The organism is Caballeronia sp. AZ1_KS37, from assembly GCF_023631165.1.
GTDB lineage: Bacteria > Pseudomonadota > Gammaproteobacteria > Burkholderiales > Burkholderiaceae > Caballeronia > Caballeronia zhejiangensis.
The window spans coordinates 1-57,671 of record NZ_JALQDP010000037.1; the positions used below are offsets into that span (position 1 = coordinate 1).

General features: G+C 63.8%; 47 protein-coding genes and 5 pseudogenes (1 of these 52 running past the window's edge). 25 read left to right on the forward strand and 27 right to left on the reverse strand.

The genetic code is table 11. The features are described from left to right. The 4 genes and pseudogenes from NCS00_RS24355 to NCS00_RS24370 all read left to right on the forward strand — a co-directional run. Positions 1–150 (forward strand): annotated as a pseudogene (locus NCS00_RS24355) (acetyl-CoA C-acetyltransferase); the annotation flags it as partial. Positions 151–281: 131 nt separating this feature from the next. Next, positions 282–1,025 carry an acetoacetyl-CoA reductase gene (phbB, locus tag NCS00_RS24360; RefSeq protein WP_008349175.1) on the forward strand — a complete coding sequence of 248 codons (744 nt, stop codon included), beginning with the start codon at positions 282–284 and terminating at the stop codon, positions 1,023–1,025. Positions 1,026–1,104: 79 nt separating this feature from the next. Beyond that, positions 1,105–1,323, forward strand: coding sequence for a hypothetical protein (locus NCS00_RS24365; RefSeq protein ID WP_008349174.1), 219 nt, complete (start codon positions 1,105–1,107; stop codon positions 1,321–1,323). Between the two features lie 164 nt (positions 1,324–1,487). Continuing rightward, the gene (locus NCS00_RS24370) at positions 1,488–1,826 is read left to right on the forward strand and encodes a hypothetical protein (protein ID WP_008349173.1); all 339 of its coding nucleotides are present in this window, start codon (positions 1,488–1,490) and stop codon (positions 1,824–1,826) included. Here the strand turns inward: NCS00_RS24370 and NCS00_RS24375 are convergent. The 5 genes from NCS00_RS24375 to NCS00_RS24395 form a co-directional block, all read right to left on the reverse strand. Further along, complete coding sequence (locus NCS00_RS24375) at positions 1,792–2,421, reverse strand: isochorismatase family protein (protein WP_250441207.1); 630 nt, start codon at positions 2,419–2,421, stop codon at positions 1,792–1,794. The genes NCS00_RS24370 and NCS00_RS24375 overlap by 35 nt on opposite strands. After that, positions 2,418–3,458, reverse strand: coding sequence for a 2,5-dihydroxypyridine 5,6-dioxygenase NicX family protein (locus tag NCS00_RS24380; protein WP_250441208.1), 1,041 nt, complete (start codon positions 3,456–3,458; stop codon positions 2,418–2,420). The genes NCS00_RS24375 and NCS00_RS24380 overlap by 4 nt, the downstream gene beginning before the upstream one ends. 17 nt (positions 3,459–3,475) lie before the next feature. After that, the gene (locus tag NCS00_RS24385) at positions 3,476–4,291 is read right to left on the reverse strand and encodes an alpha/beta fold hydrolase (protein WP_008349169.1); all 816 of its coding nucleotides are present in this window, start codon (positions 4,289–4,291) and stop codon (positions 3,476–3,478) included. Positions 4,292–4,966: 675 nt separating this feature from the next. Next, positions 4,967–5,722, reverse strand: a complete 756-nt coding sequence (locus NCS00_RS24390) for a maleate cis-trans isomerase family protein (RefSeq protein ID WP_275445957.1) — start codon at positions 5,720–5,722, stop codon at positions 4,967–4,969. 1 nt (position 5,723) lies between these two features. Continuing rightward, positions 5,724–6,950: an FAD-dependent monooxygenase gene (locus NCS00_RS24395; protein ID WP_008349167.1), complete on the reverse strand. Its 1,227-nt coding sequence runs from the start codon at positions 6,948–6,950 to the stop codon at positions 5,724–5,726. Between the two features lie 155 nt (positions 6,951–7,105). On the opposite strand from NCS00_RS24395, the gene NCS00_RS24400 reads away from it, so the two are divergent. Then, entirely contained in the window at positions 7,106–7,759 is a 654-nt protein-coding gene (locus tag NCS00_RS24400) for an HAD family hydrolase (RefSeq protein ID WP_175982102.1), read from the forward strand. A gap of 9 nt (positions 7,760–7,768) precedes the next feature. On the opposite strand, the gene NCS00_RS24405 is transcribed toward NCS00_RS24400, so the two are convergent. From NCS00_RS24405 to NCS00_RS24415, 3 genes are all read right to left on the reverse strand, one after another. Next, entirely contained in the window at positions 7,769–8,185 is a 417-nt protein-coding gene (locus NCS00_RS24405; protein ID WP_250441209.1) for a ferredoxin reductase domain-containing protein, read from the reverse strand. 278 nt (positions 8,186–8,463) lie between these two features. Next, on the reverse strand, positions 8,464–9,561 hold the full coding sequence (locus NCS00_RS24410) for a glycosyl hydrolase (protein ID WP_175982103.1): 1,098 nt from the start codon (positions 9,559–9,561) through the stop codon (positions 8,464–8,466). 587 nt (positions 9,562–10,148) lie between these two features. Further along, the gene (locus NCS00_RS24415) at positions 10,149–10,496 is read right to left on the reverse strand and encodes a hypothetical protein (RefSeq protein WP_250441210.1); all 348 of its coding nucleotides are present in this window, start codon (positions 10,494–10,496) and stop codon (positions 10,149–10,151) included. A 118-nt stretch (positions 10,497–10,614) separates the two neighbouring features. Here NCS00_RS24415 and NCS00_RS24420 point away from each other — a divergent pair, with 118 nt between their 5' ends. Beyond that, positions 10,615–11,301, forward strand: coding sequence for a CBS domain-containing protein (locus tag NCS00_RS24420; protein WP_250441211.1), 687 nt, complete (start codon positions 10,615–10,617; stop codon positions 11,299–11,301). Between the two features lie 10 nt (positions 11,302–11,311). Here NCS00_RS24420 and NCS00_RS24425 read toward each other — a convergent pair whose 3' ends face one another. Further along, positions 11,312–12,058 carry an SDR family NAD(P)-dependent oxidoreductase gene (locus tag NCS00_RS24425; protein WP_250441212.1) on the reverse strand — a complete coding sequence of 249 codons (747 nt, stop codon included), beginning with the start codon at positions 12,056–12,058 and terminating at the stop codon, positions 11,312–11,314. 210 nt (positions 12,059–12,268) lie between these two features. Between NCS00_RS24425 and NCS00_RS24440 the strand changes: the two genes are divergently transcribed. The 3 genes from NCS00_RS24440 (at position 12,269) to NCS00_RS24450 (ending at position 16,666) form a co-directional block, all read left to right on the forward strand. Then, positions 12,269–13,885, forward strand: a complete 1,617-nt coding sequence (locus NCS00_RS24440) for a hypothetical protein (RefSeq protein ID WP_284508174.1) — start codon at positions 12,269–12,271, stop codon at positions 13,883–13,885. Between the two features lie 666 nt (positions 13,886–14,551). After that, positions 14,552–15,766 carry a trypsin-like serine peptidase gene (locus NCS00_RS24445; protein WP_250436922.1) on the forward strand — a complete coding sequence of 405 codons (1,215 nt, stop codon included), beginning with the start codon at positions 14,552–14,554 and terminating at the stop codon, positions 15,764–15,766. Positions 15,767–15,907: 141 nt separating this feature from the next. Beyond that, the gene (locus NCS00_RS24450; protein ID WP_008349155.1) at positions 15,908–16,666 is read left to right on the forward strand and encodes a TetR/AcrR family transcriptional regulator; all 759 of its coding nucleotides are present in this window, start codon (positions 15,908–15,910) and stop codon (positions 16,664–16,666) included. Between the two features lie 9 nt (positions 16,667–16,675). Here NCS00_RS24450 and NCS00_RS24455 read toward each other — a convergent pair whose 3' ends face one another. Both NCS00_RS24455 and NCS00_RS24460 read right to left on the reverse strand, forming a co-directional pair. After that, positions 16,676–16,903, reverse strand: a complete 228-nt coding sequence (locus NCS00_RS24455) for a hypothetical protein (protein ID WP_033536506.1) — start codon at positions 16,901–16,903, stop codon at positions 16,676–16,678. A gap of 62 nt (positions 16,904–16,965) precedes the next feature. After that, positions 16,966–18,375, reverse strand: coding sequence for an aromatic acid/H+ symport family MFS transporter (locus tag NCS00_RS24460; RefSeq protein WP_250441214.1), 1,410 nt, complete (start codon positions 18,373–18,375; stop codon positions 16,966–16,968). Between the two features lie 401 nt (positions 18,376–18,776). Between NCS00_RS24460 and NCS00_RS24465 the strand changes: the two genes are divergently transcribed. Then, positions 18,777–22,217: a response regulator gene (locus NCS00_RS24465; protein ID WP_250441215.1), complete on the forward strand. Its 3,441-nt coding sequence runs from the start codon at positions 18,777–18,779 to the stop codon at positions 22,215–22,217. Here NCS00_RS24465 and lpdA read toward each other — a convergent pair. Then, on the reverse strand, positions 22,214–23,968 hold the full coding sequence (gene lpdA, locus NCS00_RS24470) for a dihydrolipoyl dehydrogenase (protein WP_250441216.1): 1,755 nt from the start codon (positions 23,966–23,968) through the stop codon (positions 22,214–22,216). The two genes, NCS00_RS24465 and lpdA, sit on opposite strands and share 4 nt — an antisense overlap. A 221-nt stretch (positions 23,969–24,189) precedes the next feature. Between lpdA and NCS00_RS24475 the strand changes: the two genes are divergently transcribed. Further along, a complete protein-coding gene (locus NCS00_RS24475; RefSeq protein WP_250441217.1) occupies positions 24,190–25,500 on the forward strand; it encodes a DUF2325 domain-containing protein in 1,311 nt (436 codons plus the stop codon). Here NCS00_RS24475 and NCS00_RS24480 read toward each other — a convergent pair. From NCS00_RS24480 to NCS00_RS24490, 3 genes are all read right to left on the reverse strand, one after another. Beyond that, complete coding sequence (locus NCS00_RS24480; RefSeq protein ID WP_008349149.1) at positions 25,497–25,898, reverse strand: winged helix-turn-helix domain-containing protein; 402 nt, start codon at positions 25,896–25,898, stop codon at positions 25,497–25,499. The genes NCS00_RS24475 and NCS00_RS24480 overlap by 4 nt on opposite strands. A gap of 373 nt (positions 25,899–26,271) precedes the next feature. Further along, positions 26,272–26,976, reverse strand: a complete 705-nt coding sequence (locus NCS00_RS24485) for a hemagglutinin repeat-containing protein (RefSeq protein WP_250441218.1) — start codon at positions 26,974–26,976, stop codon at positions 26,272–26,274. A 297-nt stretch (positions 26,977–27,273) separates the two neighbouring features. Further along, positions 27,274–27,720 carry an immunity protein Imm33 domain-containing protein gene (locus tag NCS00_RS24490; RefSeq protein WP_350029730.1) on the reverse strand — a complete coding sequence of 149 codons (447 nt, stop codon included), beginning with the start codon at positions 27,718–27,720 and terminating at the stop codon, positions 27,274–27,276. Between the two features lie 968 nt (positions 27,721–28,688). Here NCS00_RS24490 and NCS00_RS24495 point away from each other — a divergent pair. Continuing rightward, a complete protein-coding gene (locus NCS00_RS24495; protein ID WP_250441219.1) occupies positions 28,689–29,015 on the forward strand; it encodes a helix-turn-helix domain-containing protein in 327 nt (108 codons plus the stop codon). A gap of 241 nt (positions 29,016–29,256) precedes the next feature. Here the strand turns inward: NCS00_RS24495 and NCS00_RS24500 are convergent. Then, positions 29,257–30,747, reverse strand: a pseudogene (locus tag NCS00_RS24500) (hemagglutinin repeat-containing protein); the annotation flags it as partial. 15 nt (positions 30,748–30,762) lie between these two features. Here NCS00_RS24500 and NCS00_RS24505 point away from each other — a divergent pair. After that, a pseudogene (locus tag NCS00_RS24505) lies at positions 30,763–32,028 on the forward strand (beta strand repeat-containing protein); the annotation flags it as partial. Here the strand turns inward: NCS00_RS24505 and NCS00_RS33720 are convergent. Beyond that, a pseudogene (locus tag NCS00_RS33720) lies at positions 32,029–33,504 on the reverse strand (two-partner secretion domain-containing protein); the annotation flags it as partial. Positions 33,505–33,869: 365 nt separating this feature from the next. After that, a complete protein-coding gene (locus tag NCS00_RS24515) occupies positions 33,870–34,355 on the reverse strand; it encodes a molybdopterin-dependent oxidoreductase (RefSeq protein ID WP_250436909.1) in 486 nt (161 codons plus the stop codon). A 223-nt stretch (positions 34,356–34,578) separates the two neighbouring features. Between NCS00_RS24515 and NCS00_RS24520 the strand changes: the two genes are divergently transcribed. The 3 genes from NCS00_RS24520 (at position 34,579) to NCS00_RS24530 (ending at position 37,768) form a co-directional block, all read left to right on the forward strand. Further along, entirely contained in the window at positions 34,579–35,415 is an 837-nt protein-coding gene (locus NCS00_RS24520; protein WP_250441220.1) for an alpha/beta fold hydrolase, read from the forward strand. 120 nt (positions 35,416–35,535) lie between these two features. Next, positions 35,536–36,780, forward strand: coding sequence for an MFS transporter (locus tag NCS00_RS24525; protein ID WP_250441221.1), 1,245 nt, complete (start codon positions 35,536–35,538; stop codon positions 36,778–36,780). A gap of 73 nt (positions 36,781–36,853) precedes the next feature. After that, positions 36,854–37,768 (forward strand): NHL repeat-containing protein, encoded by a 915-nt coding sequence (locus NCS00_RS24530; RefSeq protein ID WP_250441222.1) that lies wholly within the window; start codon positions 36,854–36,856, stop codon positions 37,766–37,768. 12 nt (positions 37,769–37,780) lie between these two features. Here NCS00_RS24530 and NCS00_RS24535 read toward each other — a convergent pair whose 3' ends face one another. From NCS00_RS24535 to NCS00_RS24550, 4 genes and pseudogenes are all read right to left on the reverse strand, one after another. After that, positions 37,781–38,674, reverse strand: a complete 894-nt coding sequence (locus NCS00_RS24535) for an ABC transporter substrate-binding protein (protein ID WP_404989962.1) — start codon at positions 38,672–38,674, stop codon at positions 37,781–37,783. Between the two features lie 128 nt (positions 38,675–38,802). Next, positions 38,803–39,753: pseudogene (locus NCS00_RS24540) on the reverse strand (ABC transporter permease subunit); the annotation flags it as partial. 100 nt (positions 39,754–39,853) lie between these two features. Continuing rightward, the gene (locus NCS00_RS24545) at positions 39,854–41,398 is read right to left on the reverse strand and encodes a sugar ABC transporter ATP-binding protein (RefSeq protein ID WP_250441223.1); all 1,545 of its coding nucleotides are present in this window, start codon (positions 41,396–41,398) and stop codon (positions 39,854–39,856) included. Beyond that, entirely contained in the window at positions 41,388–42,629 is a 1,242-nt protein-coding gene (locus NCS00_RS24550; protein WP_175982673.1) for an ROK family transcriptional regulator, read from the reverse strand. The genes NCS00_RS24545 and NCS00_RS24550 overlap by 11 nt, the downstream gene beginning before the upstream one ends. A 311-nt stretch (positions 42,630–42,940) precedes the next feature. Between NCS00_RS24550 and msrC the strand changes: the two genes are divergently transcribed. Beyond that, on the forward strand, positions 42,941–43,435 hold the full coding sequence (msrC, locus tag NCS00_RS24555; RefSeq protein WP_250441224.1) for a free L-methionine (R)-S-oxide reductase MsrC: 495 nt from the start codon (positions 42,941–42,943) through the stop codon (positions 43,433–43,435). Positions 43,436–43,561: 126 nt separating this feature from the next. Continuing rightward, complete coding sequence (locus NCS00_RS24560; protein ID WP_033536490.1) at positions 43,562–44,545, forward strand: substrate-binding domain-containing protein; 984 nt, start codon at positions 43,562–43,564, stop codon at positions 44,543–44,545. A 6-nt stretch (positions 44,546–44,551) separates the two neighbouring features. On the opposite strand, the gene NCS00_RS24565 is transcribed toward NCS00_RS24560, so the two are convergent. Next, positions 44,552–45,724, reverse strand: a complete 1,173-nt coding sequence (locus NCS00_RS24565) for a fumarylacetoacetate hydrolase family protein (protein ID WP_008349133.1) — start codon at positions 45,722–45,724, stop codon at positions 44,552–44,554. A 101-nt stretch (positions 45,725–45,825) separates the two neighbouring features. Between NCS00_RS24565 and NCS00_RS24570 the strand changes: the two genes are divergently transcribed. Beyond that, complete coding sequence (locus tag NCS00_RS24570) at positions 45,826–46,572, forward strand: IclR family transcriptional regulator (protein ID WP_008349131.1); 747 nt, start codon at positions 45,826–45,828, stop codon at positions 46,570–46,572. Here NCS00_RS24570 and NCS00_RS24575 read toward each other — a convergent pair. After that, complete coding sequence (locus tag NCS00_RS24575; protein WP_250441225.1) at positions 46,551–47,093, reverse strand: universal stress protein; 543 nt, start codon at positions 47,091–47,093, stop codon at positions 46,551–46,553. The genes NCS00_RS24570 and NCS00_RS24575 overlap by 22 nt on opposite strands. A 273-nt stretch (positions 47,094–47,366) precedes the next feature. Here NCS00_RS24575 and NCS00_RS24580 point away from each other — a divergent pair, with 273 nt between their 5' ends. Genes NCS00_RS24580 through NCS00_RS24590 form a run of 3 tightly spaced genes read left to right on the forward strand, consistent with a single transcriptional unit; the run spans position 47,367 to position 51,646 of the window. Further along, positions 47,367–48,506: an HlyD family secretion protein gene (locus NCS00_RS24580; RefSeq protein ID WP_250441226.1), complete on the forward strand. Its 1,140-nt coding sequence runs from the start codon at positions 47,367–47,369 to the stop codon at positions 48,504–48,506. Positions 48,507–48,510: 4 nt separating this feature from the next. Beyond that, entirely contained in the window at positions 48,511–50,097 is a 1,587-nt protein-coding gene (locus NCS00_RS24585) for a DHA2 family efflux MFS transporter permease subunit (RefSeq protein WP_008349125.1), read from the forward strand. A gap of 1 nt (position 50,098) precedes the next feature. Further along, the gene (locus NCS00_RS24590) at positions 50,099–51,646 is read left to right on the forward strand and encodes an efflux transporter outer membrane subunit (protein WP_250441227.1); all 1,548 of its coding nucleotides are present in this window, start codon (positions 50,099–50,101) and stop codon (positions 51,644–51,646) included. Here NCS00_RS24590 and NCS00_RS24595 read toward each other — a convergent pair. Then, entirely contained in the window at positions 51,643–51,882 is a 240-nt protein-coding gene (locus tag NCS00_RS24595; protein WP_175982667.1) for a hypothetical protein, read from the reverse strand. The genes NCS00_RS24590 and NCS00_RS24595 overlap by 4 nt on opposite strands. A 219-nt stretch (positions 51,883–52,101) precedes the next feature. Between NCS00_RS24595 and NCS00_RS24600 the strand changes: the two genes are divergently transcribed. Continuing rightward, on the forward strand, positions 52,102–52,569 hold the full coding sequence (locus NCS00_RS24600; protein WP_175982666.1) for a response regulator: 468 nt from the start codon (positions 52,102–52,104) through the stop codon (positions 52,567–52,569). Here the strand turns inward: NCS00_RS24600 and NCS00_RS24605 are convergent. Beyond that, positions 52,545–52,955 (reverse strand): hypothetical protein, encoded by a 411-nt coding sequence (locus NCS00_RS24605; RefSeq protein WP_008349118.1) that lies wholly within the window; start codon positions 52,953–52,955, stop codon positions 52,545–52,547. The genes NCS00_RS24600 and NCS00_RS24605 overlap by 25 nt on opposite strands. A 156-nt stretch (positions 52,956–53,111) precedes the next feature. Then, a complete protein-coding gene (locus tag NCS00_RS24610; RefSeq protein ID WP_250441228.1) occupies positions 53,112–54,026 on the reverse strand; it encodes a serine hydrolase domain-containing protein in 915 nt (304 codons plus the stop codon). Positions 54,027–54,177: 151 nt separating this feature from the next. On the opposite strand from NCS00_RS24610, the gene NCS00_RS24615 reads away from it, so the two are divergent. Together NCS00_RS24615 and NCS00_RS24620 are read left to right on the forward strand one after the other, a co-directional pair. Further along, entirely contained in the window at positions 54,178–55,614 is a 1,437-nt protein-coding gene (locus tag NCS00_RS24615; RefSeq protein ID WP_250441229.1) for an AarF/UbiB family protein, read from the forward strand. Positions 55,615–55,851: 237 nt separating this feature from the next. Then, positions 55,852–57,671, forward strand: partial view of an autotransporter outer membrane beta-barrel domain-containing protein gene (locus NCS00_RS24620; RefSeq protein WP_250441230.1) — the beginning only. It continues 3,229 nt past the right edge of the window; the window shows 1,820 of its 5,049 coding nt (coding positions 1–1,820); its start codon is at positions 55,852–55,854; its stop codon lies off the right edge, out of view.

Consider the following 57,671-nt stretch of genomic DNA (forward strand, 5'->3'; position numbering starts at 1 on the left):
ATCGCGATCGGTCATCCGATCGGCGCGTCGGGCTGCCGGATTCTCGTCACGCTGCTGCACGAAATGCAGAAGCGCGACGCGAAGAAGGGTCTGGCGTCGCTGTGCATCGGCGGCGGCATGGGTGTCGCGCTGGCGGTGGAACGTCCGTAACGAATGCAGTACGACGGCGCCGCGCGCGCGTCCCGACGCGTCATCAAAACAATATCAGCGTTGGGCAAGATGGCCGCGTCGGCGCCATTCCGAGATTCATTAACCTGAGAGAAATGACGAGGAGTATCAGCATGACTAAGCGAATCGCAGTGGTGACGGGCGGCATGGGCGGTCTGGGCGAAGCAATCAGCATGAAGCTGCACGACGCGGGTTACGCGGTCGTCGTGACGCATTCGCCGGGCAACGCGAAGGTCGGCGAATGGCTTGCGAGCATGGACCGCCAGGGCTACAACTTCCGCGCGTATGGCGTGGACGTCGCCGATTACGATTCCGCCCAGCACTGCGTGGCGAAGATCCAGGCTGAAGTCGGCCCGATCGATATCCTCGTGAACAACGCCGGTATCACCCAAGACACGACCTTCAAGAAGATGACGAAGGTGAACTGGGATTCCGTGCTGCGCACCAACCTCGACTCGGTTTTCAACATGACGAAGCCGGTCTGCGAAGAGATGGTGTCGCGCGGCTTTGGCCGCATCATCAACATTTCGTCGGTGAACGGCTCGAAAGGTCAGATCGGCCAGACGAACTATTCGGCGGCGAAGGCGGGCATGCACGGCTTCACGAAGTCGCTCGCGCTCGAAGTCGCGAAGAAGGGCGTGACGGTGAACACGATTTCGCCGGGCTATCTCGCGACCAAGATGGTGACGGCGATTCCGCAGGAGATCCTCGACACGAAGATTCTTCCGCAGATTCCGGCGGGCCGTCTCGGCAAGCCCGAGGAAGTCGCGGCGCTCGTCGCGTTCCTGTGCTCCGATGACGCGGGCTTCGTCACCGGCTCGAACATCGCGATCAACGGCGGCCAGCACATGAGCTGATGTCCGCGAGCGGCGCGTGTGTCAGCGCGCGCCGCTTCGTGTTCGCATCGAATCGATCTTCATCTGAAACACCCGTGCCATGCACAACGTCAGCGCGCGCGCACTCCTTTATAGCGTCGGTCATCTCGATTCGGCGATCGAACATCTCGAGCAAGTGCTGAGCCTCGAAGGCGCGAACTCGCTCTTCTCCAAGACATACTGGCGCGGACGCGTCGTGCAGGCGCTTTCCACACCGGGACTCGCGCCGTCGCAGCATTCGCGCCTGCAACGCCTGCTGGATCGCATCGCTCAGGCCTGAGCGGAGCAACAAAGCGCGCACGCGGTCGACCGTGAAAACGCGCGCAGGCAAGGCCCGCGCCGCCGCTTGTCCGGCCCCGTCGTGCAGCGCATTCCTCTGATCCGTGAAGAAATTCGCGTCCGCTTGTACCATTCGGCCGTGTCTCAAATTCACGGTTCGCCAGCATGTTCTCTTACATCAGATCGATGATTTCGACGCCGCGCAGGTTCGGCGCGTTCGGCGCGCTCGCGCTCGCGTGTCTGCTCGCGGCCTGCGGCACGACGAACGGCGTCACGGCCGGCGCGCAGCCCAACACCTACACCGTCACCGGCAAGGCGACGGGCACGCGCATGTCGTGGGTGACGGCGCGCAACGCGGCGATGGACGCCGCCTCCGAATACTGCAAGCAGCGCGCGCAACGCGTCGCGATCCGGTCGGAAGCGACGAGCGGCGTGCGCTCGCTTCAAGAGCAGACATCGACCGTATCGTTCAGCTGCGTGCCGGAGAACGACGCGCGCGGCTGAGCAATTCATCCGACGACATCACGGCCGCGTACTTCTGCGCCATATCGAAAAGGTTGGCGTCATGCGGCGCGAGCGCGCGATCGCCGACGCAATCGGATAGCACCACGGGACGAAAGCCGAACTGCATCGCATCGACGACGCTCGCGCGCACGCAGCCGCTCGTCACCGCGCCCGCGACGGCGAGCGTGGTGACGCCGCGCATGGTGAGCCACGCGGCGAGCGACGTGCCGAAGAACGCCGACGGCACGTTCTTGCGCACGACGAGCTCGCCGTCTTCCGGCGCGAGTTGCGGCACGATCGCGCTGTCGTGCGCGTGCTCTTTCAGCGTCAGCATGCGGGGGACTTTGAGCGAGAAGATGTTGGCATCGGCGTCGTCATCGGCATAGACAATGCGGCTATGCGCAATCGGCCAGCGCAACTCACGCGCCGCGCGCAGCAGCGGCACCGTGCGCTCGATCGCCTGCGCGATGTTGCCGCCGCCGAACACGTCTGGATTGGCGAAACCGTTCACGAAGTCGACGATCAACAGTCCAATGCGGCCTTCGATGCGAAGGTCGTTGCCGAAACCTTGCCGCTGATAAACCTCGTCGTTCATGACGTTTCCTCGATGGTTCTGCCTTCGCGCACGACGTCCACGCCGTCGAGCGAGACGGTGCAGCGGCGCAAGGGGATGTCGATATGGCAAGCCGTCGTGCGCTTGCCGCCGCCTTCGTTGTTCGGGCCGAGCGAGAACAGGAAGTTGCCGTCGAACGCGCGGGCGTCCATGCCGAGCGTCGCCTCGCGATCGTAGAGACCGAGCGTCGACCAGTGCGCGCGCTTTTGCAGGCCCCAGCCGATGTGCGAGATCGCGAAGGCTTCGGGGTCGTCGAACGAGAGCATGTATTCGCGCAGGAGATCGGCATCGACGCCGCCTTCGATGTGGCGCGCGTAGCCGCCTTCGACGGTCAGCACGACCGGTTCCGTGCAATAGCTCTTCTGCGGCAGAAGGATGTCGCCGCGATCGATCACGATGCGCCCGTTCGCGCCGCCTTCGTTCGGAAAAGTGAGCGCGAAACCGCTCGGCCAATGATCCCAGCGGCCGGGTTCATCGACGAAACCATATTCGGCGATGGCCGGAAACTCGCCGAGCGGACAGCGCAGATCGGTGCCCGCTTTCGATGTGACGCGCATCTCGCGCGCCTGTTCGATGCGCTTCGCGGCGGCGAGCACGCGCCTTCTGTCGTCGAGCGACGGCGTCATGCGAACGAGCACTTCGGGCGGTTCGACGGCGAGCAGGATCTTCGTGCCCGACGCGAGAATGTCGTGTTGCTCGGGCGAAAAAAGCAGCGTCATCAGATCGAGCACGAGATCGCTTGCCTTGAGGGCCGCGATGGCCGCGCGGTTTCCGGTGAGCGGCGTTTGGCCGAGATAGGCGAGGGCGTCGCGGCTCAGCGCCTTCTCGCCGTTGACGGGCGGAAGATCGAGCCGGTTGACGATGGCGCCCATCGATTGCGTCGCAATCAAGGCGCAGGCGAGCGTTTGCGGATGCGTTGCGGCGCCGGTGAGTATCGTCACGGTCTGGCCTGCTTTCAGGCGCGACAGCGTGAGCACCTCTTTCCACGCTTGAATCAGTTGATGGTCGCTGATTGGCATGATGTGTCGCCTACGTTTCAGGTGAGTGTTGCGCCGAAGAACGAACCGAGCGCGCGATAGAAGCCTTGTTCGTCGTCCCACGGGATCATGTGGCCTGCGTTCGGCACTTTCACGACTTCGAGTTGCGGCATCAGATCGCGCATTTCTGCGATGTCTTCATCGCGGATCACGTCGCCGCGGCCGGCTGACATCAGCAGCGTGGGTTGCGTGACGTGCGGCATGTCGGCGTGGATGTCGTCCGTATGGAAGCCTTCGAAGCTCGCGCGGATCGCGCGTTCATCGCAGGTGTGCAGCCATTGCGCGCGCAGGCGCAGTTGCTCGTCGGTCCACGTCGGGCAGAACGCGCGCATGCCTTCTACGTCGATGCCTTTGCGTGCGAGCGCGATCGAATCGATGTACCACGCGAGTTGCGCGGGGTAGGCGCGACGGCCCGGGCCGGACACGGGCGGATCGATGAGCGCGAGTCGCGCGATGGACTTTGTTTGCCGTGCGGCGCGCAGGGCGATGCGTGCGCCCATCGAATGGCCGAGCACGTTGGCTTGCTTCAGGCCGATCGCTTCGATGAACGCGATGAGATCGGCGGTTTGCGCGTCGAGACTGTAATCGAGCGTCGATGAGGCTTCGGAGAGGCCGCGGCCGCGGACGTCAAGCACATAGGTATCGAAGTGGCGGCCTAGCGTTTCCGCGACGAATCCCCAGGTGATGGCCGGGCTCGTGATGCCGGGGATTAGCACGATGGCATCGTGGGTTGCTTGCGGCCCGCCGTAGCGCAGATAGTGTTGGCGGATGCCGTTTGCGTTGATGTTTGCGCCGTAGAGTAGGGTCGATTTCATCGTGTGTCTTTCTCGTTTACTTCGGTTTTCGCCGGATCCCATATTCGTGTCGGTCTATTAGCACTGCCCCTGTGCGGGGCGGCACTCACTTTCTTTGCTGCTGCAAAGAAAGTAAGCAAAGAAAGCAGCTACTGATACGCCCGCGGTCACACGCAATTTGGGTAGTCCTCTCGTCCATCGTGGGCTGCCTAAAGAGTGCCCTCATAGGCCCAACCGGGCTTGGATCGCGCACGGTCTGCCACATCGCACCACACAACAAGCTGGTTCAGCACCAAATAGCTCCAGCCCGCTTCGCGGCCGACCGGTCAATCGGGGATGCATGTGCTTCTCTACTAACGTATCCATCTCACCGCAAGTGCCGCACGTTGGTTTCCCTTGCATACCCGGCGGCAGCGCGTAGCGCTGTGCCGAAGCTCTTTCGTGCTGAACCAGTGTCCTCAGCGTTTTCGGGCGGCGGACCGTGCGCGAGCCAAGCCCCGTTATTGTGATGAGGGCACTCTTTAGGCGAGTGCCGCCTGGGACGAGAGGACTACCCAAATTGCGTGTGACCGCGGGCTTGAAAAGCTGCTTTCTTTGCCTACTTTCTTTGCAGCAGCAAAGAAAGTAGGTGCCGCCCCGCACAGGGGCAACGCTAATAGACCGACGCGAAAACGGGATCCGGCGAAGAAAAAAAAATCAAAAAGCCCCAGACAATAAAGCCCCGGCCCCGGGCACAACCCGCTTGAGCCCAAGCTGAGACAACATCGCAAAAGTAGTAGCGATTGCAGCAGTCACGACGGGCTTCCCGGTCAACGCCTCGACCATCGGCACAACGGACAAAGACGGCATCTGCACGCAAGCGGAGAGAACGACGACATCAGCGTCCTGATAGCGCATCGACTGCACGATAGCGGGCAGAAGAACCGGATCATGCCGCGCCACATCGAGATTGTCGGGAATCTCGAGCGCGCGATAGTCGATGACATCGAACCCTTCGCTTCGAATATAGTCGACCACAAGCTCAGTCAGCGCCTTCATATAAGGCGCCACCACGACGACGCGTTTCGCCTTCATCACCTTCAACGCATCGACCAAAGCACCAGCGCTCGTCACAACCGGCGCCTCGCCGCCATTCGCAGCCGTATGCCGGGTCAAACGCGCCTGCGATACGCGGTGATAACCGCGCCCCATCGCCATGATCGCGACGAGACACGCATAACCCAGCACATCGACGCGCGCATCGGAAAGCTCGACGGCGCAGCGGTCCGACTCCGCATCCATCGCGGCGAGCTCTTCCTTCACGACCTTCTTCATCCGCATGCGGCTCGAATGAAAGGTGAAACGCTCCGGTTCGATGGATTGACGCGCAGTCAGCATCGCCGGAATTTCGGTTTCCATCGTCGTATTCGAACTCGGGACGATCTGCCCGATGCGATAAACCTTTCCCGGCATCTCAAACCTCCGCTGAAACGTTGGACACAGCCGCGCGCGGCGCGAAATCCGTTGCGTTGTACGCATAGACCCAGTTGGCCTGAATGCCCGACGCCTGCGGATTCAGATACGACTTGAACTTGTAGATAAGATCGCGCTTTCTCTGCGCGAACGCGCTCGGCAAGTGATACGTGCGGCCCCGCTCGCGCGATTCGAGTTGCACGCGGCTCGTGCGCGGCAGACGTTCGGCCTCGTAGTCGCCCAATGCGTGCGCGATGTCCGTGCCATGCGCCGCGAGCGATTGCGCGAGCACGTAGCCATCTTCGATTGCCATCGCCGCGCCTTGCGAGAGAAACGGCAACATCGGATGCGCGGCGTCGCCGAGCAATGTGACGTTGCCACGCGACCAAGTCCGCATCGGATCGCGATCGAACAAGCCCCATTTGAAGACCGATTCCGCGCGCTCGAAAAGACGCTGCAAATTCGGATGCCAGCCTTCGAACGCGTCGAGCAATTCCTCACGGCTCGACTTCGCGTTCCACGATTCCTCGACCCAGCTCTGCGTCTCCGCGACCGCGACGATGTTCACCGCCGCGCCGCCACGCACGTAATACGTGACGACATGCGCGTGCGGCCCGAGCCAGAACGACGAATCCGGACTCACGAATTCGGGCGTCTCATCGAAGGGCACGACGGCGCGGAAGCACATGTTGCCCGTGAAGCGCGGCGCTTCGTCGCCGAAGAGCTTCGAGCGCACGATGGAACGCACGCCGTCGGCGCCGACGATCACGTCCGCTTCGAATTCGCTCCCATCGTCGAAGACGGCGACGGCGGCGTCCCTCTCCTGCCGAATGTCGATGCAACTCGTCGACAGACGCGCGGCATCGGCGGGCACGAGCGTCGTCAGCAGGCGATGCAGATCCGCGCGATGCACGTGATAGAACGGCGCGCCATACAGCTTCGGGCATTCCGAAGCGAGCGGAATGCGGAAGTTCTCGCGCGCGGTCTCCCAGTTGCGCCCGACAATCGCTTGCGGCACGAACGCGACATCGCGCAGCGCATCGCCGATGCCGAGCGCCTGCAGCACCTTCACCGCATTGGGCGTCATCTGGATGCCCGCGCCGACATCGCCGAAAACGCCCGCGCGCTCGAAAAGCCGCACCTCGATGCCGTGCCGCGCGAGCGCGCCGGTCAATGCGACCCCGCCGATTCCGCCGCCGACAACGCCGACGCGAAGTGTTCTGCTCATGATCTCGTCCTTCCGAAGATTGAGTCGTATGGATTGATGTCGATATTATATGGCCGTATAAATAAATGCAACGGCAATGACGATGCTCGTGACGGCGTGATAGGCTGCGCCCATCTCGCGGCGACCGTCCGCATACGACAAGGAAGAGTCAGGCTTTGATCAAGGCGATTTTGTGGGACATGGACGGCACGCTCGCGGAAAGCGAGTCGCTGCATCTGAAGACGTTGATCGCTGCGCTCGCGCGGCACGGCGTGGAGGCGGGCGAGGAGATGCATCCGCTCGTCTTCGGCAAGACGGGGCGCGAGGTGCATGCGCTGTGTCGTGAGCGCTTCGGCTTGACGGTCGACTTCGCGGATTGGTCGATGTTTCGCGCGCGGACGTATCTGGAGAATGCGCCCGCGCTCGTGCCGCGTCCCGGCGCGCTGGAGGTGTATCGCGCCGCGAAGGCCGCGGGCATCACGCAGGCGATCGTGTCGAATGCATCGCGCATGCTGCTCGAAGCGAATCTGCGTGCGCTCGGTATCGAAGAGCCTTCGCTCGTGAGCATCAGCGTCAACGATGTTCGCAACGGCAAGCCGAGTCCCGAGCCGTACGAGCGCGCGGCGTGGCTCTTGCGGCTCACGCCCGAGGAAGTGATCGCAGTCGAGGACAGTCCGACCGGCGCGCGTGCCGCCATCGCGGCGCATATGCGCGTTCTGGCATGGCCTTTCGACGATGAAGGCGCCGCGCTTTTCCCCAGGGAAGCGCAGGTCGTGCGCTCGCCGCGCGAGTTGGCAGAGGCGCTGGGTCTCGATCCCGCGGCGCTTTGACGGCTTGCGTCAGTTGCGCGCAGCGAGATCGTTGAGCACGATCTTGTGGATGTTCGAGGCGTGCACCCATTCTCGCGCCTGACGCTCGACCAGATCCGTGAACGCGGGCGGTCCGCTGCAGTAGATTTGCGTGCAAGCGCGCGTCGGACTCATGGTGAAGGCGCTTTCCTGTGCGAAGAGATCATCGGTCAGGTCCAGATGATGGTAGATCTTGCCGTGCTCGCGCAGTGCGTCGAATTCATCGACGAACATCGCGTGGTCGGCCGCTCGCGCGAAGTGGTGCACTTCGAAGTGCCTGCCCGCCGACGCGAGCCGCTTCGCGATTCCGACGATCGACGCGGCGCCGGATTCACCGCAATAAAGAATGGATCGCACGCGCTCTTTGAGCACGTCGCGTTCGATGACCGGAATCAGGTTGTCGCGCATATCTTCTCCAATAGGACCGGCATCCTCCGCGAACGGAAGATGAGGCAGTGTATGGATCGAATGGGATGGCCAAACCCGGCGGTGATCGTCGGGGCAGGCTCGCAGTCAGAGTAGGGTGGACCGCAGCCGCCGACAAGCCGCCATGACGGAATACCAGTCATACGGCCGCGCCGATAAGGAAACCGCCTGTTTTAAGGGCTCAAAACGCAACGAGCGACCACTGTGGGTCGCTCGTTGATCGTTGGGTCAGTTAAACGGGGTGACTATGCCCCGCGCAATTACATCGGGTGGGTCGCAACGAAGTTCTTGTACGACCAGTAAGCGGGCTTCGTCGTCTGACCGTCGGACTTCATCAGCCCGAAGTTGCCTTCGTTGTCGTCATAGAGCTCGAACGCCTGGATCGACTGGATGTTGTACTTCGATGCGACGCTCTGGTACTGCGCCATCATCATGCTGCCGACCATGTAGTTCGCGATCTGCTGATCCGTGCCGTAGTTCGGACGCACGCCGAATTCGCTGAGCCACACCGGCTTGCCGAACGAATGGAGAACGCCGAGCATGTCGTAACAACCCGTGCCGCCGCATGCGCGCGTCATGTTGCCCTGATCCGAATACCAGTGCCATGCGGTGATGTCCCAGCTAACCGTCGGGTGGCCGCGGGTGCCGTCCGGCTGCGAGCCGTCCATCAGCATTTGGAAGAACGCGTAGTGCAGCCACGTTCCGTTGACGACAATCTTCGCCGTGCTGTCCTTCGACTTCACGCCGGCGATGAGACCGCGGATCACGCCGCGCGCGACGACGTAGGGCTGATTCTTGTAATGCGTCCAGCTCGTGCCGTCGACGTTGCCGTTCAGCGCCGTCGCTTCGAGTTCGTTGCCGACTTCGTAGTACTTGTACTTGTACGTGCTCGCGACTTGCGCGCCGAGCGTGTAGGCCGCGTTGTACGCATCCTGTTCGTTGCTGAAGCCGGTGCCGAGCAGGATCACGGGATACACGGTCACGCCGCTCGCCGCCATCGTCTGCGCCATCTTCGCGATGACCTTCGCCGACGCCAGGTTGTATACGTCGTTACGATAGATCGTCGCGCCGATGTCCTTCAGTTGCGCGAGCTGCGTCGCCACGGGCGTCGAGTCGTACGCGCCGCCGTTCGTGTTGCGGCCGTTCGCGCCGTAGAAGATCGACGTGCTCGTCGCCGCTTTCGCCGTCGATTCCGGAGCGGCGGCGCTCTTGGCAGTCGCGTCGTCGAACGCGGTTTCACCGCCGCCGCCGCACGCGGCGAGCAGCACGCTCGTAAGCGCTGCCGTGGCGATCGCTGCGGCCTTGCGAGCCGAGAAAACGTTGAAGTTACGAAGCGAGGTCTGGTTAAGGTTCGTCATTGTGTTTAGTGGTACTAATGTACTTGCGTAAGGCTCGTAAAACCCAGAATGCTGCCCGGACCTCTTCAGTGATTCACGATGCCACTCGGAAACGTGGCGATCGTCTGATCCGTTTGTCGTCGAGATGACACTCGTTAGTCATCCAAACTACATGCTCAGGACAGACTGTTTGCGCGACGCCGAAGTTAGGCGCTAAAGGACAGACTGAACGGCACGGATTCACTGCTGGGTCCATTGCGCGATGCAGCAGGCGCTCTGGATGGCTGAGTCGAGCAAACGATTGCGTTCGCTCTCGTGGGCCTTACGAAATGACAAACCTGCTCAGTTCGAAGGCATCGTCGTCGGATAGGTAACGTTTGCGCGTTTGCAGTCAAACTTGCCGAATCGTTTCGGAGTTCTTCCGCTACCTCGGCAACCGTTGCCGAAACCTGATCAACGGCTGCAAGGTTATCGTCTTATGAGATGAATGTAAACGTCTGTCACAGTAAAAAAATCTGCTGCGGCGTTGCGGTGGCAGAAAAACTTACTTCTTCGGAATCGAGTTTGGAGTCAGTAAATTCTCCCGACGGCTCTGACGGCCTTTGTTATCAGGCGGTACAGACTTCCCGGCGCTCTCCTTCGATGTTGCATCGCGGAAGCGTCGGGCCGAGATTCGACTGCTGCGTCGATGTGTAGGTGGTCGAATTCCGATAGATGGCACTCGACGGCGGAAGAATGACCGTTTCTCCAGTGCGCCTGTGATTCGCGCAAAACTCGACGGATTCGTCCATGATCGTGCGCAGGCCGAAGAGCGCGCGTTCGACCTTCAGCTCGAACCGCGTGAGCGCATACTTGAGATCGGTATCGCAGCGCGTTCTGTTGTATCGTTCATCAAGCTCCCGATGATGGGTTCGCATCGCGAGCAGCGGTGCGAGAGGGCGGTTCCGTTTCTTCATCGCGCGCATTCTGACCGTTGACCTGTATCAAGCTCGACGCACGCGCCGGCCGGACGACGACCCGACGCCGCAGGCACCATAACGCTTATCCATAACGCCACTGTCTTTTCAGAGGGAGATGAACGTGCGAGCTGCCGACATCATGACGACATCGATCGTTTCCGCCAGTCCCGATATGTCCGTGCGCCAGGCCGCGGGCACGATGGTATTCGCCGGCATCAGCGGCATGCCTGTGATCGACGAGGAGGGCAACCTGCTCGGCATCGTCACCGAGGGCGACCTGATGCATCGCGCGGAGATCGGGACCGGCGTCAAGCAGCGTGCGTGGTGGCTCGAACTCGTTGCATCGACGCGCGAACTGGCGAGCCAGTATGTCAAGGAGCACGCGCGCAAGGTCAGCGACGTGATGACCACCGACGTCGCGACCGTGAGCGAAACATGCCCCGTCGCCGACATCGCCGAGCTGCTCGAACGCAAGCGCATCAAGCGCGTGCCGGTGCTGCGCGACGGCAAGGTGGTCGGCGTGGTGAGCCGCGCCAATCTGATTCGCGCGCTCGTCACAATGGCGCCCGAGTTGCCCGTCGATGCCGATATCACCGATCACTCGATCCGCGAGGCGGTCATCGCGGCGATGTCGGGCCATCCGTGGGCGCTCGCTCGCGAGAACGTCATCGTCGAAAGCGGGACCGTGCATCTGTGGATGACGGTCACGAACGACGACGAAGCGAAGGCCGTTCGCGTCGCGGCCGAAAACGCGCCGGGCGTGAAGGAAGTCGTCACGCACGTCGGCCCGCCGAGGGTGTAGCAGCGTCTCTTCAGATGAAGCTGGCGCCGCCGTTCACCGGAATCGTCTGTCCGGTGATGAACGCGTTGCCGATTAGCGTCATCACGACGTCCGCGACTTCGTCCGCTTCTCCGAGCCGCCCGACGGGCAGCCGCTCCGCAACATTCGACGCCTTGAGCGGTTCGGCCATTTCGGTGTCGATCGGTCCGGGCGCGACGGCGTTGACGGTGATGCCATCGCGCGCGAGCCGTGCGGCGTAACCGCGCGTCAGACCTTCGAGGCCCGCCTTCGATGCGTTGTAGTGAACGCCCACCAGACCCGGCCCGCGCGCCGCCGCCGACGACAGATTGACGATGCGTCCCCAGCGCCGCGCGCGCATGCCGTGGAGCACGGCTTGCGTGCAGAGAAACGCCGACTTCAGATTGACGGCGAGCGTGCGGTGGAACTCGGCTTCGGTGAGATCGTCGATATCGATCATCGTCGCTGTGCCCGCGTTGTTCACCAAGATGTCGATGTGGCCGAGGCGTTGAACGATGTCGTCGATCATCGCGGTGACGTCGTTGCCTGTCGACACGTCGGCGCGTACCGCGATCGCGCGATTGCCGCCGCGCTCGATTTCCGCGACCACGCCGGTGGCCTCGTTTTCGCGCTGCCGATAGTTCACCGCTACCGATGCACCGGATGCGCCGAGAGCGAGCGAAATCGCGCGACCGATGCCGCGTGAGCCGCCCGTCACGAGCGCGACGCGGCCGTTCAGATCGAGAGTGTGAGAGCGCATGGCGCGATCCTTCGTCGTGGGTGAGAAGGGCCCAGTTTGCGCGCGTCGTGATGATTTCGCTGATCGCGATGCGATCGATGATCGGGCATCGCGGATACGCGCCAGGCGCTCACGGCAAGTAAAGGAAAAAACCGATGCCGGGTTAAGAGCATCGGTTCTTCCTTGCGCCATGCTGCCAAGTTACCGGCCGCCGTGGCCTCCGCCGCCACCGTGACCGCCACCGCCGTTGCCGCCGCCGTTGCCGCCACCGCCGTTGCCGCCGCCATTGCCACCACCGTGACCGCCGCCGCCATTGCCACCACCGTGACCGCCGCCGCCATTGCCACCACCGTGACCGCCGCCGCCATTGCCGCCACCGCCGTGACCGCCACCGCCGTTGCCGCCACCGCCGTTGCCGCCACCGCCGTTGCTGCCACCGCCGTTGCCGCCACCGCCGTTGCCGCCACCGCCGTTGCCGCCACCGCCGTTGCCGCCGCCACCGTGACCGCCACCGCCGTTGCCGCCGCCGTTGCCGTTGCCGTTGCCGCCACCGCCGTGACCGCCACCGCCGTTGCCGCCACCGCCGTTGCCGCCACCGCCGCTGCCACCACCGCCGTTTCCACCACCGCCGTGACCGCCGCCACCATTGCCGCCGCCGTTGCCGCCACCGCCATTGCCACCACCACCGTGACCGCCGCCGCCACCGCTACCGCCGCCGCTTCCACCACCGCCGTGACCGCCGCCGCCATTGCCGCCGTTGCCACCGCCTTGACCGCCGCCACCGTGACCACCGGCTGCGCCGCCATTGCCGTTACCGCTACCGTGGCCGCCAGGCGAACCGTTGCCATGGCCGCCGTCGCCATGACCGCCGTCTCCGTGACCAACTCCGCCATGACCGCCGTCGCCATGACCATCGCCGTGGCCGTCGCCATGGCCATCGCCGTGACCTACGCCGTGGCCGTTACCATGACCATCGCCGTGACCGTCGCCATGACCATCGCCGTGACCGTCGCCATGGCCATCGCCGTGACCTACGCCGTGGCCGTCACCATGACCATCGCCGTGACCGTCGCCATGCCCTACGCCGTGTCCATCCCCGTGGCCATCACCGTGTCCGTCGCCGTGTCCGTCGCCGTGGCCATCACCATGTCCATCGCCGTGGCCATCACCGTGTCCGTCACCATGACCATCGCCGTGGCCATCGCCATGACCATGACCGTGGCCATCACCGTCACCATCGCCGTGGCCATGTCCATGACCGTGGCCATGCCCATCGCCGTCGCCGTCACCATCGCCATGCCCGTGCCCATGGTGCCCATGTCCACTCGAATCGCCGCCCGAGTCCCCGCCGGAGTCGCCACCGGAATCTCCAGCGCCCTGACTGCCGTTACCTGTTCCACCCGATCCTGTGCCGGTTCCGGTGCCTCCGCCGCTCGTGCTTCCGCCAGCCCCCGCCGTCGCGCCCGGACCGCTGCTGGACGAGCCTTGACCGCCGCCCGCGCCCGCACCCGCACCCGATCCCGAGCCACTCGAATTTCCGCCGCCCGAAGCCGCTCCAGGCGATCCCTCGCCACCGCGACCGCCCTCGAGCAACGGCACGACCGCCGACACCGTTTCGACGGTCGGATCCGTCGTCGGCGATACGCGCGTCTGCGAGTCCGCCGCCGCAACCATCATCACGGCGCTCGTGCCGAGCGGCACGCATCCCTCGGAAGTCTGGTTGCAAGGATTCCCCGTCGTTTGCGCGGACGCGAAATTCGACATGGCCGCCGCGATCACGATGACGCTGAGTTTGATCGCAGTATTCAATTTGAATTTTTTAGGATTGCTCATTTGTGCCCCTTGTAGTGTTTCTTCGCCACGCGTCGGATGCAGAGTCGAACGCGATGTGGGGCAAGAATGACAGGCTGTACGGTGCGTTCTGTGCGGTAATTAACCGGGCGCGAGGGCGTCGTCATTTCGCGCAGTGCGCGAGCGCTCAGAGAACGTTTGCGGACGGCCGGAAGCGTCGTAAGTTCATACGCTCGTCCCGGTCTTGCACGTCAGAATCGCGCGCAGGCGCGGCGGCCAGCCAGCAGCGGTATCGCATGTCGATGAATCTTCGCGATGCCGAATGTCACGCGTATCGCGCACCCGTTGCTGGCTTCCGTAGAAAGGTGAATGTAGGCTATCTGTATGGATGCGAAGCGTCAAACGCGCTCTGTGCCGTAGACCGCACTCCAAGCGCACGACCGGTCAATCGGACGGGGATATCGTCTCTATCCGCTGATCAAAGACCGGGATCGAGATTGGCGCAAATTTGAACTAGAGTTATTTATCGTTCGCTTTCCTGATCTATTGCATAGACGCGCGCGCATTCGTCGAAGCAAAGCGCGCAGCCAAGCATCCGACGAATCAGAACACGAACGCAAGATCGACAAGCCGGCCCAGTGTTGTTCATAAGACTTAGGAATACCAAAGAACGGCGGATCGATGCGTCAGCCGACACATCGTATCTTTCAACCGGAGGGTGTCATGAAGAGATCGAAACGAGTCGCGTGCGTGGAGGCGACGGCGCTTGTCGCTCTGTCGATGGCGAGCGCAGGCGTCGCTCATGCAGACGACGAAGCCGTGGTGAATCCGAATCCGGCGGCATCGCGCGAGGCGCCGGCGGATCTGTCGAATCTTAAGCCGGTCGTCAATGTGCTCGCGCCGCCGGACACATCCGCGATCATGCCGGAAACCAGCGCCGGGCCTTATACGCCGGGCGTCAACACGCCGGCCGGCATCGTGAGCAATGCGCAGACGAGAGCGTATGGCACCTTCGGCATACCCTATTCGACCGGCCGCGTGCAGGACGGCAACCAGAGCGCGGCGGGCACCACGAGCGCGAACTATCTCAGCACGACGTATCCGTATCGGGCGATCGGCAAGCTGACCTTCAGCGCCGGCTACTGCACCGCGAGCCTGATTCGCAGAAGTGTGATCGTCACGGCGGCGCACTGCATCCAGAGCTTCGGCAGCGGAAGTTCGCTGTTCTCGAACTGGCAATTCCGCCCCGGACACTACGGCGCGTCCGGCGCCACGTCTGCTCAGATCGCGCCTTATGGAACGTGGAACTGGGCGGCACTCGTGCGGCCATCGGCGTGGGCGAACGGCACCGATACCGGCTCGGGCTCGGCGCGCAACAATGACATCGCCGTGATCGCGATCGCAAAGAACGCGTCGAATCAGTTTATCGGCGATATCACCGGCTATTTGAGCTATGGCTGGAACAACTATTCCTTCATATCGTCGCCGAAGACCGGGAATCTTCAGACAGCCGCCGTCACGACCTTCGGCTATCCGACCTTGCTCGACGGCGGCGCGATCATGCAGCGCACCGATGGCCCGGCCTATACGACGACCGTGAGCGGCGCATCGCAACTCTGGCAGGGCAGCAATCTCACGAGCGGCGCAAGCGGCGGACCGTGGATCGTCAACTTCAGGCCGCGCGATGCCGTGCTTTCCGGGGGCGCGGTCATCGGCAATGCGTCGAATCTGTCGATCATCGGCGTGACGTCCTGGGGTTCGTCCGATCCGAACGCGATCAAGGACAACTACGCGTCGCAGTTCCGTCAGAACACGCAGTATCCGAACGCGACTTATGGCAATTACGGAGCAGGCAACATCGCGTCGCTGCTGAACACGCTGTGTTCGACCGCCGCGCCGGGCGGCGGCACGTACGCATCGCAGGGATATTGCAACTAGCGCCGATTGACGTGGCCCGTTCGCTTCGAACGGCGCGCGGGCCACTTCGCCTTTTCCGACGAATTCGCTGGAGCATGCCTCAAACGCCCGTAGAATACGAAGCGAACCGGCTTCTCACTTCATCGGCAGCATCGCTCAGGCATGACGAAAGACGACACCACTCACGTCCGCGCACACGGCGCATCGAGCAAGCGCAAGCGGCTTGGCCGCCCGGCGGGCAATATCAATCAACGTGAGAACATCCTCGACGCAGCCGAGGTCGATTTCTCGCAGCGCGGTTACGCGGGCACATCGCTCAAGGAAGTGGCCGCGTCGTGCGGCGTCACGCAGGCGCTCATCACGTATTACTTCGGCACCAAGCAGCAGCTTTTCGAGCAGGTGTTCCTGCGCCGCGCGATGCTGATCTCCGAAGAGCGCGTGACGCTGCTCAATGAACTGATCGATGGAAAAGAGGCGAACGTGCGCGATATCGTGCGCGCGTTTCTGCTGCCGCTCGTCGCGCTGCGCAAGACGGACGGCGGCCGCGCGTTCATTCGTCTGCAGGCGCGCCTGCACACGGAGCCGCCCGAAATCTCGTACAGCCTGCGCAGCACCGCTTACGGCGATTCGACCGATGCCTACGTCGAAGCGCTGCGCGCCGCGCTGCCCGGCCTGCCCGCGAAAGATCTCTACTGGCGTGTGACCATGATGATCGGCGCATATCTCTACGCGTTCTCCGACACGCATCGTCTCGACGTGCTCGCCAAGGGCGCGTGCGATCCGTGGGACGCGAACGAAACGCTGGAGCAGTTGACGAACTTCATCGTCGGCGGTCTGGAGGCGCAGGCGAGCGCGTCATCTCCGGCCAGCGCGAAGAAGGTCGCGAAGCCGAAGACGACGCGCCCCGCACGCGCCGCATAAAAGCAAGGTTCAGCGCCGCAAACCGATTTCCATCGACTCGATCACTTGCGCGATGGTCGAATGCATCGATGCGAGCGTCGCGCCGGGCAAGTCCGACGATGCCGTTTCGCCGATCATGTCGCGCAATGTTTCCTGCACATCCGCCGATGCCTGTTGCGGCAACGCCGCCGCGATCACGCTGAGCGCGGCGGTGAGGCCATGCAGCTTGCCGGTCAACACTTCCAGTTCCTGACTCATCTTTGCTTCCTGTCGTTTCAAAGAGATGATGCGGACCGCGCGTCGTGCGCGGCCCGCGAGAATCACGCGCGTTCCGTCTCCGGGTGCGCCTTCAGCTTGACGAACAGCGCGATGCCCGCGATCACCGAAGGCACGGCGAGCAGCGCGAACACCGCCGGCAGGCCGAGCTTCCACTGCGCGAACAATCCGCCGAGCGCGACGCCCGCGATGCCGCCGAAGCGCCCGACGCCATACATCCACGAAACGCCGGTTGCGCGGCTTTGCGTCGGATAGAACATCGCGGCGAGCGAGGGCATCGACGATTGTGCGCCGTTCATCGTCGTGCCGGCGAGAAAGATCAGCGCGCTCACGAGCCCGATGCTGCCGACCGCCTGCCCGACCACGAAGATCAGCACGGCGGTCAGCAGATAACCGAGCATCACGACGACGTTCGCGTTCCAGCGATCCATCAGCCACCCCGATGCGATCGTGCCGATGCCGCCGCCGAGCGGAAAGAGCGCGGTGAGCAGCGCGGCGCGCTCGGGCGTGAAGCCGGCTTCGTTCATGAGCAGCGGCATCCAGCTCATCAGCAGATAGAAGATGACGAGGCCCATGAAGTACACGAGCCACAGCATCAGCGTGCCGACGACGAAATTGCGCGAGAGAATCGCGCCGACCGACGATTTCGCGTGCGTTTGCGTGCGCTCGGACAGACGAAACGAATCGATGCGCGCGAGATCGAGCGGCGCGATCCTCGAAAGCGGCGCCCAGATTTTCTCTTTGGACGCGCCGCGCTTGACGAGATAGCGCACCGATTCCGGAACGAGCATCGCGACGAACAGCGCGAGCACGAGCGGCACCACGCCGCCGACGACGAAAAGGCTATGCCATCCGAATGCGGGAATCAGCCACGATGAAATGAAGCCGCCGAGCGCCGCGCCGACCGTGAAGCCGCAATACGTCGTATTGACGATGATCGAGCGGCTCTTTGCCGGCGCGTATTCAGAGACGAGCGTGATCGCGTTCGGAATCGCCGCGCCCAGACCGATGCCGGTCAGAAAGCGCAGCGTGACGAGCGATTCGACCGAGCCGCAGAACGCGGTCGCGAGACTCATCGCGCCGAAGAAGGCGGTCGCGGCGATGAGCACCGCGCGCCGTCCGAAGCGATCCGCCGCCGGCCCGGAAACGACCGCGCCCGCCGCGAGCCCGAAGAGCGCGGCGCTTAGAACGGGCGCGAGCGCGCCCTTCGTGATGCCCCAGCCCTTGACGAGCGCCGGCGCGATATAGCCGATGGCCGCCGTGTCCATGCCGTCGATCAGCACGATCAGAAAGCACACGCCCATCAGCGTCCATTGAAAGCGCGAGAAGCGGTGCGCGTCGATGAACTCCTCGACAGGCACGCTCCCGCTCCACGCATCGCCCCGATCGGACGCCGTCGAATGCCCGGCGCGCGGCGGGAATGCCTGGCCGGTGTGAAGCTCTGCTTGCGACATGACCAACTCCTCGTTGTCGACGGCGCTTCGCCGTCCATTGTCACCAGGCCGGCGACATGCCGGTGTTCACGCGAAGCGGGGGCCCACCGGTTTCGACGCTGGTTTATTATATGTACCTATAATTAATAAACGCAATGCGGAAAAAAATAGTTCTCGACGCGCGATGAGCGGGCGCTCCGCACAGGCGTTCAGCGCGATGAAAGCATTCGAACGAATGTGCTGAAAGGAAGCGATGCGACGCTTCGCGAGCGCGCCGGAGGCCCGCTACGCGGCGCAGGCGAACCGGGTATCATGCGCAGCGGCTGAAACAAGAACTACAACTTTCGCGATCGTCGCCGTCGTGCGGGCCGCTTCCAGACATCTGCCCGGCACGCGACCTTCACGCCACATCGGAGCTGTTTATGCCATTGCGGTCCGGCGTCGACGAGGCCAGCTTTCGTCGCATCCTCTTTCGCAACATCGCGCTGCCGCTCGGAACGGGCGTCGTGACGGCCGTCGCGTTCGTCGCGCTCGTGCTGTATCTGCTGTCGGGCATCAACTGGGTCGAGCATTCGGAACGCGTGATCGGCAATGCGCAGGAAATCGGCCGGCTCGTCAGCGAGAAGGAAAGCGCGATTCGCGGCTATCTGATTACCGGCGACGAGAGCTTTCTCGCGCCGTATGACACCGCGAAGCCGAAGCTCAGCGCCGATATCGACACGCTCGCCGATCTCGTCTCCGACAACGCGCCGCAAGTCGATCGCCTGATTCGCATTCGCGCCTTGCAGACGCAGTGGGACAAGGTCGCCGACGAGCTCATCGATGCGCGCCGCCGCGCGCAGGATTCCGTTCCGCTGGTGCGCGCGGGGCGCGGATCGGCCGAACGCGCGGAGACCGAGCGCGAGCTTTTCGCGTTTCTCAACATCGAGCAGGCCTTGCGGCTGCAGCGCGTGGAATCGGCGAAACAGCTCACGACGATCACCGTCGTCGTCTTCCTGATCCTGAGTCTCGCGCTGTCCGTGATTCTCGCGATCTTCGGCAGACGCGAATTGATGCAGCTTTCCAGCGCGTTCGGCGCGGCGATCGGCGAGCAGGAACGGCAGACGCGCGCGCTTCAGGAACAGGCCTGGCTGCGCGAAGGGCAGACGCGGCTTGCAGAGAGAGTCATCGGCCGGCAATCGCTCGATCAGCTTTGTCAGACGATCCTCGATTTTCTCGCGGATTACCTGAAGATTTCGATGGGCGCGTTCTATGTGCTCGAAGCCGACGGCGCGTTGAAGCGCACCGCGAGCTTCGGTTTCGATCCCGACAGCGCGCCGGTTCCCGAATCGCTCGCGGGCGTGAAAAGCCTCGTCGGGCAGGCGGTGCACGCGCGCAAGCTGACGAGCATGAACGACGTGCCCGCTGGTTACTGGAAGGTGACATCGGCGCTCGGCGCGAGCGCGCCCGCGAGTCTCGCGATCGTGCCGATAGAGAACGAAGGCCAGGCGAACGGCGCCATCGAACTGGGCGCGATGCACAAGCTGACCGAACGCGACGAGCAGTTCCTGAAGTCGATTGCGGGGAATATCGGCGATTTCGTCGAGGCGGCGCAGTATCGCGAGCGCCTGCAACGCGTGCTCGAAGAAACGCAGCAGTTAAACGAAGAGCTGCAGATGCAGCAGGAAGAACTGCGCACGACCAACGAGGAACTCGAACAGCAGACGACCGCGCTTTCGCAGGCGCACGTTTATCTGGCGAATCAGAAGGCCGAACTCGAACAGACCAACGATCGGCTCGCGGAACAGGCGCGCGTGCTCGACGAACGCAACGTCGCGCTCAATGCCGCGCAGGGCGAACTCGAAACGCGCGCCGAAGCGCTGCAGCGCGCGAGCCGCTACAAGTCGGAGTTTCTCGCGAACATGTCGCACGAACTGCGCACGCCGCTGAACAGTTCGCTCATTCTCGCGAAGCTACTGTCGGAGAACAAGCCCGGCAATCTGACGAAAGACCAGGTCAAGTACGCGCAGACGATTTATTCCGCGGGCAACGATCTGCTCAATCTCATCAACGACATTCTCGATCTCTCGAAGGTCGAGGCGGGCAAGCTCGATTTGCATATCGAGGACGTGCCCTTGCAGCGCATCATGGATTCGCTTGCGCGCACCTTCGATCCGCTCGCGCGGCAGAAGAAGCTCCGGCTCGAACTGCGCAACGATATCGACGACTATCCGACGCTCACGACCGATTTCCGCCGTCTCGAACAGATTCTGAAGAACCTGCTGTCGAACGCGGTCAAGTTCACGGATGCGGGCGCGGTCTCGCTCACGCTCAAGCGCGCAGGCGAGGGCGCGGTGCAGTTCGTCGTGACGGATACCGGCATCGGCATTGCGCCGGATCAGCTCGAAGCGATCTTCGAAGCGTTCCAGCAAGCCGACGGCACCACGAGCCGTCACTACGGCGGCACGGGTCTCGGCTTGTCGATTTCGCGCAGTCTCGCGCATCTGCTCGGCGGCGATATCGCGGTGCGCAGCGCGCAGGGCGCCGGCAGCACGTTCACGCTGACGATGCCGCTCGTCTACGGCGCGTCCGACGCGTTGCCGAGCGCCGTAGCGGAAGCGCCCGCGCCCGTGGTCGTCGAAGAAGAGGCGCCGATCGAAGCGCTCCACGTCATCGACGAGGATCGCTTCGATGTCACGCCCGGGCGACGTCTCGTGCTCGTGGTCGAAGACGAGCCGGGCTTCGCGCAAGTGCTGCTCGATCTGGCGCACGAACTGGGTTATCGATGCATCGTGAGCGGCACGGCGCGCGAGGCGCTCAAGCTCGCGCAGGACAGCGCGCCCAACGCGATCCTGCTCGACATCGCCTTGCCCGACCGCTCGGGGCTCGTGCTGCTGCAGGAACTGAAGGCGAATCCGAAAACGCGGCACGTTCCGGTGCATGTCGTGTCGGCGTCGGACAGAAGCGAGGCCGCGCTGCATCTCGGCGCGATCGGTTACGCGGTGAAGCCGACGACGCGCGAGCAACTGACGGCGATTTTTCAGCGCCTCGAAGAGAAGAGCAGCCAGAAGATCAAGCGCGTGCTGCTCGTCGAGGACGATGCGCGTCAGCGTCAGAGCATCGTCGAACTCATCAGCGATACGGACGTGGAGATCACGCCGGTCGAGTTCGGCCGCGACGCGCTCGAACTGCTGAAGACGACGATCTTCGATTGCATGATCATCGACCTGAAGCTGCCCGATATGCAGGGCGGCGACCTCTTGCGCCAAATGGCCGCGATCGACGCGTATTCGTTCCCGCCGGTGATCGTCTACACGGGCCGCAATCTGACGCACGACGAGGAAGCGGAACTGATGCGCTACTCGCAGTCGATCATCATCAAGGGCGCGCGCTCGCCCGAGCGTCTGCTCGATGAAGTCACGCTGTTCCTGCACAAGGTCGAGACGGATCTTTCCGCGGATCGTCAGGCGATGCTGCATGTTTCGCGCTCGCGCGACCGCGTGCTGGATGGCCGCCGCGTTTTGCTCGTCGACGACGACATTCGCAACATCTTCTCGCTATCGAGCGCGCTGGAGCATCAGGAATTGAAGGTGGATATCGGCCGCAACGGTTTCGAGGCAATCGAGGCGCTCGACAAGAATCCGGACATCGACGTCGTGTTGATGGACGTGATGATGCCCGGCATGGACGGACTCGAAGCGACGCGGCGTATCCGCGAGGACGCGCGCTTCAAGAAGCTGCCGGTGATCGCGATCACCGCGAAGGCGATGAAGGACGATCAGGAGCAATGTCTCGCGGCGGGCGCGAGCGATTATCTGGCGAAGCCGATCGACATCGACCGGCTTTACTCGCTGTTGCGCGTGTGGATGGCGCGGCGCGTTTAGATATTCAGCGCGCGCTTGTCGACGGCGAGCGCCGCTTCGCGCATCACTTCCGACAGCGACGGATGCGGGTGGCAAATGCGCCCGATATCCTCGCTCGCCGCCTTGAACTCCATCGCGACGACGGCTTCCGCGATCAGATCCGACGCGTTCGCCGAGATGATGTGCACGCCGAGAATCTCGTCGGTTTTCGCATCGGCGAGGATCTTGATGAAGCCGTCCGTTTCGCCGATGCCCATCGCGCGGCCGTTGGCGAGCATCGGAAACTGGCCGGCCTTGAATGCGCGGCCTTCCGCCTTCAGCGCCTGCTCCGTCTGCCCGACCCACGCGATTTCCGGATGCGTGTAGATCACCCACGGAATGCAGTTGTAGTCGATGTGCGGCTTCTGCCCGTCGATGATCTCCGCGACCAGCACGCCTTCGTCCTCCGCCTTGTGCGCGAGCATCGGGCCACGCACGACATCGCCGATCGCGTAGACGTTCGGGACTTTCGTCGCGCAATGGCCGTCGACGGGAATGAAGCCGCGTTCATCGACCGACAAGCCGATGGAATCGAGACCGAGATCGTCCGTGTTCGGCACGCGGCCGATCGACACGATCAGACGATCCGCGTCGAGCGTCTGCGCGTTGCCGTCCTTGTCCTTGTAGGAGATCGAGACGCTCGAATCCGTCGTCTTCACGCCGTCGATTTTCACGCCGAGATGAATCGTGAGACCTTGCTTCTTGAAGAGCTTCGCGGCCTCCTTTTGCAGCGCGGAGTCGGTCGTGCCGAGGAATTCGGGCAGCGCTTCGAGAATCGTCACTTCCGCGCCCAGCCTGCGCCACACGGAGCCGAGCTCCAGCCCGATCACGCCCGCGCCGACCACGGCGAGCTTCTTCGGCACGGACGTGAAGGCGAGCGCGCCTTCGTTGTCGGAGACGATCTTGTTGTCGACCGGCACGTTCGGCAGATGCCGCGCCTTCGAGCCCGTCGCGATGATCACATGCTGCGCGGTATGCGTTTCACCGCCGACGTCGATCCTGAAGTTCGCGCCGTCCTTGCCCGCGAGCTTGCCGTGACCTTTGATCCAAGTGATCTTGTTTTTGCGGAAGAGGAACTCGACGCCGCCCGTGATCTTCTCGACGATCGCTTCCTTGCGGCCGACCATCTTGCCGACATCGACGGAAAGGTTGTCCAGGTTGATGCCGAGCTCGTCGAAATGGAGTTGCGCCTTCTCGAATTGCTCCGATGACGCGAGCAGCGCCTTCGACGGAATGCAGCCGACGTTCAGACAGGTGCCGCCGAGTTTCGGCTTGCCGGCGTGGTTGATCCATTCCTCGACGCACGCCACCTTGCGGCCGAGCTGCGCGGCGCGGATCGCGGCGATATAGCCGCCGGGCCCGGAGCCGATGACGATCACGTCGAAATCGGCCTTCTGGCCTGACGCGGCGGCGGGCTTTTCAGGCGCAGGCGCCGGGGCAGACGCGGGAGCGGGAGCGGGTGCAGACGCGGGCGCCGATGCCGATGCCTTCGCGTCCGTATCGATGACCGCGATGACTTCGTCCGCGTGAACGATGTCGCCTGCTTTCTTCAGCACTTCCACGATCGCGCCGGCCGATGGCGCGGGCACTTCGAGCACGACCTTGTCCGTTTCCAGCTCGATGAGGATTTCGTCCTGCGCCACGGTGTCGCCCGCATTTTTCTTCCACGGCAACATCGTCGCTTCGGTGACGGATTCGGAAAGCTGCGGAACCTTGACTTCAACCCTGGCCATTCAGATTCTCCTGTTGAGCAATTCGTCGCGATGGGAAATGTCCGGCTGCGTGCCTTGCGGACGCGGCCTTGTCCGGCCGGCCTGACGCGCCGAAGGACACAAGGATACGCCGTGTCCGGACCGCGCGCGCGGGATACGGCCCTCGACTCGCGCATCGCCTCGGCTTTGAGTCATCGTTATATTCGATGGTATATTGCGGAACACGAAAGCACGAGGTGATCATGCGGACCCCTCCGTTTCAACTTGCACGCTCGAGCGCGCCCGGCCTACGCGATGCGTGCTGTCAGCCGACCGAATCCGATCTTCGCGCCTCGCGTCGTCGCGCGCGTCTTGCCGAACTGGATTCGCATCTGCATTGCTCGGTGATCGGCACTTGTCTTTCGACGGGCGAGCTACGCAAGCTCGTGCCCAAATTCACCGATCTCGACCGCCATCACGCGAGCGATCTGGAGATTCATCACGCCGCTGTCGAACTCGCGATCGCGGGCGGCGCGGGCGCGAAGGCGCTGAACAAGGCGCTCGACGAACGCTATTCAGGCGCGATCCGCCGTTTTGACGCCGCGCGCGATACGCAGGCGCTGCTCGATCTGTGGAACGAGGCGCTGAAGTCCGGCGATATTCCGCCCGCGTACTGGGCGGTGATGTCGCATCCGCACGCGACGATCGCAGTGCGCCAGTCCGCGTTCGGCGAACTTCATATGCTGTCGCATCTCGTCGGCGCGGCGAATCGCGCGGATATCCGGCGGCTCGTCGCGCTCGAAGCGGAGAATCAGGAGCTTAGGGAAAAGATCGATCGGCAGCAGGCGCGTCTTTTCGAACTGAGCGCGGAACGCGATGCGTCCGTCAGACAGGCGAGCGAGCACGCGCTGCAACTCGCAGCGTTCGGGCAACGCAAGGCGGATATGCCGACGGCGCAGCTCGAAGCCGAAGTCGAGCGCCTGCGCGAAAAAATCGAGGACGGTGAACGCAGGCTCGCGCTGCACACGAGCCGCCGCGAAGCCGCCGAGCAGCGCGCGCTCCGGGACGAGGACGAGACACGCGCATTGCGCAACAAGCTGGGCGAAGTTCAGGCGCTGCTGAAGGTCGTACAGGCCGAGTGCGCGGCGCTGGAACGCGCGACGCTCGGTGCCTGCGATCGCCCCGACGTGCGCCGACGCGCGATGGAATGGGTGAGCGGCAGGCGCATCGTCTATGTCGGCGGAAGGCCGAATTCGAATGCGGTGCTGAAGGCGCTGGTGGAGGCTGCGGGCGGCGAGCTGATCGTCCATGACGGCGGCATCGAAGATCGCAAGGGCTTGCTCGCGGCCGCGCTGCCGAACGCGGATGTCGTGCTGTTTCCCGTCGATTGCATCGATCACGATTCGATGAGCATGCTCAAGCGCGTCTGCGACCGGCATGGCGTCGAGTATTCGCCGTTGCGCACCGCGAGCGTCGCGAGTTTCGTGGAGTTCGTCGGACGGCTCACGATTGGCGCGCGTGGCGGTCAGGCGAGCGCGCCGCCGCCGTCGGCGTTCTGCTTACGACACGGTTAGGGCTTGAGCAACTGCGTGAGCGATTCGATCTGCTCGGCGCACGCGGCTTGCGCCTGTGTTTCGACATCGCGATAAAGCCGCACGATGCTTTCGCCGACGGGCGTCAGCACGCAGCCGCCGCCGCTTTGCCCGCCTTGTTCGGAGATGGTCGCGGGCGATTTGAGCGAGCGATTGAGCTCGTCGATGAGCAGCCACGCGCGCCGGTACGACATGTCGAGGCTGCGCGCCGCCGCCGATATCGAGCCGTGCTTGCGCACCGCTTCGAGCAGCGACACCTTGCCCGGACCGATGGCGATGGTCTCGCCTTTCGTGATGCGCATGCGAAAGCGCACTTCGATCGGCTGGTTCGCCGCGTCGGTGTCTGATGCGTTTTCCGGTGTTTTCAGGGTCGTCGCCATGCCCGAGAGGATACACGAAGGAAATCGGAGGGGCGTTTGATGAGGGGCTTGCGGGCGTTATCGGTTGTCCGGATAGGACGGCATCGGGGAATATGCAAGGCCGTGTTTGCGACATGCATGTGGCTCCGGCTGACGGGAGGCGCGAGGTGGTCATCGCGGACGGTCGATGATCGGGTAGAGAGATTGGCGCGACTGCCCGAGCGGCGCTTGCATTTCGTTACGCCAGTGGAAGTCGCGCTCGCCCGTTAGCATCTGCTTGCCGTCGAAGCCGCGCGCGTTCCAGCGTTGCCGATCGCGATGTCATCGACGCGGAAGAGTGTGCCCGGTAAATATTGGCGGTGGAATGTCGTTACGTAGCGGAACGGATGGCTTGTCACCGGGAACCAGCAACGAGAGGGTAGGGGCGAGCACCGCCATGCGATAACGGTAGGTCCGCCGCTTGGCTTGCTATGAGCGCGACGCCGCCCTGATCGGCCGTGACGTTCGAGCCGAGGACCGACAGATTGCCGTTGCCGTTCTGACCAGCCGCCAGCGTCACGCCGCCGCCTGCACTGACCCTCGAACCATTCACCGATTCGTCGTAGCTCGACGAGATATGCTGCGACTGCTCACCGCCGAGCGATTGCTCGTGATGCGTCGCCGTATCCTTCGACGCCGTGATCGTGAGATCGCCGCCCGCGACGATGGTCGACCCGGTGAGCGTGGTATCGCGCTCGGAGAGGGTCATCACCTTGCCGCCTGCGACGATCGCGCTGCCGAGTTGCCGGCTCACTTCATCGTGACTGCCGTTCTGACCGTCGTGCGTGTGCACCTCGCGCGTGCTCGTGAATTCGGTCGTGCCGACGTTGATATCTCGCCCGGCCTTGATACCCGCATTGCCGCCTGCCTGAATCATCGCGCCGTTCAGATTCACGTCGCGGCCCGCGATCACCGCGACGTTGTTCGTCCCGGAGATCGTGCCGAGCGCGTCGACGCCGGTTCCCGTGACGCGTCCGGTTAGTTGGTTCGAAGCGAAATCACGCGATACGCCATACGTGTACGTCTCGTTGATGACATCGCGCCCGGCTTGCACGAGCACAACCAACTCACTCCACCATTTGTAAATCTTAATTCAAGCCCGAGCGTTTTCCAACGCTTCATGATCTGTGATGCCGCCGTGCGTGAGTGCGACGTCAAGACCGCTCGCAATCGTGGCCGATTCGAACAACCCATTCCCGTGCCCCACGTCCGGCTCATGTGCAAATGTCTGCAACAGGCAGGATTCAAACCTCGTAGCCGCGTGTGCGTTCACGTAGAAGAGGGAAGACTGATCATTGCGCCCGCTTGAACGGCACCAGAAACAACGAACCCGGCCTTGCCGGGTTCGTTGTTTGCATCACTCTACGAGTAGGTTGGGATCCTTCCAGAAATCCTCGTACTGCTCCGTGATGAGAAACCGCCATCCCGGAGGCAAGCCCAAATAGGGAATTATCAAGGGTGCCCAAGCTTCAAGATGAGACGCATGTAACGGTACAAAGAAGTCGGGCGCATCTGAGTATTGCTCCCCGGCCCAGATATACCAGCCACAAGTGTCACCCTCCGGTTCGATACGCAGACCATTCAATGGGCGTAACCCTTCTTTCACGTTACGCGAGATACCAACCTTGAGATTTAGATCACATCCGAAGTAAGGCGCACCGAATCGGGTGCATGTTTCACGCTGCACAACCATTAGCTTTTCATTCATTGCTAAAACCCGAAGTATTTCTTCATTGCCCGCCCGAACGCGCCTAGCTGACCGCCTTGTGTCGCGAGCATGATGGACAGTGTGGTTGAACTGCATCGATTGTGCGTTGCTGGCCAATGTCAACCGACTCTTCTCGATAATATTGCACAACGAGCGGGTATTTATGATCGGCCACTTGATTGCTTGTTATCGCACCACAATCTACACATGGTTGCCCCTGAACCGAAGCTCTCGGTGCTGCTGTTGGCCCTGCTCCTGTGGGTCTAACGTACGGACCTGATACGTTCGCGTTCGGCTGGAAGTCACTTCCCGGCACTCCGGATTTTGCCACTGAATCTGTCTTCGGCACACCCGCTGCTGGCAGCGGACCACCGCCTAACGTGTATGTATCCGGCTGCGCATCCTTGGACATCGGACCGCCCCCAGTCGGCAGGATGTTCAGGTGCGTGTCGGTTACATCGTTACCCGCTGTGTTTTCGTGCCCGGGTCGGGCGTCAGGCTTATCTCTGTGATTCTGACCATTGAACATATCGACGTTCGAAGCCGTCGACGCTCCGGTACTGCCACCAACAACCGCGCCCGTGCTGGTCGCGATCACGTTCGTAATGATATTCGCGAGCGCTCGATCCGCGTCTGCGTTACCGGTCGGACTCGATGCCGCGATGTCGTGACTCAACTCATTGAGCTTACCCGCCGCCGCCGCCGATATTCCCGCGCCCGCGGCAGCTTGCGCCGCGCTGGTGATGCTTCCCCCACCCAGTCCCGCCACCGCCGCCCCGCCCGCGATATGCATCGCGACCCGATTCTCCCCACCTTCCTTCCAGTTGCTAACGCCCGACTGGCGCCGCGTTGGCGAAACAGGGTTTCCCCTGACGCACCAACCACTTGCAATCGATTTTCGTCCGACACCGATCTGGCCCAGCAATTCTTTTCCCCGACGCGGCTTTTAGTCTTGGGAGGCGCGTTTGCCAGAGGACGAACTCGCTCCGTTCAGGATGTCTCATTAATCCCGCCGTGGCTGACGGCGCACGAAGTGCGACGGCAGACGCGGCGGAACGGGGTCGATGCGCTCCAATGCGCCATGCCCGCACAGACTCGGCGCGCGTATCGCCAGCGCGCGCAAGGCCCACGAACTCACCCAGCAGCAACTCGCCGCGCAGCTTGGCATTGCCCAGCAGACGCTCGCGCACTACGAAGGCGGGCGACTGCGTTTGCCTGTCTCGTTGCTGCCGGAGCTGACCAGAACACTCGGTCTATCAGCCGACGAGATACTTGGCCAGAACGCCACTCCGCGCGGCAGCAAGCGCGGCCCGTCCTCCAAGCTGCAACAGCAAATCGAGACGATCGGCCAGCTTCCGAAGGCGCGTCAACGCTTTGTGTCCGATGCTTGATACGGTGCTGGCACAAGCCCAGCAGTAAGGAAGGAGATTTAAAGCAGTAGAAAAAGCGCGGGCCGCATGGGCGCCAACCCATACAGCCCGCTGACCACAACCAACTCGATCAAGGAGTTGACCATGGCTGACGCCAATCTTAAAGCAACAAACACCTTTTCTGTTCGCTCAATCAACTGCGACGCCAACGAGCGCAACATGCCGCGTATCCGCCTTATGGGCCGGTGGCTTGAACAGGCACCGCCACGCCCGTGTACGTCGTGTACTGATAGCCACTGTTCCACTGCCCGCCGTGCGGCGGCTCGATGTTGACGCCGCCGATCATATCCGGGGTCGAGCTGGTCCAGCCCACGTCCTGGCCCGAACAGGCGGCCATCACCACGGCCGTACATCCCGACATGCTGATGCCCAACTGGTCCAGCAGCGCCGGATCGACCTGCTGATTCAGGCCGGTCGTGGTCATCGTCGTGCGGGTGTTAGTCACTTGATCGGCGTGCAGTTCCATATCGCCCGCCGATTCGATCAGCGCCGACTGGTTGCGGATCAGGTTCGCTTTCGTGTAGTCGCCGTTCGCGTCCTTGCCGCCCGCCAGCACGACGCGGCCCAGACCGAAAATCGCGGTCGTGGCCTGCGTGTCGGTCATCGTCGTGTCGTCGCGATTCTCGATCGTGGGCGCGAGCAACTCGAGCAGGCCGTCGCTGTCCGTTGCGCCGATCAGCGCAGTCGGCCCGGCGTTCCTGATGGTTTGCGTCGCGTTGAGCGAGACGCTGCCGCCGACGATCGCGCCGGTATTGTCTAGCGCGTTCGAGTGCGTCGTGAGCGTGCCGCCCGCCATCAGCGTGCCGCTGTTGACGATATCGCCCGCGTCGATGCCGAGGTTGTTGACCGCCTGAAGCAGCGCGCCGTTGGTGAACGTGCCGGGCAACGTGAAAGTCAGATCGTGCCCCGCATTGAACTGAACATCCGGAGTGGGCGCGAAATCTCCCTGCACGCGCACCGCCACATCGTGGGCTGCGCTGTACGCGCCGCCGCCCATCAGCGCGGTCGCACTCACCGACAGGTCTCGCGTGGCGCCGATCTGACCGTTCGCGTTCGTGATCGCACCGGTCGTCGTGATGGCGACATCGCCGTTCGAGCCGGCGAGACTGCCGATCCGGCCCGCGCTGTTGTCCACGGTGTCCGCCTGCACCGTGAGGTTCGCGCCGCTCAGCTGCGCGCCCTGCGTGTTGACGAGCGTCGCGGTATCGACGGCGATCTTGCCGTTGCCCGTCATCACGCCGCCGGTGTTGATGATACGGCTGCCGCCTTCGACCGTCATCTCGCCGGTGCCGAGATTGCCGACGAGACCGTTCGTATTGTCGATGGACGACGCCCGCACATTTAGCGTGCTCGCATCGCCAGCGGCGCCCGTGCCGGACTGGATCTGCCCGTTCGTGTTGGTCAGCGCGCCGCCATTCGCGAGCGACAGCGACGACAGCGCGCGGATCGCGCCTTGCGTGTTGTCCACCCCGCCCGCGACGTTGGCCGCGATGTCGCCCTGCGCGGCCAGCACACCCTTCGCATTGTTCAGGCTGGCCGCTTGCGCTTCGATCCGGCCAGCGGCGACGATCTTGCCGCCCGCGTTCGAGAACGCGCCCGCACCGTTGCCGGGCGCGATCGTCAGCGTGCCGGATCCGGCGGCGAGAATCGCGCCGCCGTCGTTGATGAGCGCCGCGGGCGCAAGCGTCAGATCGGTGCTGTTGCTCTGACGCTCAACGCGGGCCGTGTGTCGAATCAAAGCGGTCAGGTTTCGGCGCATGGGCCGCTCGTCATCCAGTCGGCCGGGCAGATTGCCAATCAGCGCGGCTCGTTCGTATCTGACGGCACAATGCAGGTGCGCGGCGGCGTCATCGCGAACAGCCAGGGGACGATGCAAAGCGCTGCGGCCCTGTCGGTATCGGGTACATCGCTCGACAACACCGCGGGGCGCATCACCTCGCTCAATGGCGATGGTCTGACGATCACCACAACGGGCCAGCTCACGAACGCGGCCGGGACCACCGCCACCGGCGCACAAGGCGGCGTGATCGGCGGCAATGGTGCGGTCACGCTGCGAGGCGGAAGCATCGCCAATCACGGCACGGTGAACGCGCAGACGGACTTGCAAGTCACGGGCGCCTCGCTCGATAACAACGGCGGAACGCTTCACGCGGCGAACAACGTGTCCGTCGATGCCGGCGCGCAGTTGACGAATAGCGGCGGGACGATCTCGGCGGGCCAGCGCGCCAAGCTCAACGCGCGCACGCTCGATAACAGCGGCGGCACCACGCAAGCCGCGCAACTGGCCATCACGGCCACGAATCTGGCCAATCGCGCGGGCGTCATCACGCAGACGGGCGCGGGGCCGATGTCTGTCGCGGTGTCGGGCACGCTCGACAATTCGAACGGCGGCAGGCTGGAGAGCAACAGCACCGACCTTACGCTCGCTCCCGCCACGCTCATCAACGACGGCGGCACGATCACGCATGCCGGCAACGGCACGCTGATCGTCGATGCGGGCAACGGCGCGGGCACGCTGTCGAACGCGGGCGGCACGATTCAGAGCAACGGGCAAGTCGTGGCGCGGGCCGGTACCTTCGACAATGCATCGGGCAAGCTCATCGGTCAGAACGGACTGGCGGCGACGGTTGTGGGCGCGCTGAACAACACGAACGGCAAGCTGCTGTCGAACAAGGATCTGAGCCTTGCCAGCGGCACGCTGATCAATAACGGCGGGCAGATCGGCGCGGGCGCGAACGCCTCGGTTCATACCGGATCGCTGACGAACAACGGCGGCTCGATCGTCGCTCCGAATCTCACGTTGACGAGCGACAGCACGCTCGATAACAACGGCGGCGACATCGAGGCGAATCAGCTTGCGCTGACGGCGGCCGACCTCCTGAACCGCGGCGGCACAATCACGCAGTACGGCGCGTCGCCGATGGACTTCAACGTCAATGGCACGTTCGACAATTCGAACGGCGGCACGCTGCAGGCCGTTGCCGGCGGTCATCGTGCCGTGGTCGTTGATGAGCGCGTCCGTCGCGTCGGCGTTGACCGATCCGCCGGCGCTCGTCGTCGCGCCGGATAGATTCAGGTCGCCCCCGTTCGCTGCGAGCGACACGTTCCCGTTTGCCGCCGTCTGGCTGCTTGCGAGATTGAGGCTGCTGGCCGCAAGCGTCGCGTTGCCGCCCGCGACGTTCCGGCCAGTCGCATTCAGTGCGCCCGAAGCCAGAACGGTCAAATCGCCGCCTTGCGCGACCGTGCCATCCTGATTGACGCCCGCGCCGAGCGTTCCAGTCGATGCGACGCTGCCCGCATTGACGCTCGTATTCCGCTGCGCCGCGAGCGTGCCACTGTTCGTCAGCGCGCCCGATGTCGCGACGATCACGTCGCGTTGAGCATACGTCACGCCGCTGTTATCGATGCCATCGCGCGCCGATACGCTCATGCTCCCGCTTGCGTTCGTCGTTCCGGCGAGCACGAGCTGGCCATTGGACTTGAGCGTCAGATCGCCGGCCTGCGCCGCCAGAATCCCGCGATTGCTGACGCCCACACCGTATTCGTTGGATGTCAGATAGATGCGATTCGAATACATGCCACCGAGCGCGCCGACGTCGATCGCCACCGACGGCGCCGGACCAGTGCCCGCGATCGGCGTAGCGTTGAGCGTGTCGTGATCGATCTGATTCGCGCCCGCGACCACGTTCAGGTTGTTCGCATAAATCGCCGCGTTGGCTTGAATAGCGCGACTCAGCAGATCGACCTGATCGACGTTCGTCACATTGAGACCGGCGCCTTGTACCGTGATCGTCCCGCCTGTGACGTTGAAGCCCGTCAGATTCCCCGATGGCCCGAAATTCGGCGTTCCGGTCGTCAACACGGCTCGGGACGTATTAATGAAACCCGCGCCGTCGACCAGAATCCCTTGCGGATTCGCGACGACCACCTCTGCGCGCGATCCCGCCACTTCGAGATACCCGCGCAATTGCGACGGCGAATTACTCTGCACCTGATTGACGATGATCCGCGCCTCACGACCGGGCGTCAGATTCGGATTGCCATTCACGTATCCGGCCTGTTGCGTCTGCGTGATGGTTGCAGCGTTATTCAGGATCGCGCCCTGGCGCTGGACGTCGAATTGTGAATAATTGTTGACCGACACGCCCGCCGAACTGGGTCGCGAGATATTGACTTGCGGCAACCCGTTTTGCGTCTGTATGACTTGAGCGCCCGAGCCGGGCACCGCGACTATCTGCGCAATTGACGGCGCGCTTAGGATGACATTGCCGATAAGGACCATCGCGGCGAGGACGACCGCGCGCAATGCGGGCACGGGCCCGGCGTGATGAGAGCGCGTCGCGGGACGACGCGCGCCGGGCGCGGTGCGATGAGCGCTGGCGAAGTCCGCGACGGCGACGAGCATATGCCGCACGCGGCTATAGACGAGTTTGTAAAAACCCTTATTCATGATTCTTTTCGGGATTGAGTCGGCGGGGTCAGCGTCTGCGCGCCACTGCTTAGCGGCAGAGAACTCCGAATTTTCAGCCATCCTTAACTGAAAATTCATACGGATAACTCTGAAAGAAGAAACGCCTCGCGAGATGCGAGGCGCCTATTCGAGTGGGGAAATTCTGAGTTTGGAACGAACGAGCGCGAGTCCCGGTCTGTGCGCGGCGATCTAGGGCGTGTCCGGATACCGGATCACAAAATCCTCACATCGCGGACAACCCGGCGCACACGTCGTCTCAACGCCTCGCGCAAGCGCGACTTCCTTCGCCGAAGTGATCGTCGCGCCGATTTCCCGCGCGAACAGCATGCTATCGGCCGATCCGTTCATCGATGCGACGCACCCAGAACGTGGGCATCGACGCGCACGAGGCGCTTCAGATGGCGCGGCGCGCGCACCGTGTCCGCGCCGGAAACGAGCACCGGCAATCCGTCCTCGATGCCAAGTTCGCGATCCTCGCACTCGTACGCGACAATCACCTGCGCGCCGATCGGCGTATTGAAAAGCTCGTGCCAGGAGAACGTCACCGCATAGCCATCGTGCGCGTGCGCGAGGAACACGGTGCGCTTGAAATCGGTGTTGTCCGGCCGGCGCACGCCCGCGGCGTCGAGCAGCACGCGCAATGGCACGCCGCGATAGCTTCCCATCGGTCGAATGTAGCGGCCCGTCGAAAAGCACACGAGATCGAACGGTTCGATGCTCACGCGCCCGAATTCGCGCATTGCGGCGACATCGAGCGTCAGCGGCCTTTGCACCGCGCCGCCAATCTCGATATATGGGCTACTCGAATTGCTCTGGCTCGATGACGACATGATTCCTCGAAACATGGGGTCGCGCGAAATGGGCTATATCCGGGAATATATTACGATGTCGCATCGATGACATTTCTGTCCGCACATAATCGGCATGCCCGGCACACGATTGGGCAACAAAATGGGCAAACGTGTACTGTTCTACCCGCGAGAACGTCGCGGCCGGCTGAGCGATCCGCCCAGCCGGCATCCCGCTCCATCCCATCAACGAGAGAGGATTGTCATGCCGTTCGTCACGACCAAAGATAACGTCGAAATTTTCTACAAGGATTGGGGCCCGAAGGACGCGCAGCCCATCGTTTTCCATCACGGCTGGCCGCTTTCTTCCGACGATTGGGACGCGCAATTGCTGTTTTTCGTCCAGAAGGGATATCGCGTGATCGCGCACGACCGGCGCGGACACGGCCGCTCGTCGCAAGTCTCGGACGGTCACGACATGGATCACTACGCCGCCGACGCCTTCGCGGTCGTCGAGGCGCTCGATCTGCGCAACGCAATCCATATCGGACATTCGACGGGCGGCGGTGAAGTCGCCCGCTATGTCGCGAAGCACGGCGAACCGGCGGGACGCGTCGCGAAGGCGGTCCTCGTCAGCGCTGTGCCGCCGCTCATGCTGAAGACGGAAGCCAACCCGGAAGGCCTGCCTATCGACGTCTTCGACGGTTTGCGCAAAGGGCTCGCGGACAACCGCGCGCAGTTCTTCGTCGATGTGCCCGCAGGTCCGTTCTACGGCTTCAACCGCCCGGGCGCGACGGTGCATCAGGGCGTCATCCAGAACTGGTGGCGTCAGGGCATGATGGGCAGCGCCAAGGCGCACTACGAGGGCATCAAGGCGTTCTCGGAAACGGATCAGACCGAAGATCTCAAGTCGATCTCCGTCCCCACGCTCGTTCTGCATGGCGAGGATGACCAGATCGTGCCGATCGCCGATGCCGCGCTGAAGTCCATCAAGCTGCTGAAGAACGGCAGGCTGAAGACGTATCCGGGCTTCTCGCACGGCATGCTGACCGTCAACGCGGACGTCCTCAACGCAGACCTGCTCGCATTCGTGCAGGGCTGATTCACGCAGCCGGCGCGGACATTGTTCGTTCGCGCCGGCATCTCTGTTCAAGGCACACGGCTTTTTCCCGATTGGAAGCGCGCTTAAAGTGGCCAACTCCAATCTAGCCTCAGTGCCATCATGCAAATCGATACACCAGCAATTGCAGCATCGCCGGAAGGACGTTCGACGTCGATGCGCCAATGGCTCGCCGTCATCGCCGTGGCCGTGAGCGCGTTCGCGTTCGTGACGGCCGAATTCCTGCCCGTCGGCTTGCTGCCGCAGATCGCGCACGATCTCGGCGTGTCGCCCGGCGTCGCGGGCCTCATGGTGACGACGCCCGGCGTCATGGCCGCGATATTCGCCCCGACGCTCATCGTCAGCGCGGGCCGAATGGATCGGCGATATGTGTTCCTGCTCCTCACCGCCGTCCTTCTGATCGCGAACCTCGTCAGCGCCGTCGCGAACAATCTGCCGGTCATGCTCGCGGGCCGCGCCATGCTCGGCGCCGCGTTGGGCGGCTTCTGGACCCTTGCGACCGCCGCCGCGCCGCGACTCGTGCAGCCGAAAGATGCAGCGAAGGCCACCGCGACCATTCTGACCGGCGTGACGCTCGCGACGGTCGTCGGCGTGCCGCTCGGCACGTTCATCGCGTCGTTCGCGTCGTGGCGTTTCTCGTTCGCGGCGACGGCGGGACTCGTCGCCGTGGCGCTGATTGCACAGGCGCTGCTCGTGCCTTCGTTGCCGTCGGCATCGGCGTTGCGCATCGCCGATTTCAGAAAGCTGCTCGCGCGTCCTCACACGCGATTGAGCATGCTGATGGTCGCGCTCGTTTTCGGCGCGCATTTCTCGACCTACACGTACATTGCGCCGCTGCTCGAACAGGACTTCTCGTTGAGCACCATCACGCTGCTGCTCTTCGGCTTCGGCCTCGGCCTCGTCGGCTTCTTCTCGAATGCGCTGATGTCGATGGTCGTCTCCGGTCATCTCAAGAAGTCGGTCGCCGCGATGGTGTTGCTGCTGCTCGGCGCGATTTCGTCGATGCTGCTGCTGGAGCACTCGATCATCGGCGAAACGGCGGGGATGCTGCTGTGGGGCATTGCGTTCGGCGCCTTGCCGCTGTGCTTCAGCGTGTGGATTCAGCGCGGCACGGCGGACTTGCCCGAAGCGGGTTCCGCGATGTTCGTGAGCATCATCCAGGTGGCGATTGCGGTGGGATCGGCGGTCGGCGGCACGATCGTCGACCGTGCGGGCGTACACGCTGATTTCACGTTGGGACTCGCGCTCGCGCTGCTCGGACTCGTCGCGCTGCAACGGCTCGCGGCATGGGAGCGGCCGGCCCGGGCGTCCGCATTCAAGCGCGGATACGACGCTTCGCCGGATTGACCTGTCGCAAGCCGCGCTATATTGGTCGTTCGGTCCGACGCCCTTGCGCCGGGCTCATCGACGGGAGAAGTGCATGAAGCGTCGGCTGATGGCGGCAATCGCAATGACGATGTTCCTCGCGGCGTGCGGCTCCGTCGCGCCGGACGCGGCCGTGCAAACCGTCCCGCTCGCGGGCACGCCAAACGGCGTCGCAGTGCGCGATTCGGACGGCGCCGTGTTCGTCACCGACGACCGGACCAACGGCGTCGTGATGACGTCGCATATCGGCGAAGAGGACGCGCCCGCGTTTTCGCTCTACGCGCGCATTCCGGCAGCCGAGGGCGAACGCACGAGCCTGAGCCAGATCGCGTTCGCGCCGAACGGTCATCTGCTCGTCGAGCAATTCGGCTTCGGCACGTCGGCCGCGATCTACGATGTCGCGCCGAGCGGTCAGGTCGCGCTCGCATCGGACACGAATTCCGCGCGGCGGCGTGTCGGCCTGCTCGTGCTCGATGGCGGCACGTTTCTGTCGAGCTGGTTCATGGAGGAGGGTGGCGCGCCGGCAGAAGGCGGCGTCAGCGTGATTACGCGTGGCACGGCGCCGCGGCAGGTGATCGAGCGCGACATCGTCACCGGATTGGGCAAGCCGGTCGGCTTGGCTACGGTCGGCGACACGCTCTACATCAGCGATCAGGCCGCGAACCGCATCTACCAGGTGGACTTGCAGTCGGCGCGGGCGGCGAGCGCGCCCGTGCCGGCGAGCGATGTCTTCGCGACGGTCGAAGCGCCCGACCTGATGGCCGCGACGCCCGACGGCCGGCTCTTCACGAAATGCGGCGCGCACGCCGTATGCAGCATCTCGAAGCGCGGCCGCGCGACGATCATGGCCGACGATCTGCAATCGCCGCGCGGCGTGGCGGTGGACGTCGCGCGCAAACGGCTCGTCGTCGTGGATCGGTCGAGCGCCCCGGACAAGCCGAGCGCGCTGCGCGTGGTGCCGATCAAATAGCGACGGTGTCGCTCATCGCGGCGACGACCATCCCTTATAGCTGCCGACGTTGTCGCGCGTGACGAGCGTCGACGGCAGCAGGATCGTCGAGTTGGCGGGCTTCTTGCCGTTCATCAGATCGTAGCCGACGCTCACCGCCTGCTGCGCCATCGCCCACGGATCCTGGCTCGCCGACGCCTGAACCATCGTGTCGGTCTTGAGCGCGGTTTCGATATCGGGCGCGCCATCCACCGACGTAATCACGATGTTGTTCCGATGCAGTTGCTTCGCCGCGAGGTCCGTGCCGATCGCTTGCGGATCGTTGATCGCGAACACGCCGTCGAGCTTCGGGAAACGCGTCAGATAACCCTGCATCGCGTTCATGCCGCCTTCGCGCGAGCCTTTCGCGTCCTGATCGTCGGAAAGAACCTTGATGCCCGGGTTCTTCGCGAGCACGCTCTTGCAACCGTTCACGCGATCGATCACCGCCGACACTTGCGGCCCGTTCTCGATCACCACGTTGCCCTTGCCGTTGAGCTTCTTCGCCAGATAATCGCAGGCAATCTCGCCGGCCTGCACATTGTTGGTCTGCACGGTCGCGTCCGCGCCGGCCGCCGCGACGTCCACCGCGACCACGACGATGCCCGCCTTCTGCGCCTTCTTCACCGCCGGCTCGATCGCCTTCGGATCGACGGCGTTCAGCAGGATCATGTCGACCTTCGCCGAAATGAAATTGTCGATCTGCGTGAACTGCTTGTTCATGTCGTAATCCGACGAAACAGCCGTCACCTTCACGTTCGGATTGAGCGTCTTGGCCTTCGCTTCCGCGCCCTTCGAGATCGTCACGAAGTACGGATTGCCGAGCGAGCCGACCGTGATGCCGATGGACTTCAACTGCTTGTCGGCGGCGTGCGCGGATAGCGACATCGTGAAACCGAGAGCGAGTGCGACGCTGGCGAAAAGCTTGTTGTGTTTGCGCATGTTGTTGTCTCCGGGGTGGTCCATATTTTTGAGGGCGGGCGCAAGCGGACCCGAATGCGCCCGGTTTAGCCAGATCAGGTGCGAGCCGAGCCGCGCTGACGGTAACGATCGAGCGCCACCGCGCCGATGATCACGAGGCCCTTGATGATGTACTGCCAGATATCCGACACGCCGAGCAGCACGAGGCCGTTGGAGAGCACCGCGATGATGAGTGCGCCGACCAGCGTGCCGACGATCGAACCCACGCCGCCGACGAAGCTCGTGCCGCCGAGAATGACCGCGGCGATGGCGTCGAGTTCATACGACTGGCCGAGTTGCAAACCGTTCGCGGCGTAGAGACGCGCGGCCGACATCACGGCGCCGAGACCGGCGAGCAGGCCCGAGATCGCGTAGACGAAAAGCTGGATGCCCCACACCTTGATGCCGGAAAGACGCGCCGCTTCCGGATTGCCGCCGACCGAATAGATGCGCAGTCCGAGCACCGTGCGTCGCAGGATGAACCACGACACCAGCACGACGAGCAGCGCGATGATGACGAGCCAGGGCACGCCGAAGAGCGTGTCGTTGCCGATGAACGCGAACGGCAATTGCGGATTGAAGATCGTCGTATCGTGACCGATGAGCCGCGCGATACCGCGCACGGCGGTCAGCGAACCGAGCGTCACGATGAACGGCGGCAGCTTGAGCAGCGCGATCAGCAATCCGTTGATGACGCCGAAGCCGAGACCGACGGCGAGCGCGGCGGGAATGCCGAGCCATCCCCATCCCGGAATGTTCGATGCGAGCAGTGCGGCGACCGCGCCCGCCGAGAGAATCGAGCCGACCGACAAGTCGATGCCGCCCGTCAGAATCACGAAGGTCATGCCCGCCGCGAGCACGATGTTGATCGATGCCTGCTGCGTGACGATCGACAGATTCTGGAAGCTGAAGAAGCCGTCGGTGACGATGCCGAAGCCGATGCACAGCAGGATCAGCACGGGCAGCATGCCCGCGGTTCGCATCAGCACCTGCATGCGTTCGCGATGCTCGATGCGGTTCTGCCGCTGCGATACGCTCTCCGCCTTCGCAACCGGCGCGCTGTCGTGGTGTTTCGTCGTGTTAGCCATGTCTCTCTCCAGATATCCTTTAAGCCGCCTGATCGAGCGCGACCTTCGAGCCCGTCGCCAGTTCGATGATCCCTTCCTGCGAAATCGGCTTGCCCGAATGGCCGCCGAGTTCGCCCGCGATTTCGCCTTCGCGCATCACGAGCACGCGGTCCGCCACGCCGATCACTTCCGGCAGCTCGCTCGAGATGACGATCACGCCGACGCCCGACCGCGCGAGATCGTTGATGATTCGATAAATCTCCGACTTCGCGCCGATATCGACGCCACGTGTCGGCTCGTCGAGAATCAGCACTTCGGGCTTGGTTTCGAGCAGGCGCGACAGCAGCACCTTCTGCTGATTGCCGCCTGACAGCGCGCCCACGTTCACGCGCATGTTCGGCACGCGGATGGTCAGCGCGGCGATGGCGTCCTTCGCGCGCGCGTTGCCGCGCGGCAGGTCCATCACGCCGGCTTTCGCATCGCGTCCGGCGACGGTGATATTGATGTTGTCGCGCACGCTCATGTCGAGGAAGAGGCCCTGGCCCTTGCGGTCTTCCGTCAGATAGACGAGACCGGCATCGATCGCGTCGCGCGGCGTGCGCAGCTTGAGCGGCTTCCCGTGCATCGACACTTCGCCGCGTATCGCCGGTTCCGCGCCGAAGATCAGACGCGCGAACTCCGTGCGTCCCGCGCCGACGAGTCCCGCGATGCCCAGCACTTCGCCCTTGTGCAGATCGAGGCTGCATCCTTTCACGCGATTGCCGTCCGCCATATCGCGCACGGACAGCACGACGTTGCCCGGATCGTAAGGCGCGTGCTGCTTCTTGTAGAAGCCGGAGATGTCGCGGCCGACCATCATCTTGACGAGGCTGTCGGCGGAGAGTTCGTCGCGCATCAGCGTGCCGACGTACGCGCCGTCGCGCAGCACCGAAACGCGGTCGCTCAGTTCATAAATCTCCGCCATCCGATGACTGATGTAGATGATCGCGATGCCTTCCTCGCGCAGTTGCCGCACGAGCTCGAACAGGCGATCGGTTTCGCGCGAGGAGAGCGGCGTGGTCGGCTCGTCCATCACGAGGATGCGCGCGTGAGCATGCACGGCGCGCGCGATTTCGACGAGTTGCCGCTCCGCGATCGACAGGTCGCCGACGAGCGTATGCGGCTTGAAGTTCGCACCGAGACGCTTGAGCACGTCGGTGCAGCCGCGCTCCATGCCCGCGCGATCGACGAGCCTGCCGCGCCGCAATTCGCGCCCCGCGTAAATGTTCTCCGCGACGGAAAGATTCGGCGCGAGGCTCAGTTCCTGATAGATCACCGCGACGCCGAGCGCGCGCGCGGCGAGCGGCCCGCCGATGGTGACGGTCTTGCCGTCGATCAGGATTTCTCCGCCCGCATCGGCCTGATACGCGCCCGAGAGGATTTTCATCAGCGTGGATTTGCCCGCGCCGTTTTCGCCCATCAGCGAATGCACTTCGCCGGGATAGACCGACAGACGCACGTCGTTCAACGCGCGCACGCCGGGAAAGGTTTTGCTGATGCCGCGCATTTCGAGCAGCGGCGGTCGGCTGGAAGCATCATGCGGCATGGTTCATCTCCTGCGGTTTGATGCCCGCGTGGCGGATCGCCGCGCGCGGTGAGAAGTTGAAGAACATCGGCAACGTGGCCGCGCCGATCGCGCCCGCATCCGGGCCGAAGGAGCCGCGCACGAGCGTCGGGGTGCCGCGCGCTTCGGGCGCGTTGGCGGCGAGCGTCGTCGACAGACGTGCGACGAGCTTGTCGAGGAGGCCGCCGTCGATGTCGGAATCGATCACGACCATCGGCACGTCGAGCACGCAGAGCGTCGCGCGCAGGGCGGGCGCGAGCGCTTCGATGCAGTCGTCGATCCATTCGTCGACGGCGGGAAGACTGCGCTCAATGCAAGCCTGCAGATCGACGCGGTTATCGGCCGCGGCGCCACAGTAGTTGAGATGCCGCACGAGCGCGTTCAGCGATGCGCGCGACAGCAGGATGTCCCACTGGCCGGCCGGTTGCGGCGCGGACGGCAGGCGGCTCGGCGGCACCGGAATCACGCCGATGTCGCCCGCATTGCCCGACGCGCCGCGCAGGCAGTCGCCGTTGATCGCGATGCCGCCGCCAATCGCGGAGCCGAGAAAGAGATAGACGAAGTCGTCGCAACTGCGGCCGTGGCCGTAGAAAAGCTCGGCCGTCGCGGCGGCGTTGCCGTCGTTTTCGCTGAAAACCGGCAGCGAGAGCGTGCGCGCCAGTTCATCGGCGAAATCGGTTTCGTCCCACGCGCGGAAGCGTTCGGCGGGCAGGCCGAGTTCGCGCAGCCAGCTGCCGAGATTGAAGGGCTGTGCGATGCCGATGCCCGTCAGCCGCTCGCGCTCCGGCTCGGAAAGCAGGCGAAGCATGCTTTTGACGTCGCGTTGCACGATTTTGAGCACTTCGGACGGATGCGGCAGGATGGCGTCCAGCGCGCTGCGGGCGAGCACGTCGCCGGCGAAATTCACGAGTACCGTTTCGATGCCCGTGCGATCCAGCCGCACGCCGATACCGAACGCGCCGCGCGGATCGAGCCGGATCAGCGACGCGGGCTGACCGCGCTGGCCTTCGAGACGACGACCGGTGTATTCGATCAGGCCCGCATTTTCCAACGATTCGACGATGCTGCCGACCGCCGTGCTCGTGAGATTCGCGTGACGCGCGAGATCGGCCTTCGATGCCGGCTCGGTGCGCCGCAGCGCCTGCAACAGCAGACGTTCGTTGTACCGGCGCACGCTCGCGGAATTGCTGCCTCTGCCGCTTGGGGATTTCACGCGCTGTCTCCGAAGTAGCCGGCCATCGAGTCGTGGCCATTAATTAAATCAAGTTGATTTATTTAAGACCGACGGCGCGGCGAAGTAAAGCAGGGAAATCCCGAAGCATTTTGTTCAGCGGAATGCGAAACGCGCTGCGCGACCATTGCAAACCGCGGACCCGGTGCGCTTTCACACTAGGCGATGCAATCGTCAGTTCCAAGCTTTGCGACACGGCTTTGCAGCCAGCTTTCGACGCGCGGCGCGCGCAGCGTCGTGCGGATCGATGTGCTATCGTCGGCGACACTTTTCGACACATTGGCCGCCGTTTCATGTTCTCGATTTCCGAAGCCACGCACGCGACCAAGGCCGCGCAATACGACGATCTGCTGCAGCAAGCCCGCGCGCTCCTCGCCGATGAAACCGACTTCATCGCCAACGCGGCGAATTTTTCGTCGCTCATCTATCACACGCTGCCGGATCTGAACTGGGCCGGCTTCTATCTGTTCGACGGCACCGAACTCGTGGTCGGGCCGTTTCAGGGCAAGCCGGCGTGCGTGCGGATCGCGCTTGGACGCGGCGTCTGCGGCACGGCGGCGCGCGAACGGCGCACGCAGGTCGTGCCGGACGTGCACGCGTTTCCGGGCCACATCGCCTGCGATTCGGCGTCGCGCTCGGAGATCGTCGTGCCGCTCGTCGGAAGCGACGGCGCGCTGATCGGCGTGTGGGACGTCGATAGCCCCGTGCCGAACCGCTTCGACGATGAAGACGCGCTCGGCATGGAAGCGCTGTGCGCCGAGTTCATCGCGCTCGCGCGGAAAAAATGAACGTCGAAGCAGCGGATAACGGCGCGGCCGCGCTCGTGGAAGCGGCATCGCGCTGAGAATTTGTCCTGATCGGACGACTGGTCGCGTGCGTCTACAATGGGACGTTTTCATCCGTCTCAAAATTTCATGACGAGCCTCGTCCGCCGCCGCCTGCTTGCCGCATGCGCCATGAGCGCGTGTGCGTTCGCGCGCGTGCGCGACGTGCGCGCGGCATCGGACAAGGCGACCGTCGCGCTCGTGATGAAGTCGCTCGGCGATCCGTTCGTCGTGTCGATGATCGAAGGCGCGCGCAACTATCAGCGCCATTACGCATCGCAGCTCGATCTCACGACGAACGGCACGCTCACCGACAACGACGTCGCCGGGCAGATTCACATCGTCGAGTCGCTCATCGAAGCGAAGGTCAACGCGATCGTCATCGCGCCGGCGGATTCGAAGGCGCTGCTGCCGGTGGCGGCGAAGGCGATCGCGGCGGGCATCATCGTAATCGCCATCGACAATCCTTTCGACGAAGCCGCGCAGGACGCGGCGCGCGTCACGATTCCGTTCGTCGGACCGGACAGCCGGCGCGGGGCGAGGCTCGTCGGTGGGTATCTCGGCTCGAAGCTGAAGGCGGGCGATGAAGTCGGGATCATCGGCGGGCCGGCGAACGATCGCAACGCGCAGCAGCGCACGGTCGGCTTCACGGACGCGATGAACGCGGCGGGCATGCGTATCGCCGCCGTCGACAGCGGCGACTGGACCCTCGTGAGCGGCAAGGCGAGTGCGCTGGAGATGCTCTATGCGCATCCGGACTTGCGCGGCTTGCTCTGCGCGAACGACAACATCGCGATGGGCGCGATCGACGCGATCCGCATCGCCGGAAAAAGGGGCCGCGTGCTGGTGACGGGCTACAACAACATCGAAACCGTGCAGCCGATGCTCGACGACGGCCGCCTGCTTGCGACCGTCGAGCAATTCGGCGCGCGGCAGGCGGTGTTCGGTCTGGATGTCGCGGTGAAGGCGCTCGTGGAGAAGCGGCGGCAGAGAGACTTGTCGCCGTATATGGAAACGCCGGTGCAACTGGTGACGAGAGGGGCAGCGAAGGGGTTTCGGTTCGGGGCTTCTTAGAGCGCGTTAAACCAGCCCCCGCGCCGCAAGACTCCGATACAGCGCCCGCACCCCGAACGTCCACGGCTCGATTTCCGTCGACAGCTTCACCGTATTGACGAGCGCGCCGAGACTGGGCGTCGAGATCGTCACGACATCGCCGAGATGATGCGTGAAGCCGCCGCCTTCGGTGTCGCGGTCCTTGATCGGCGAGAACATCGTGCCGAGGAACAGCATGAATCCATCCGGATACTGATGATGCGCGCCGTGCGTCTGCGTGACGAGATCCGCCGGATCGCGGCTGATCTCGCTCATGTGGCTCACGCCTTCGAGCACGAAGCCATCGTCCGCGCCTTCGATGCGCAGCGACACGCTCGTCGCGCGCACCGAATCCAGCGTGAAGCGCTCGTCGAAAAGACGCACGAACGGGCCGATCGCGCACGACGCGTTGTTGTCCTTCGCCTTGCCCAGCAACAGCGCGCTGCGGCCTTCGATATCGCGCAGATTCACGTCGTTGCCGAGCGTCGCGCCGACGATCTCGCCACGCGCATTCACCGCCAGCACGATCTCCGGCTCCGGGTTGTTCCATTTCGACGTCGGATACAGGCCGACATCCGCGCCGAACCCGACCGACGACATCGGCTGCGACTTCGAAAACACTTCCGCGTCCGGCCCGATGCCCACTTCCATGTATTGCGACCACGCGCCGCGACGCTCCAGTTCGGCCTTCAGCTTCATCGCGGCGTCCGAGCCGGGCTCGATCTTCGACAGATCCGCGCCGATCAGCTTGTTGATCGTGTCGCGCACTTCCTGCGCGCGGCTTGCGTCGCCGCCCGCCTGCTCTTCGATGACGCGCTCCAGCAAACTCACCGCGAACGTGACGCCGCACGCCTTCACCGCCTGCACGTCGCAGGGTGCGAGCAGGCGCAGGCCGCCGGCCGATGCATCGAGCGTCGCTTGCAGCAGATCCTGAACGTTGCCGAGATGCTCGCCTTCGGCGTTGCGGGCGATGTCGAGCGCATCGGCGTGATCGAAGAGGTCGGCGGTGGTCGGCGCGGCGCGCGTGATGTCGAACACTTCGCCCTTGCGCACCGCGACGACGGCGGGACCGTTCACGGGCGCAGGGCGCCAGACACGGCCGATCAGCACGGCGTCGGCGAAATCTTCGGGCAGACAGGAGGAGACGTTGACGGTTTGCATGAATGCGATGACAGGCGGGAGAGGAATGCCGATCGTAGCCCGCGTGTCGAAGAGTGTCCATTGGGTTGATTAAATGTCCAACCTGTTGGAATAATGCGGTCATGGAAAAAACTTACGACGTTCCCGCGCTGCGCCGCGCCAGCGACATTCTCGAAGCGCTCGCCGCCGCCGCGAAACCGGTGCGTGCGGCCGCGCTCGCGGAACAAACCGGCCTCTCGCGCAGCACGCTTTATCTGATGCTGGAAACGCTCGCGCGCATGCAATGGATCGAAAAGCGCGACGACGGCTACATGATCGGCGTCGGTCTCTTCGAGCTCGGCAACGCCTATGTGCGGCACGACAAGCTGCAAGCCGCGTTTCGCGAAGGCGCCGGCGCGTTCATCAACAAGCACAACGAGGTCGTGCAGCTCGCCGTGCTCGACGGCGTGCAGGTTGTCTACATCGCGCGCGAGGACGCGCATCGTCCGGTGCGGCTCGTGTCGGATCTCGGCTCGCGTCTGCCCGCGCATTGCTGCGCGCTCGGCAAGGCGCTGCTTTCCGGAATGACCGATGAAGCCGTGATCGAGCGCCTGCCCGACCGTCTCGAAGCGGTGACGCCGCGCACCATCACGCGGCGCGCGGCGCTACTGCGCGAACTCGCGTCGATTCGCGCGAGCGGTCTCGCGGTCGAGCGCGAGGAAGTCGCGGAAGGCCTCGCGTGTTTCGCGGCTTACGTCGGGATGACGCCGGCGGGCAAGCGCGTCGCGGTATCGACGAGCGTGCCGGTCGGCCGGCTCGATCCGAAACGTGAGAAGCAGATTTCGATCGGCATCGTGCAGCTTGCAGCTCACCTGCGCGGCGCGCTCTGACGATGTGATACGCGCGTGCCAGCGCAGGCCGACGAAGCGGCGACGCGCGCGTGATCGGTTCCTGCGGAAAGCGGTGCGCTCGCGTGCGCCGCGATCAGCACGTCGCATGTTGCGTGCGAGCACACTACATCGCGCAGACGCGCTTCGCCGTGCCGCCAGCCGGTTTCCGCCTCGCCGCCGAGCACGATCAGATCCGCGCCCGCCGCTTTCGCCTCGCGCGCGATCAGTTCGCCGACGCTCGTGCCGTCGAGCGGCTGCGTGACGCTACGCGCAATGCCGTCGATGCCCGCGCTATCGATTAATCGCGCCGCATAGCGCGTGACGGCACGCGCGTGATCCTCGATGACATCGAGCGTTTCGCCCGGATTGCTGTCGGCGGTGACGATGGCCCACCACGGCGCCTGATCGACGATGTGCAGCGCGGTCAGCCGCGCGTTGCAGTCGCGGGCGCGCGTGATGGCGGTGGTCAGGGCGCTTTCGCTGAGGCTCGTGCCGACCGCGACGAGAATGTGCTTGTACATGATGAGTCTCCGTCTGTTTGGTTCAGAGCGGATGATCGGCTCGCAAAGTTAGCGGGAAATGAGCGCGCAATTGCATCTTTTACAAAGCGGCTTAAATCGCTGGCCATTGCGCCCGCGCCGCTGCGCCTTCGCGTATCGAAACCGTAAGGGAATACCGTTTGCTGATCGTGTGCCTTCCGAATGCCTCCATCGAGCGTCCGAGCGCTCCGGCATTCGCGCAACTTCGCCCGGCGTTCGTCCGGGTCTCACCCGATTACCCGATAGCGAGCGGCGATGTCAGACCGAGACGACTCCGATACTCAAGACGAAGCGCGCGAGAATGATCGCAAGGACGCGAAAGACGACGGCGACAAAGCGGAAGACAAAGCGCGCAAGAAGCCCGGCAAAAAGCCGCTGATCATTCTGGGCGTCGTCGTCGTGGTGCTGGCGATCGGCGCGTTCGTCTGGTGGTTCCTGACGCGCAATCAGGTCAGCACCGACGACGCCTACACCGACGGCGATGCCGTCACGATCGCGCCGAAGGTATCGGGCTATGTCGTGACGATGAACATCGACGACAACCGCTTCGTGCACAAAGGCGATCTGCTCATCAGGATCGATCCGCGCGATTATCAGGCGCAACTCGATCAGGCCAACGCGCAGCTCGGTCTCGCGCAGGCGCAACTGCACGCGGCGCAAACGCAGCTCGAAGTGGCGCGCGTGCAGTATCCCGCGCAGCTCGCAGAGGCCCAGGCGCAGGAACTCAACGCGCGCGCCAATCTCGCGCAGGCGAGCGCGGCGTACGAGCGGCAGCATTCCGTCGATATCCGCGCGACGTCGCAACAAAACATCGACACCGCGGACGCGCAGCAAAAGAGCGCGCAGGCGAACGTCGCGCAGGCGCGTGCGCAGGTCCGCACCGCGAGCCTCGTGCCGCAGCAGATCGCGCAAGTCGTGGCGACCGTCGAGGAGCGGCGTCAGCAAGTGCGGCAGGCGCAGGCGCAAGTCGAATCGGCGCAACTGAATCTCTCGTACACGGAACTGCGCGCGCCCGCCGATGGCTGGATCACGAAGCGCAACGTGCAATACGGCACGTTCCTGCAGGCGGGCACGTCGATACTTTCGCTCGTCACGACGCGCGTCTGGATCAGCGCGAACTTCAAGGAGTCGCAACTGGATCGGATGCAGCCGGGCGACAAGGTCGATATCGAGGTCGATGCGTATCCCGACATGAAGCTGCACGGCCACGTCGACAGCGTGCAGCTCGGCAGCGGATCGCGCTTCTCCGCGTTCCCCGCCGAAAACGCGACGGGCAACTTCGTGAAGATCGTTCAGCGCGTGCCGGTGAAGATCGTCATCGACGATGGATTGAAGCCGGGCACATCGCTGCCGCTCGGGCTTTCGGTCGTGCCGACCGTCATGCTGCGCCATTGACATCATGAGCGACAGCACCGCGGAACACGACCACAGCGGCTGGAAGCCGAGCGCGAATCCGTGGCTCATCGCCGTGGTCGTCACGCTCGCGGCGTTCATGGAAGTGCTCGACACGACCATCGTGAACGTCGCGCTGCCGCACATTTCCGGCACGATGTCCGCGAGCTACGACGAAGCGACGTGGACACTCACGTCCTATCTCGTCGCGAACGGCATCGTGCTGCCGCTTTCGGCGTACTTCTCGAAGATACTCGGGCGCAAGCGCTACTTTCTCATCTGCATCGGGGCGTTCACGGTCTGCTCGTTCATGTGCGGCATCGCGTCGAATCTCGGTGAACTGATCGTCTTCCGGATTCTGCAGGGCTTCTTCGGCGGCGGCCTGCAACCGAGCCAGCAATCGATCATTCTCGATACCTTTCCGCCCGAGCAGCGCGGCCGCGCGTTCTCGATCTCGGCGGTCGCGATCGTCGTCGCGCCGGTGCTCGGACCGACGCTCGGCGGCTGGATCACCGATAACTTCACCTGGCGCTGGGTCTTTCTCATCAACGTGCCGGTGGGCGTGCTGACGACCATCGCGGTGATGCAGTTCGTCGAAGATCCGCCGTGGGAAAAACGGCAAGACCCGAAGAAGATCGGCATCGATGTGGTCGGCATCAGTCTCATCGCGCTCGGGCTCGGCTGTCTGCAAGTATTTCTCGATCGCGGCGAGGACGACGACTGGTTCGCGTCGAACTTCATCGTGACGTTCGCGGTGCTCGCGGCGGTAGGCATCGTCGGCGCGACATTCTGGCTGCTGTACGCGAAGCGGCCCGTCGTCGATCTTCGCGTGATGAAAGATCGCAACTTCGCGCTCGGTTCGGCGGCTATCGTCGGATTCGCATCGGTGCTGTACGGCAGCGCCGTGCTGATACCGCAGCTCGCGCAACAGCAGCTCGGCTACACGGCGACGCTCGCGGGCCTCGTGCTCTCGCCGGGCGCGATCTGCATCGTGTTCCTGATTCCCGTCGTCAGCAAGCTGATGAACGTGATTCAGACGCGCTTTCTCGTCGCGTTCGGCTTCTTTCTGATGGGATGCGCGCTCTTGTATTCGCATCATCTCGTGCCGAACGTCGATTACGTGACGCTGACGAAGATGCGCAGCGCGCAATCCATCGGCATCGGCTTTCTGTTCGTGCCGGTCACGACGCTCGCGTATCTGTCACTGCCGAAGTCGCTCAACAACGATGCCTCCGCGCTCTTCACGATGTTTCGCAACGTCGCGGGATCGATCGGCATCTCGCTCGCGACCGCGATGATCCGCGAGCGCACGCAGGCGAACATGGCGCATATGGTCGAGCATCTGACGCCGCTCAATCAGCCGTACAACGAGTCGGTGCAACGCATCGCGCGCACGCTGATGGACAGTGGCCAGACGATGTCGCAAGCGATGTCCGCCGCGACCGGGCAGATGTACAAGACGCTCGTATCGCAGGCGACCATCCTCGCGTATCTCGACGTGTTCGCCGCGTGCGCGATCTTCGCGTTCATGTTCATACCGCTCACGTTTTTCTTTTCGCCCGTGAAGGCTTCGGGCCAGGCGGGAGGGCATTGAGATGAAGCTGCGTCCAATCATTCCGTTCATTCCGATGTTCGCGCTCGCATTGAGCGCGTGCGCGGTCGGCCCGGATTTCACGCCGCCGAAAGCCGATGTTCCCGATAACTGGCGCGACACGCAGCGCGCGCAGAACGCGCCGGACGATCCGCGCGTGCCCTATGCCGACGCGCCATCGACGGCGCAGACTTCCGCCGATCCCGATCCGCGCTGGTGGAAGCAGTTCAACGATGCGACGCTCGATGCGCTGATCGAACGCGCCATCGCGGGCAATCTCGATTTGCAGAGCGCGGTGCTGCGCATCGCGGCGGCGCGGGAAGAGAGCGTGTCGGCGGCGGCGCAGGGCTTGCCGCAGTTGAGCGCGAATGCGAGCGTGAAGCGTCAGCAACTCGGCTTGAAAGGCCTGCTCGAATCGCAAGGCGTGTACGACAAGCTCGACGGTCTCGGCGCGAACGGCGCGCAGATCCGTCAGGGACTCGATTCCGCGACCGGTCCGGTCACGCTGTTTCAGGACGGCTTCGACGCATCGTGGGAACTCGATCTTTTTGGCCGCGTGCGGCGTTCGGTGGAATCGGCGAATGCGCAGACGCAGGCTGAAATCGAAAGTCGCAACGACGCGCTCGTTTCGCTCGAATCGGAAGTCGCACGCACGTATGCGCAATTGCGCGGCGCGCAGGCGATCAAGCAGATCACACTCGCCGAGATCGACGCCGAAGAGCAGATTCTCGATCTCACGCGCGAACAGGCGCGCGTCGGCCTGACGAGCCAGCAGGACGTGCAGAGCGCGAGCGCGCAAGTCGGATCGTTGCAGGCGCAACTGCCGACGCTCGATGCGCAGATCGCGCAGGCGATGAACGGTCTCGCCGTGCTGACCGGCAACGCGCCGGGCACGCTCGACGCGGAACTGTCCGATGCGCGCGCGTTGCCGCCGGTGCCGCCGGTCGTGCCGATCGGCTTGCCGTCGACGCTCGCGCGCCGTCGTCCAGACATTCGCCGCGCGGAGGCGCAACTGCATTCCGCGACCGCTGAAGTCGGCGTCGCGGTGGCGCAGATGTATCCGGATATCTCACTAACTGGGCAGGTCGGCACGCGTGCAACGAAGGCGCGCTATCTCGCGCATTGGTCGAGCCTGTTCTGGTCGGTCGGGCCGAGCATTTCGCTGCCGATTTTCGAAGGCGGCGCGTTGCGCGCGAACGTGCGCGTGGCGAAGGCGCAGGCGGGGCAAGCGGCGTTGCAGTATCGGCAGACGGTGCTCAACGCGTTGCAGGAAGTAGATAACGCGCTGGTTTCGTATCGGACCGAACAGGACCGGCGCGCGGCGCTCACGCGCACGGTCGAGGCGAATCGCGTCAGCCTGCAACTCGCGACGGACAGTTATCGCAAAGGACTCACGCCTTTCGTGACCGTGCTCGATGCCGAACGTCAGCTTGCGCAGACGCGCGAGCAGCTCGCGCAATCGACCGTCAACGTGACGACCGATCTCATCGCCGTGTACAAGTCGCTCGGCGGCGGATGGCAGGACGACGCATCCGCGACCGCGCAAAACTAACGTCTGCGCTTTTTCCAGTCGTAGTCGGCGGGCGGATCGGCGACGCCGGGCTTGCCGACCGAATGCGGGTTTTCACTGCATAGCGTGACGAAGCCGATGTTCTCGCCAGCGGCTTGACGGCGGCGCAGGTCTTCGGCGAAGCGCAGCGCATCGGCGAGCGCGTTCGCATCGAAGCGCTTGTAGCGTGCCGCGCCTTCGGCGTCAGGGTTGTCGCCAAGCCAATACACGACGAACATCGATTAGCCTCTCGTTTGGAGATGAATGCACCATCGTCGACGCTCATGCGACGACGATGCAAATCCTGCACGGCGCGCGTGCATCGACGCGCCGCGACAGCCACCGGGTAATCCCGAAGTGTAACGTCGGCGCGCCGCATGCCGCCTGACGCCACGCTTTTGCGGGCCCGCGAGGGAATGATCGTTGCTGTCATCTCCGTTCATTCCGAGGCCCGAACGATGCAACGACACGAACGTGTTTCCACGCGAGCGCTGTGGCAGATTCCGCCGCGCGCGACGTGCTGCGACGAGCCGCGCGTGCTCATCGCCGATGACGACATGGACGCGACGCGCGCGATCTGTCTCGCGCTCGAAGACGCCGACTTCACCGTGCGCGCGGTGCACACGGGCCTCGACGCCGTGTCGCTCGCGCGCAAGTGGCGGCCGGGCGTCGTACTGCTCGATCTGATGATGCCGCTCGGCGATGGCTGGGAAGCGGCCGAAGCGATCCGCGCCATCGATCTGTCGATGTTGCTGCTCGCGCATACGAGTTGCACGGATCCGCAGGATCTGTCGCGCGCGCAGCGCACCGGCTTCAACGGCTACTTTGTCAAGCCGACCGAACTCGACGGCATGATCGCGGTGCTGCGCGATTATTTCTCGGCGCGTCAAGGCGAGGGCGATCATGCATCGGTGCGCTTGCGCTGAACGAGTTCGAGCTTCGGCGCGAATGGTTCGACATCGCGCTCTGCGTCCGCTTTCAACATGTCTTCCCAGTACTGACAATAGCCGGCCCAGAACGGCATCTGCGTATGCGCGGATGCAGCCGTCGGCAGCGGATCGGGCAGCATGCGGCGCAGGCGCCCGATCTCCTTGTGCTTCCACTGCAGCAGCGCGCGGCGCTCTCCGCGCCGCGGCGGGCACATTTCGTTCATGCTCGCAACAGCTATCGAGAAACCCTCGGCGGGGCGCGATGCCATTTTCGTCAGCACCGCGGTCTGCGGGCGCGGCCCGCGTTCGTGACAGATGATCGCGCCGATCTGCCCAAGGATGTACATCGCTTTCGCCATCGGCGGTTCGGAATGGTGTTGCATGGCGCCTCTCTTTTTATCGTTATGAGTCTTCGTGCACGGCGCTCGAAGTTTTCTCGATCTTGATGTGAATGCGTCCAGGCGACGCATTTATAAGATACCGTATTGAGATTAATCCGAAATGTGCATCGACAAAAAGATACAGTCGCGCCGTCTCTTTCACGCCATGTCGAGCACATGGCGCTCGAACAGGTCGCGCATGTTGCGATGTGCATCGCCGCTATCGCGCGTCGTGGCCGCGACGATCCGCTCTCGTTGGGCGATGAAGATGAACTGGCCGCCGTGTCCCGCCGCGAAGACATAACGCGGATCGATCCAGCAGAGATAGCCGTATTGCGCGTCCATCGGCGGGCCGCCGTCGCTTTGCACCGACATGGCATCGTCGATGAACGCTTCCTCGACGATGCGCGCGCCACGCCATGCGCCGCGATGCATCATCAGAAGGCCGAGCGAAATCATGTCGCGTGCGCGCAGCAGGAGACCGCGCCCGCCGAACGTGTGACCGTCCTCGTCGCTGATCCATTCGCTCGCTTCGATGCCGAGCGGCGCGAACAGCGTGTCGCGCGCGTAATCGGCGAGCGTGCGCCCCGTCGCGGATTCGAGCGCCAGCGACAGCAACTGGACCGCGTGCGAATCGTATTGAAAGCGCGTGCCCGGCTCGCTCGCGAAGGGCCGCGAGAGAATGAAGCGCAGCCGGCTTTCATCGTCCGAGAAGCGCTCGCAACTGCCGAGCACGCAGTCGTCGATGGTGCGCTGGTCCCATTCGAATCCCGATGTCATCATGAGCAGATGCCTGAGCGTGATGCGCTGCACGCGATGATCGAGCGCCGTGTCGCACATGGGCGGCACAAGGCGCGCGGCGGGGGTATCGAGCGGCGGAAGCGCGCCTTCGCGAAGCGCCGCGCCGACGGCAAGCGCGACGATGGTCTTCGTGGCCGAGTTGATGTTTTCGAGCGATTCCGGCGTCACGTCCTCACGATAATGTTCGAACGCGATCGCATCGTCGTGCGCGACGATGAAGCTTCGCACGCCGGATTCGTTCGTCAGCGCTTCGCGTAAGGAAGAAGTCGTCATTTAAAAAGGATCACGAAGTAAATGAGGAAGGCTTCGTTTCGTCCGCGTGCATGCAGGAACGAATCGTGTTACACAGTCAGCAATCCGGATGCCACGCACGGCGGCATCGCAGCCTTTCAGCGGTTTCAACTCACTTTCAGCGAGCCCGAATTTGTCAGTCCGACGACTCGCGACGCTCTGGCGTCTTGGCCGGGCGTTCGTCCGCGAAAGCCATCTGACCGGCGACGGCGCAGCGATGACGCGCGTCGCGCGCTTCTTCGCCACGCATGGCGCGCGCGCCGCGCCGCTGGCGGCGGGCGTGCCCGCGCTTTCGCAACTTTCGCGCGTGCTGGAGAACGCGTCCGGCGCGCTCGCGAGTCATCCGGCGCTTGCCGAAACGGCGGTGCGCGTCGCGCTGTCCGAACTCGACGGGCTCTTCACGCCGTACGACGCAACGCGCTTTCGCGACGCTTGCAGAGCCGCATTCCCGCCCGCGCTTTCCTTCGAACTCACCGAGTTGAGCGCGGTGCCGTTGCGCTCGGGCATCGCGGAGCAGACGCATCGTGCTCGCATCCGCGATATGGCGGTGCGCGTCACGCTATTGCGCGCCGACGCGCATGCCGAACTCGCTGACGATCTCGACCTCGCGCTCGCGGCTGCGCGTTTCGCGGAACGCCGTTCGGCGAAGGCGCGCGAGATGCATCCGGTGGAATGGGTGCGCCGTTCACGCGAGAGCGTCGATGCGATGATCGACTTGCGCCAGCGCGCCGCCGATCAGAGCTACTTGCGCTTTCGCCTGCGCGACGACGCGCGTCTCGCCGTGCCAGAAGTGCTCTGGGACTATTGCAACGACTCGGTGCTGACGACACGCGCGATCGAAACGGCCGCACTGTCGGATGCGCAAGCGCTCGCGTCATGCGGGCTCGATCAGGCCGATGTCCTCGCGACGCTCATCGAAGCGTTCTTCGAAATGGCGCTGGGCGTCGGGCTGTATCACGCGGGACTGGACGCGGCGGGCGCGCGCGTGGGCATCGAAGGCGAGACGCGCGGGCAAATCGTGCTGGAAGCCGACAATCCGATGATGTTCTTCGCGGCGCACGAGCGCGACTTCATCGTCGGCGTATCGCATGCGCTGATGGAGGGCGATCACAAGGCGGCCGCGCGCGCACATCTCGAGCACGGCCGGCCCGAGACGCATGCGACGCATCACGAAGTGCGCGTCGAAGCGACGTATCGGCGCGAAGCCGAGCGCTTTGCTTCGCCGCACGCACGCAGCAAGGTCGGTGTCGCGCATCTGTTCGGCGCGATCGGCAAGGCGCCCGCCGAACATATGTTCAGCGCGTCGCACGGGCGCATCGCGTCGCGCGCGGTGCTGCTCGCGCGTTCGGCGGAACGCATCGAGCGCCTTGCGGAGGACATCGCGCCGGACGTCGACGTATGGAAGATCGCGCGCAGGGTCATCGTGCGGCTCGCGGCGGATCAGATCGGCTTCAGAAGCATGGCGGCGCGCTTTGCGCACGAAGCGACGCACTGGCCGCACACACTGCCGCGTCTGCCGCGGCTCATCGCACAGCGGGCGGATGCGGCGGGCGCGTTTCGGCGGGACTGAGGGGCGCAGCGAAGCGTTTCATTTTTCTCTCCGCAGCAACAGTTGTTCGCATCGTTGCATATTTTCTTCGTCTTCGTAAATTCGAAGGAATGCTATGCAATGCGTCAACGAATTGTGGAAACGCACATCGAGTTTCATGAACGAAGAGGAGAGCTTATATATTTTTCTGGTGTGGTTTCCTAGAATGGCGTATCGATCGGTTTGGGCTGCCTGTTGACAAGAAGATGGAGCAAGGACATGAGCAAATCGCGAGATGGTCATCTCAAGTGCACTTTGTTCCGTACCACTCTGAAGCCTTTGTCCGCGGCGACTCTGCTGGCGTTCGCCGCGTCGAGCCACGCCGGGCCGATCAATTCGACCTTCGACGGCGTCACCGTCTCGGACGATCTCACCTATAGCGTCGATCCGGACACGCGTGTGTCGGCGGTGCTCGGCGATGCGATCACCGTCGCCGGTCAGCCCGGCGCGACGCTGAACAACGCGGGCATGATCGTCACATTGACCGGACTCGCCGCCGTTCGATACAACGTCCGGGGCTCGCTGACCAACGCCGCGACTGGACAGATATTCGGCAACGTCTCCGGCGTCGTGATGAGCGGCGGCGGGGCGGTCAACAACGTCGCCAATAGCGGCGACATCAGCGCGGGAATCGGGCAGGCGATCGCGTATCGAGGGGCGACGGGCGGAAGCATCGATAACTTCGGCACGATCGACAGCCAGACAGCCGGCGCGGGCATTGTGAAGTCGTCGAGCGATGGCGTGATGATCGATTCGTCGGCGGCAGTCATCATCAATAACCATGCGGGGGCGACGATCGGCTCGGGCAGCGGCGATGCGGTGCTCGGACGCGGCGTCGCGATCGTGTCGGGCAATGTAGTCATCGTCAACGACGGCACGATCGAAGGGCATCGCGGCGGCGTGGTGAGCGCATCGAGCGGCACGGTTCGCATCGACAACAGCGGTTCGGGGCAGATCATTGGCAATCTCGGACCCGGCGTGCAGTTGCAGAGCGGCGGCGTTCTCGAAAACAGCGGCATCATTTCGAGCTCGGCGCAACCGGCCGTCGTGCTCGCCGGCGCGAACAACGCGGTCACGCTGAACGGCGGCGCATCGCTCGCCGGCGCCAACAACGTTGCGATTCTGAGCCAGGGCGCGGGCAATGCCGTCACGCTCAACGGGTCGGGCACGCTCGATGGTGGTCTCGTGGCCACGCCGGGTAACGGCTTCGGGCAATTGACGGCGAGCGCGGGCAGTGACTGGACCTTGCACGGGGGAGCAGCGCTGGGCGGAAGTTCGTCGTCCGCGCTGCATGTGACCGGCAATCTGACGCTCGACGGCGCGCTGACGCAGGAAGGCGGCGGCGGAACGCTCATCGATTCGGGCGGAACACTCACGCTCGGCTCGGTGGTATCGGGCGATTTCGTCAATAACGGTACGCTCAGCCTCAAACCGCAAAATTCCGTCGGTCTGGGCGGCGCGTTGTCCGGCGTGGGATCGCTGGTGTTCGCGGGGCCGGGCAGCGCGGTGCTGACGGGCGTTGGTTCGACGCAAGGCTCCGTGCAGGTCGACGCGGGCACGCTCGTTCTCGGGCAAACGGGCGCATTCAATGCAGGCACATGGTCGACGGGGTCGGGCGCGGGCACGACGCTTTCGCCAGGCGCGACGATAAGCGTCGGCTCGACGTTCACGCAGTCGGCGAATAGCCAGTTGACGGTCGGACTCGATTCGACGCAGCCCGTCGTCACGGCGGCCAACGCCGGACTTCTCGGCACGCTCAACGTGAGCGGCTTCGGCCCGAATGTGCCTCACACGGCGAGCGCCCTCACATCCACGGCGTTCACGATCGTCCAGACGACGGGCGGCATCACGGGCGATTTCACCAACGTGGGCTTCGGAGGCACGCCGAATCCGATCGACTATCTGACGGTCTCCGGCGCGAAGACCGCGGATAACCTGAGCTACACCGTCGGCTTCGGCCTGACGTGGAACGCCGGGCCGCAGCAGGGCAACGGCGTGTTCACGCTCGGCGCGCCGTCCGATGTTTTCGATGTCGACGT

Bases quoted from the DNA above. Each gene is read 5' to 3' on its own strand.
- phbB (WP_008349175.1), top strand. From the start codon at position 282: ATGACTAAGCGAATCGCAGTGGTGACGGGCGGCATGGGCGGTCTGGGC.
- NCS00_RS24365 (WP_008349174.1), top strand. From the start codon at position 1,105: ATGCACAACGTCAGCGCGCGCGCACTCCTTTATAGCGTCGGTCATCTC.
- NCS00_RS24370 (WP_008349173.1), top strand. From the start codon at position 1,488: ATGTTCTCTTACATCAGATCGATGATTTCGACGCCGCGCAGGTTCGGC.
- NCS00_RS24375 (WP_250441207.1), bottom strand. From the start codon at position 2,421: ATGAACGACGAGGTTTATCAGCGGCAAGGTTTCGGCAACGACCTTCGC.
- NCS00_RS24380 (WP_250441208.1), bottom strand. From the start codon at position 3,458: ATGCCAATCAGCGACCATCAACTGATTCAAGCGTGGAAAGAGGTGCTC.
- NCS00_RS24385 (WP_008349169.1), bottom strand. From the start codon at position 4,291: ATGAAATCGACCCTACTCTACGGCGCAAACATCAACGCAAACGGCATC.
- NCS00_RS24390 (WP_275445957.1), bottom strand. From the start codon at position 5,722: ATGCCGGGAAAGGTTTATCGCATCGGGCAGATCGTCCCGAGTTCGAAT.
- NCS00_RS24395 (WP_008349167.1), bottom strand. From the start codon at position 6,950: ATGAGCAGAACACTTCGCGTCGGCGTTGTCGGCGGCGGAATCGGCGGG.
- NCS00_RS24405 (WP_250441209.1), bottom strand. From the start codon at position 8,185: ATGCGCGACAACCTGATTCCGGTCATCGAACGCGACGTGCTCAAAGAG.
- NCS00_RS24410 (WP_175982103.1), bottom strand. From the start codon at position 9,561: ATGACGAACCTTAACCAGACCTCGCTTCGTAACTTCAACGTTTTCTCG.
- NCS00_RS24415 (WP_250441210.1), bottom strand. From the start codon at position 10,496: ATGAAGAAACGGAACCGCCCTCTCGCACCGCTGCTCGCGATGCGAACC.
- NCS00_RS24420 (WP_250441211.1), top strand. From the start codon at position 10,615: ATGAACGTGCGAGCTGCCGACATCATGACGACATCGATCGTTTCCGCC.
- NCS00_RS24425 (WP_250441212.1), bottom strand. From the start codon at position 12,058: ATGCGCTCTCACACTCTCGATCTGAACGGCCGCGTCGCGCTCGTGACG.
- NCS00_RS24445 (WP_250436922.1), top strand. From the start codon at position 14,552: ATGAAGAGATCGAAACGAGTCGCGTGCGTGGAGGCGACGGCGCTTGTC.
- NCS00_RS24450 (WP_008349155.1), top strand. From the start codon at position 15,908: ATGACGAAAGACGACACCACTCACGTCCGCGCACACGGCGCATCGAGC.
- NCS00_RS24455 (WP_033536506.1), bottom strand. From the start codon at position 16,903: ATGAGTCAGGAACTGGAAGTGTTGACCGGCAAGCTGCATGGCCTCACC.
- NCS00_RS24460 (WP_250441214.1), bottom strand. From the start codon at position 18,375: ATGTCGCAAGCAGAGCTTCACACCGGCCAGGCATTCCCGCCGCGCGCC.
- NCS00_RS24465 (WP_250441215.1), top strand. From the start codon at position 18,777: ATGCCATTGCGGTCCGGCGTCGACGAGGCCAGCTTTCGTCGCATCCTC.
- lpdA (WP_250441216.1), bottom strand. From the start codon at position 23,968: ATGGCCAGGGTTGAAGTCAAGGTTCCGCAGCTTTCCGAATCCGTCACC.
- NCS00_RS24475 (WP_250441217.1), top strand. From the start codon at position 24,190: ATGCGGACCCCTCCGTTTCAACTTGCACGCTCGAGCGCGCCCGGCCTA.
- NCS00_RS24480 (WP_008349149.1), bottom strand. From the start codon at position 25,898: ATGGCGACGACCCTGAAAACACCGGAAAACGCATCAGACACCGACGCG.
- NCS00_RS24490 (WP_350029730.1), bottom strand. From the start codon at position 27,720: ATGCAGTTCAACCACACTGTCCATCATGCTCGCGACACAAGGCGGTCA.
- NCS00_RS24495 (WP_250441219.1), top strand. From the start codon at position 28,689: ATGCGCTCCAATGCGCCATGCCCGCACAGACTCGGCGCGCGTATCGCC.
- NCS00_RS24515 (WP_250436909.1), bottom strand. From the start codon at position 34,355: ATGTCGTCATCGAGCCAGAGCAATTCGAGTAGCCCATATATCGAGATT.
- NCS00_RS24520 (WP_250441220.1), top strand. From the start codon at position 34,579: ATGCCGTTCGTCACGACCAAAGATAACGTCGAAATTTTCTACAAGGAT.
- NCS00_RS24525 (WP_250441221.1), top strand. From the start codon at position 35,536: ATGCAAATCGATACACCAGCAATTGCAGCATCGCCGGAAGGACGTTCG.
- NCS00_RS24530 (WP_250441222.1), top strand. From the start codon at position 36,854: ATGAAGCGTCGGCTGATGGCGGCAATCGCAATGACGATGTTCCTCGCG.
- NCS00_RS24535 (WP_404989962.1), bottom strand. From the start codon at position 38,674: ATGTCGCTATCCGCGCACGCCGCCGACAAGCAGTTGAAGTCCATCGGC.
- NCS00_RS24545 (WP_250441223.1), bottom strand. From the start codon at position 41,398: ATGCCGCATGATGCTTCCAGCCGACCGCCGCTGCTCGAAATGCGCGGC.
- msrC (WP_250441224.1), top strand. From the start codon at position 42,941: ATGTTCTCGATTTCCGAAGCCACGCACGCGACCAAGGCCGCGCAATAC.
- NCS00_RS24560 (WP_033536490.1), top strand. From the start codon at position 43,562: ATGACGAGCCTCGTCCGCCGCCGCCTGCTTGCCGCATGCGCCATGAGC.
- NCS00_RS24565 (WP_008349133.1), bottom strand. From the start codon at position 45,724: ATGCAAACCGTCAACGTCTCCTCCTGTCTGCCCGAAGATTTCGCCGAC.
- NCS00_RS24570 (WP_008349131.1), top strand. From the start codon at position 45,826: ATGGAAAAAACTTACGACGTTCCCGCGCTGCGCCGCGCCAGCGACATT.
- NCS00_RS24575 (WP_250441225.1), bottom strand. From the start codon at position 47,093: ATGTACAAGCACATTCTCGTCGCGGTCGGCACGAGCCTCAGCGAAAGC.
- NCS00_RS24580 (WP_250441226.1), top strand. From the start codon at position 47,367: ATGTCAGACCGAGACGACTCCGATACTCAAGACGAAGCGCGCGAGAAT.
- NCS00_RS24585 (WP_008349125.1), top strand. From the start codon at position 48,511: ATGAGCGACAGCACCGCGGAACACGACCACAGCGGCTGGAAGCCGAGC.
- NCS00_RS24590 (WP_250441227.1), top strand. From the start codon at position 50,099: ATGAAGCTGCGTCCAATCATTCCGTTCATTCCGATGTTCGCGCTCGCA.
- NCS00_RS24595 (WP_175982667.1), bottom strand. From the start codon at position 51,882: ATGTTCGTCGTGTATTGGCTTGGCGACAACCCTGACGCCGAAGGCGCG.
- NCS00_RS24600 (WP_175982666.1), top strand. From the start codon at position 52,102: ATGCAACGACACGAACGTGTTTCCACGCGAGCGCTGTGGCAGATTCCG.
- NCS00_RS24605 (WP_008349118.1), bottom strand. From the start codon at position 52,955: ATGCAACACCATTCCGAACCGCCGATGGCGAAAGCGATGTACATCCTT.
- NCS00_RS24610 (WP_250441228.1), bottom strand. From the start codon at position 54,026: ATGACGACTTCTTCCTTACGCGAAGCGCTGACGAACGAATCCGGCGTG.